The sequence below is a fragment of the Serratia sp. LS-1 genome (genome assembly GCF_003719595.1).
Taxonomy (GTDB): Bacteria; Pseudomonadota; Gammaproteobacteria; order Enterobacterales; family Enterobacteriaceae; genus Serratia; species Serratia ureilytica.
In genome coordinates this window covers 4,715,318-4,772,988 of sequence record NZ_CP033504.1, presented here as the reverse complement: position 1 = coordinate 4,772,988, position 57,671 = coordinate 4,715,318, and the positions used below count along the sequence as shown (strand labels likewise).

Sequence of the window (57,671 nt, the reverse complement as noted above, 5' to 3'; positions counted from 1 at the left end):
CGACATGGTGGTCGTCAATCTGTACCCGTTCGCCCAAACCGTGGCGCGCCCGGATTGCTCGCTGGAAGACGCGGTCGAAAATATCGATATCGGCGGCCCGACCATGGTGCGCTCCGCCGCCAAGAACCATAAAGACGTCGCCATCGTGGTGAAGAGCAGCGACTACGCCGCCATCATTACCGAGATGGACAACAACGACGGCTCGCTGCGCTATGCCACCCGCTTCGATCTCGCCATCAAGGCTTTCGAACACACCGCCGCCTACGACAGCATGATCGCCAACTACTTCGGCGCGCTGGTGCCGGCGTACCACGGCGAGACCGAACAGCCGTCCGGCCGCTTCCCTCGTACCCTGAACCTCAACTACATCAAGAAGCAGGATATGCGTTACGGTGAGAACAGCCACCAGCAAGCCGCCTTCTATATAGAAGAAGAGGTAAAGGAAGCGTCCGTCGCGACCGCCGAGCAGCTGCAGGGCAAAGCGCTGTCCTATAACAACATCGCCGATACCGACGCCGCGCTGGAATGCGTGAAAGAGTTTGCCGAACCGGCCTGCGTGATCGTCAAGCACGCCAACCCTTGCGGCGTGGCGATCGGCGACGACATCCTCGCCGCCTATGAGCGCGCTTACCAAACCGACCCGACTTCCGCCTTCGGCGGCATCATCGCCTTTAACCGCGAGCTGGACGCCGCCACCGCGCAGGCGATCATCAGCCGCCAGTTCGTGGAAGTGATCATCGCGCCAAACGTCACTCAGGAAGCGCGCTCCCTGCTGGCCGCCAAACAGAACGTGCGCGTGCTGGCCTGCGGCCAGTGGCAGCAACGCGTGGCGGGGCTGGACTTCAAGCGCGTCAACGGCGGGCTGCTGGTACAGGATCGCGATCTCGGCATGGTGACCGCCGCCGATCTGCGCGTGGTATCCGAGCGCCAACCGACCGAACAGGAACTGCGTGACGCGCTGTTCTGCTGGAAAGTGGCCAAGTTCGTGAAATCCAACGCCATCGTTTATGCACGTGACAACATGACCATCGGCATAGGCGCCGGCCAGATGAGCCGCGTTTATTCCGCCAAGATCGCCGGCATCAAAGCGAGCGACGAAGGGCTGGAAGTGAAAGGATCCGCCATGGCCTCCGACGCCTTCTTCCCGTTCCGTGACGGCATCGATGCCGCAGCTGCAGTCGGCATCACCTGCGTGATCCAGCCTGGCGGCTCGATCCGCGACGACGAAGTGATCGCCGCCGCCAACGAACACGGCATCGCGATGATCTTCACCGACATGCGTCATTTCCGCCATTAATTCCTTTTGCCGCGTGCGCTCCGGCGCACGCCATTCGTGGAGCCCCTGATGAACATTTTGATTATCGGCAACGGCGGGCGCGAACACGCGCTGGCCTGGAAAGCCGCCCAGTCTCCGCTGGCGGATAAAGTCTACGTTGCGCCGGGCAATGCCGGTACCGCGCTGGAAGCCAATCTGGAGAACGTGGCGATCGCCGCCACCGATATCCCCGCCCTGGTCGCTTTCGCCCAGAGCCATGACATCGGTCTGACCATCGTCGGGCCGGAAGCCCCGCTGGTGATTGGCGTGGTCGACGCCTTCCAGGCCGCCGGTCTGAAAATCTTCGGCCCGACGCAGGCCGCCGCGCAGCTCGAAGGCTCCAAAGCTTTCACTAAGGATTTCCTGGCGCGCCACCGCATCCCGACCGCCGAATATGAAAACTTCACCGACGTGGAGCCGGCGCTGGCCTACGTGCGCAGCAAAGGCGCGCCGATCGTCATCAAGGCCGATGGCCTGGCGGCCGGTAAAGGCGTGATCGTCGCGATGACGCTGCAGGAAGCGGAAGAGGCGGTGCGCGACATGTTGGCCGGCAACGCCTTCGGCGACGCCGGTCATCGCATCGTGGTGGAAGAGTTCCTTGACGGTGAAGAGGCCAGCTTCATCGTGATGGTCGACGGCGAGAACGTGGTGCCGATGGCCACCAGCCAGGACCACAAGCGCGTCGGCGACGGCGACACCGGCCCGAACACCGGCGGCATGGGCGCCTATTCTCCCGCACCGGTAGTGACCGACGAAATCCACCGGCGCGCCATGGACCAGGTGATCTGGCCGACGGTGCGCGGCATGGCGGCGGAAGGCAACACCTACGTCGGCTTCCTTTACGCCGGCCTGATGATCGCCGCCGACGGCCAGCCGAAGGTGATCGAATTCAACTGTCGTTTCGGCGATCCGGAAACCCAGCCGATCATGCTGCGCCTGCGTTCCGATCTGGTGGAACTGTGCCTGGCGGGAGCCGAAGGTCGCCTGAACGAGAAAACCTCCGACTGGGACGAGCGCCCCGCGCTCGGCGTGGTGCTGGCGGCCGGCGGTTATCCGGGTGACTATCGCAACGGCGAGGTGATCCAGGGGCTGCCGCAACAGGAAAGCGCCGACGGTAAGGTCTTCCATGCCGGCACGCGCCTGCAGGGCGATGACGTCGTCACCAGCGGCGGTCGCGTTCTGTGCGTGACGGCGCTGGGCGACACCGTGGCGCAGGCGCAACAACGCGCCTATCAGCTGGCGGAAGGCATCCAGTGGCCGGGCAGCTTCTGCCGCAAAGATATCGGTTATCGCGCGATTGCGCGCGGCAAGTGATTCGACCTGATAAGGTCATGACAAGAGGCTCCGCAGCGCGGGGCCTTTTTTATAGCTGGTCTTCTTTCGGTTCCCAGCTGCAGAAGTCGTCGTTTGCTACCAGCAGCAGCTCGCTGCCTTCCGGCGCTTCCAACCAGGCGACGCTCACCGGCCGGCTGCTGCTGCGGGCGCGTTTTTCGATCCAGGCGATGGCGGAGGCATCCAACCCGGGTTTTAAGCGCTGCCCGTCGCAGGTTTGCACTTCGCCCTGCAACCAACGCCCCTGCAGCAATTTGACCTTGCCGGCGCGCAGCGCATTGCTGACTTCGAGGATACGTCGCGCCTGATATTGATACAGGGCGATTTCATCGCGGGTCAACGGTTCGCGGCGTGTCGCCAGCTGGCGCTGCATAAAGCTCACCGTGCCGTCGTCGGCAAAGCGCAGTTGAATGGAATCTCGATCGCCGTCGGCGTCGTTGCGTTTGATTTGGCGCAGCACGTCGCCCTGATAGGTGTACAGCGTGGTGATGGTACCCGGTCCGCGGTAGGGACTATAGACGCTGACCAGCACCTGCGGGCGATGTTGCTCATCGTCTTTACGCCACAGGCGTATCACGCCTTGATCGGCCACAAAGCCGCTGGCGGTAAAGCTGGGAATATCGGAATGGAAACTGCAGGCGCTCAGACCGAGGGCGATGCCGGCGGCCATGAGCACCCGACGAGTAAACAAAAGGGGCGCCATCGCCCCTCTGTTTAATCTTTTCACCGAGGCGCGGTCTTATTTAACAGCGTCTTTCAGTGCTTTGCCAGAAACGAACGCAGGCACGTTGGCTGCTGCGATTTTGATTTCTTTGCCAGTCTGTGGGTTGCGGCCAGTGCGCTCGCTACGATGGTTTACTTTGAAAGTACCGAAGCCAACCAATTGTACTGCATCACCTTCTTTCAGAGACTCAGTAATAGCAGCCAGGGTGGATTCCAGAGCCAGTTTAGCTTGTGCTTTGGAAAGGTCAGCCTTGTCCGCGATTACATCAATCAGTTGAGTCTTGTTCATAAGTTATCCTTACAGTGTGTTTATCGTTTGCAAAGCATCGAGTGCGACGGATATGCCGATTGACAGCACTCTCCTGCATACACGCACCGATAGCCACTTTTTTTACGCCCCCCAAATGTAGACCAGACAGGGTGCGGATGTGAAGCCTTAAGGCATGACAAATCAGGCGTTAAATCACGTTTTGTTGCCTTATTGCGCTAAATTTATCCCGATGTTGCTGACACCGGCCTCTCGCAGGTCGGATCGCAGCCCCTTGATCAGGTCTATATCGCGCTCTTCACAGGCGTCCAACAGGCGGAAAATTTCCCATTGAATGTCCCATTCTTCCTCTACCGCAGGCAAACTTCCCAACTCTTCGTCGGTCATTTCCCTACCGGCTTGAGTCATTTCCAACATCGCCACGGTGCGAATCGATGTTTCGCTGATGGCGATGGCGTGCTCCAGCGTCTCCCCGCCGAGCCGCGAATGGATCAGTTCCCCTAATGCGATACAGGCATCAATTGCCGGGTAAACGCCGTAAAGATCGTAATCTTCCGCCGACGGAATCGCCTCTTCCAACTTCTCGAGCTGGCTGTCGAAGTTGACCTTGGCGTCCTTCACCACCAGCGTTTCCCACACCAAATCCAGAATGCGGCGATAAATCGCCGGATCGCCGAACTCGGTCTGTTTGCAGAACATCTGGTAATTCGGGTACATACGCTCGCACAAACTGGCCATAAAGGTCAAATGTTGCCAAGCCTCGTGCCGTTCCAGACGTAAATGAATCGGGTTACGTAGCATGCTTTACTCTCTTACGCGTTATCTGCGGCGCAGTGTACCCGAAATCGCTCATGGCGACACCTCCGGATGCTGCTGCAACCAACGCTGAAACGCCGGACGGCGCGAAGCGATGGCGTCGGCCCAGCGGGTCGGCTCCGGCAAACGGTAGCCCGCCATACAGCGCTGCACCCACGCCAGCGCGCTGTCGGCGCCCACGCGGTGACCGGTAGAGATGAACAGCGGGTTGCAGCGCGCCTTGCTGCGCCATACCCAGCCCAGCTGTTCCCCCTTATCTTCCAACGGTGCCAGCGCGCCGACGGCGGCCTCCAGCGGCGCGAATTTGCCGCACAGGCGCTTCTTGGCCACGCCGATGGTCGGTACATCGACCAGCAGGCCGAAATGGCTGGCGACGCCGAGGCGCCGCGGATGTGAAATGCCATGCCCATCGACGAAGATCAGCCCCGGCTTTTGCCGCAGCTGTGCCCAGGCGGCCAACAGCGCCGGGTATTCGCGAAACGACAGGAAGCCCGGGATATAAGGCATGACGGTGACGATGCGCGCCACCTGATATTCCACCAGCTCCAGCGACGGATAGCGCAGTATGGCGATAGCGGCACGCGTCACCGCCCCCTCCTGCTCGAAGCCCACGTCGGCGCCGGCGATGAAGGCCGGCGGTTCGGCCGGCAGATCGTCGTAGCGAATGACTTCAGCCGCGCGCCGCAGCTGTTCGGCGCGCAGGGCCTGCATATCGGTCACATCGAATCCTTAACGGTGGTATTTCGCCGACTGCGCGTGCACCGCCTCGACGAAGGCGCCGGCGTGCTCAGGCGGCACATCCTGATGGATGCCGTGGCCCAGGTTGAACACATGACCGTTGCCGTGGCCAAAACCGGCCAGAATGGTCTCCACCTCTTCCGCGATGCGCGCCGGGGAGGCATACAGCATCGACGGATCCATATTGCCCTGCAGCGCCACTTTGTCGCCCACGCGCCGACGCGCGTCGGCGATATCGGTGGTCCAGTCCAGCCCCAGCGCATCGCAGCCGGTAGCGGCCATCGCCTCCAGCCACTGCCCGCCGCCTTTGGTAAACAGCGTCACCGGCACGCGGCGGCCGTCATTTTCACGCAGCAGGCCATCGACGATCTTGTGCATGTAGTGCAACGAGAACTCGCGGTAATCGCGCCCGGTCAGCACCCCGCCCCAGGTGTCGAACACCATCACCGACTGCGCGCCGGCCTTGATTTGGGCGTTGAGGTACAGGATCACGCTGTCCGCCAGCTTGTCCAGCAACAGGTGCAGCGTGGCCGGTTCGGCATACATCATTTTTTTCAGCTTGGTGAAGGCCTTGCTGCTCCCGCCTTCAACCATATAGGTAGCCAGCGTCCACGGGCTGCCGGAGAAGCCGATCAGCGGCACTTCGCCCTTCAGCTCGCGGCGGATGGTGCGCACCGCGTTCATCACATAGCCCAGCTCCACTTCCGGATCAAACGCCGGCAGTTTGTCGACGTCGGCACGGCAGGTGATAGGTGAGCTGAAACGCGGGCCTTCGCCGGCTTCAAAGTACAGGCCAAGCCCCATGGCGTCGGGAATGGTGAGAATGTCGGAGAACAGAATGGCGGCGTCCAGCGCATAGCGGCGCAGCGGCTGCAGCGTAACCTCACAGGCCAGCTCCGCGTTCTTGCACAGCGACATGAAATCACCGGCCTGGGCGCGGGTCGCCTTGTACTCCGGCAAATAACGACCGGCCTGGCGCATCATCCATACGGGGGTCACATCCACCGGCTGGCGCAACAGCGCGCGCAGGTAGCGATCGTTCTTCAACTCAGTCATTTATGGGGCTCCCTTAATAATCTGCCGGCCATTGTACATTATTCTTCCCGGCACAGCGCCACGGTGTCCTCAATCAACCGGCGCGCCACGGTGCCGGGCGGCGGCAACAGCGGCAGTTGGTCGTAGCGATACCAGCCGGCGTTAAGCAGCTCCTTGGGATCGTGACGAAGGTCGCCCTGATGGTAATCGGCCATAAAGGCCATCATCAGCGAGTGTGGGAACGGCCAGGGTTGTGAAGTGACGTAGCGCAGGTTCTTGATTTCGATATTGCTCTCTTCCATCACTTCGCGCGCCACCGCCTGCTCCAGCGTTTCGCCCACTTCGACGAAACCGGCCAGCACCGTGTGGATACCGCCGCGATGGCGCACGTGCTGCGCCAGCAGGATCTGATCGTCGCGCCGAATGGCGACGATCACGCAGGGCGCAATCTGCGGGTAGTACCGTTCTTTGCAGTGGCCGCAGAGGCAGGCGCTTTCGGTGCGGCTGAGATGCATCTCATGGCCGCAGTAGCCGCAAAAGCGATGGGAGCGGTAGAAATCCGCCAGCTGCACGCCGCGCCCGGCAAGCTGGAACAGACCGCGATCCTGATCCAACAGCTGACGCACCGATCCCATCTCCCGCGGCATCGCCTGGCGCACCAGCCAGACCGGCGCGCCCTCCCACTCACCGATGATGCGCGCCATGTGGCCCTGCAGCCCGAGGACGGCGGCCGTCCCCGACGGCAATTCACCGTTCGGTAACCAAAGTTTGCTTTCATGGCTGACGATCCACCAGCCGTTTTCATTGCCCGTTAATGCAAGTTCCATATCGTTGTTGCACAACCTCAGCTTCACTGGCACTCTACAAATCGGCTTTGTTACATTTTAATAACTTACCGGTTACTTTTATTACTTACACGGAGTCAAACATGCTCAACCGTTTGGAAAGGCTGACTCAGCGCGTTGGCGGTAGTAATGAATTAGTTGATCAATGGCTTCAGGCCCGCAAGCAGTTGCTGGTCGCCTACTGCACGCTGGTAGGCCTCAAACCGAATAAAGAAAAGCATACGCCGCTGAATGAAAAAGCGCTGGAGAACTTTTGCCATAACCTGGTGGATTACCTCTCCGCAGGGCATTTTCATATCTATGACAGAATTATCAAACAAGTGGAAGGCGCAGCCAGTCCGAAAATGTCGCTGGCGGTGAACATCTACCCCAAGCTATGGGCCAATACCGAACAGATCATGGCGTTCCACGATCGCTATACCGAAGTGGATATCGATCAGGAGGTCTGTCTGGAATTCCATCAGGCCTTGTCGGATATCGGCGAAACGCTGGCGGCGCGCTTTGCGCTGGAAGATAAGCTGATCCTGTTGGAAGCGGAGGCCGCGCAGCAACCGCTGCCGGACCAGGCGCTGGATCCGGCGCGTTAAAATTTTATAGTTTTTTTTCTTATCCCTCCTATACTGGGGGGCATCTTGTCGGAGTGCCTAGCGCCTGATTTGTTCATCGAATCAGCCAGGCTGAGACCGTTAATTCGGGATCCGCGGAACCTGATCGGGCTAATACCCGCGAAGGGAACAAGAGTAATCTATCGCCACAGGCACGGCCTTCCCCTTGCGGGCGTCCAGCCTTATCGGCCACCATCATTACTCCCTCCGAGCTCCAGACAAGCAACTTTCCCAACCCAACACACTGGTAGGAACTTGCTATGTCTAACGTTAATCCACCGCGCGCCCGTAAAGCGCAACGCGAAGCCGCCCAGCAGTTTATCGACACGCTGCAAGGCATGGCTTTCCCAAACTCACGCCGCATCTACCTGCAGGGCTCGCGCCGCGATATCCAGGTGCCGATGCGCGAAATTCAGCTCAGCCCGACCCTGGTCGGCGGCAGCAAAGATAGCCCGCAGTATGAACAGAACGAGGCGATCCCGGTATATGACACCGCAGGCCCATACGGCGATCCGCAGGCCGAGCTCGATGTGCACGCCGGCCTGGCCAAGCTGCGCGCCGGCTGGATCGACGCGCGCGGCGATACCGCGACCCTGAGCGGCGCCAGTTCCGGCTTCACCCAACAGCGTCTGGCGGACGAGGGGCTGGATCACCTGCGCTTCGAACATCTGCCGCTGCCGCGCAAGGCGTTGCCGGGCAAGTGCGTGACCCAACTGCACTATGCCCGCGCCGGCATCGTCACCCCGGAGATGGAGTTCATCGCCATCCGTGAAAACATGGGGCGCGAACGCATTCGCGGCGAGGTGCTGCGCCACCAGCATCCGGGCCAGGGCTGGGGCGCCAACCTGCCGGACAACATCACGCCGGAGTTCGTGCGCCAGGAAGTGGCCGCCGGCCGCGCCATCATTCCCGCCAACATCAATCACCCGGAGGCGGAGCCGATGATCATCGGCCGCAATTTCCTGGTGAAGGTGAACGCCAATATCGGCAACTCGGCGGTCACGTCGTCGATCGAAGAAGAGGTGGAGAAGCTGGTGTGGGCCACCCGCTGGGGCGCAGACACCGTGATGGATCTCTCCACCGGCCGCTATATTCACGAAACCCGCGAGTGGATCCTGCGCAACAGCCCGGTGCCCATCGGCACCGTGCCTATCTACCAGGCGCTGGAGAAGGTCAACGGCGTGGCGGAAAACCTCACCTGGGCGATGTTCCGCGATACGCTGCTGGAACAGGCGGAACAAGGGGTCGATTACTTCACCATCCACGCCGGCGTGCTGCTGCGCTATGTGCCGATGACCGCCAAACGCCTGACCGGCATCGTGTCGCGCGGTGGCTCGATCATGGCCAAATGGTGCCTGTCGCACCATCAGGAAAACTTCCTCTATCAGCACTTCCGTGAAATCTGCGAGATCTGCGCCGCCTACGACGTTTCGCTGTCGCTCGGTGACGGCCTGCGCCCCGGCTCGATTCAGGACGCCAACGACGAAGCCCAGTTCGCCGAACTGCATACGCTGGGCGAGCTGACCAAAATTGCCTGGGAATACGACGTGCAGGTGATGATCGAAGGCCCGGGCCATGTGCCGATGCAGATGATCCGCCGCAACATGACCGAAGAGCTGGAACACTGCCACGAAGCGCCGTTCTACACCCTCGGCCCGCTGACCACCGATATCGCACCGGGCTATGACCATTTCACCTCCGGCATCGGCGCGGCAATGATTGGCTGGTTCGGCTGCGCCATGCTGTGTTACGTCACGCCGAAAGAGCACCTCGGCCTGCCGAATAAAGAGGACGTCAAACAGGGCCTGATCACCTACAAGATCGCCGCCCACGCCGCCGATCTGGCCAAAGGCCATCCGGGCGCGCAAATTCGCGATAACGCCATGTCCAAGGCGCGTTTCGAATTCCGCTGGGAAGATCAGTTCAATCTGGCGCTCGATCCGGCCACCGCGCGCGCCTATCACGACGAAACCCTGCCGCAGGAGTCCGGCAAGATCGCTCACTTCTGCTCGATGTGCGGACCGAAATTCTGCTCGATGAAGATTTCACAAGAGGTGCGCGACTATGCCGCCGCCCAAGAGGCCGCCAAACCGATCGAGGTGCAGCTGACCGGCATGGAGAAAATGTCCGCCGAGTTCCGCGCCCGCGGCAGCGAGCTGTATCACAGCGCCGGCAATCTGCAGGAGGAGACGAGCAATGACTGATATCACGACGCCCTTCCCGGCGACGCCCCACAAACTGGGGCTTTACCCGGTTGTCGACAGCGTGGCGTGGATCGCTCGCCTGCTGGAGGCCGGCGTTACCACGATCCAGCTGCGCATCAAGGATCTGCCGGACGAGCAGGTCGAAGAGGATATCGCCGCCGCCATCGCGCTGGGCCGGCGTTATCAGGCGCGGCTGTTCATCAACGATTACTGGCGGCTGGCGATCAAGCACGGCGCCTACGGCGTGCATCTGGGCCAGGAAGATCTCGATACCACCGATCTGGCGGCTATTCACCGCGCCGGGCTGCGGCTCGGCGTTTCCACCCATGACGATGCCGAGCTGGCGCGCGCGCTGGCGGTGAAACCCTCCTACATCGCGCTGGGGCACATCTTCCCCACCCAGACCAAAGACATGCCTTCTGCGCCGCAGGGGCTAGCGGAGTTAAAACGCCACATCGCCGGTTTGGCGGATTACCCGACGGTGGCGATCGGCGGGATCAGTATCGATCGCGTACCGGCGGTGCTGGCGTGCGGCGTCGGCAGCGTGGCGGTGGTCAGCGCCATCACCCAGGCGCCGGACTGGCGCGCGGCGACGGCCGAACTGCTGCGGCTGATCGAAGGTAAGGAGCCGAACGATGCTTAACGATCGGGAGTTCCTGCGCTACAGCCGCCAGCTGCTGCTGGAGGATGTCGGCCCGGAAGGTCAGGAAAAACTCAAGCGCGCCACGGTGCTGATCGTCGGCCTGGGGGGGCTGGGGTCCCCGGCTTCGCTGTATCTGGCCGCCGCCGGGGTCGGCACGCTGCTGCTGGCCGACGACGACACGCTGCACGTCACCAACCTGCAGCGGCAAATCCTGTACCGCAGCGCCGATACCGCCACCGGCAAGGCGGCGCTGGCGCAACGCCATCTGCAGGCGTTGAACCCGTTGGTGGAGTCCATCCCGCTGGCCCAGCGGCTGCAAGGGCAAGCGCTGCGCGACGCGGTCGCCCGCGCCGATCTGGTGCTGGACTGCTGCGACAACATGGCGACCCGCCATGAGGTCAACGCCGCCTGCATCGCCGCCGCCAAGCCGCTGATCAGCGGCAGCGCAGTGGGTTTCAGCGGCCAGCTGCTGGTGCTCGAGCCGCCCTATGCGCACGGCTGCTACGCCTGCCTGTACCCGGAGCAGGAAGAACCGCAGCGCAACTGCCGCACCGCCGGGGTGCTCGGCCCGGTGGTCGGCGTGATCGGCACTCTGCAAGCGCTGGAGGCCATCAAGATGCTGGCCGGCCTGCCTGCCTCCCTCAGCGGCAAGCTGCGGCTGTTCGACGGCAAGCAGCAGAGCTGGAGCACGCTGCAGCTGAGCCGGGCCCGCGCCTGCCCGGTCTGCGGAGGCGCCGCATGAAGATCCGTCTGAACGACCAACCGCTGGAGCTGGCACAGCCGCTCAGCGTCGCCGCCCTGCTGACCCAGTTGGAACGCCACCAGCCGGGCACCGCGCTGGCTATCAACCAAACCATCATCCCACGCGCCGACTGGGCCGACCATCAGGTGCAGGACGGTGACGACATTTTGCTGTTTCAAGCGATCGCCGGAGGCTGACATGCTGAAAATCGCCGATACCACTTTTACCTCGCGCCTGTTCACCGGCACCGGCAAGTTCGCCACCCCGGCGCTGATGTTGGAGGCGCTGGCGGCCTCCGGCTCACAGCTGGTGACCATGGCCATGAAGCGCGTCGATCTGCGCGGCGGCAACGACGCCATTTTGGCGCCGCTGCAACAGTTGGGCGTCAGGCTGTTGCCCAATACCTCCGGCGCCAAAACGGCCGCCGAAGCGGTGTTCGCCGCCCGACTGGCGCGCGAAGCGCTCGGCACCCACTGGGTGAAGCTGGAGATCCATCCCGATGTGAAATACCTGCTGCCGGATCCGATAGAAACGCTGAAGGCGGCGGAAACGCTGGTGAAAGACGGTTTTGTGGTGCTGCCCTACTGCGGCGCCGATCCGGTGCTGTGCAAACGGCTGGAAGAAGTGGGATGCGCAGTGGTGATGCCGCTCGGCGCCCCTATCGGCTCCAACCGCGGTCTGCGCACCCGTGACTTCCTCGAAATCATCATCGAGCAAGCTAAGGTGCCGGTGGTGGTAGACGCCGGCATCGGCGCGCCAAGCCACGCGCTGGAAGCGATGGAGCTGGGCGCCGACGCGGTGCTGGTGAATACCGCCATCGCCGTGGCGCGCGATCCGGTGCAGATGGCGCGGGCATTTCGCCTGGCGCTGGAGGCCGGCGAGCTGGCACGCAGCGCCGGATTAGGCTCCAGCCAGCGCGGCGCGGTCGCGTCCAGCCCGCTGACCGCTTTCCTCAGCCAGCCAGAGGAGGCGCAGTGATGACCGACGATTTCAGTAGCCGCTGGCAACAGCTGGACTGGGACGACATTACGCTGCGCATCAACGGCAAAACGGCGCGCGACGTGGAACGCGCATTGAACGCCGACAAGCTGACGCGCGACGACTTTATGGCGCTGATCTCCCCCGCGGCCGCGCCGTATCTGGAACCGTTGGCGCAACGCGCGCAGTGGCTGACCCGTCAGCGGTTCGGCAACGTCGTCAGCTTCTATGTGCCGCTGTACCTGTCCAACCTGTGCGCCAACGACTGCACCTACTGCGGCTTTTCGATGAGCAACCGCATCAAGCGCAAAACGCTGGATGCGGCGGAGATTGCGCGCGAGTGCGAAGCCATCAAGGCGCTGGGGTTCGAACATCTGTTGCTGGTCACCGGCGAACATCAGACCAAGGTCGGTATGGACTATTTCCGCCAGCACATTCCGGCGATCCGCCGCCACTTCAGCTCGCTGATGATGGAAGTGCAGCCGCTGGCGCAGGAGGAATACGCCGAACTGAAAACGCTGGGCCTGGACGGCGTGCTGGTGTACCAGGAAACCTACCATCCGGCCACCTATCTGCAGCACCACCTGCGCGGCCAGAAGCAGGATTTCCATTGGCGCCTGGCCACGCCGGATCGCCTGGGGCGCGCCGGGATCGACAAGATCGGCCTCGGCGCGTTAATCGGCCTGTCCCACAGCTGGCGAACCGACTGCTATCTGCTGGCGGAACACCTGTTCTACCTGCAGCAAACCTATTGGCAGAGCCGCTACTCGATCTCGTTCCCACGCCTGCGCCCCTGCGCCGGCGGCATTGAGCCCGCGTCTATCATGAGTGAGCCTCAGCTGGTGCAGCTAATCTGCGCCTTCCGGCTGTTCGCGCCGGACGTTGAGCTGTCGCTGTCTACCCGGGAGTCGCCGTACTTCCGCGATCATATGATCCCGGTGGCGATCAATAGCGTCAGCGCCGGATCCAAGACGCAACCCGGCGGCTATGCCGACGACGTACCGCCTGAGCTGGAACAGTTTGAGCCGCACGACGGCCGCACGCCGCAGCAGGTCGCCGAGGCCATCAGCAACGCCGGGCTGCAGCCGGTGTGGAAAGACTGGGACGATTATCTGGGACGCAGCGCGCAATAAGCGGCAACGTTTGCCGCCGTGCGAAGAAAACGCTGGAGCGGCCGCGCAATGCCGAACGGTGGCGCTGGCGCCGGCAAACGCGCCGATTATAGTGACGTTGCCGACCGCCAAACCCGGTGTCGGCCGGGGCCGTTACCCTCTCGATGGCCCCGCCTTATCCAACCCCGGATCGCGCACAGACGCTCTTGCGCGACTCCGGTTCCTCACCAACGGCCATCCTGGAACCTGCGCCTGAGGGCACGCACGAACAGGCGGTTTTATCGGCTCAGGTGACGGGCATGATGAGGGAATAGCGGTGTTCAGCACTCACGCAGAGTGTTTTTCAATGGAGCCCGTTGCGGCAGAGAACGGCAGAACGAGGAAAAAGTCGATGCGGAGACGAAAAGTGACTCGAGGGGTAATCCCCGATACTGCCAATGGCCCTGGTGTTGGCCGTCGCGTTTTTTTGCCGCCTGCTCCCTGCTTACAGACAAGAGCAGGCGGTTTATTTTGTGAGACTGGCAACCCCCCCAGGACGCGAATCACACAGTATGTGCGCTAATTAACCATACAAACGATTAAATGTGAATGTCTTTTGAGTGTTTTTTTATTTGATATCGAGTGTATTCTGAGTTTGCCAAGGAAAATCAAACTGATATCACCGCAACCTCCGGGGCATCATCTATAATCCAGCACGGGTCCTCGCGCAGATTTGCCACGCTCGCGGTCAACATCAAAAAAGCCAAGGTTGTCATGAAGAAAACGCCAAATTACATCGATGCAATCAGCGCGTTGCTCACTCTTAAAGGGGTTGGCGACAGAAAACATGCCTCCACGATGGCCAACATACTGAACCTTCAGTACAACAGCGCCAAGCAGAAGCTGGATGGTAAAAGGGGCATCACCCTCGACGAAGTCAGAAAGGTGTTTCAGTACTTCAACGAGCCATTCGCCGGCCAAAGAACGCATAACGGCGTTTTTATCATGAACAGCATTCACAAACGCTGTAAGGTTGAAGTCGACGAACACCCGGTGACACAGCTGGACGACGACGAAACCTACGCCTACAAAAAAGATGACCTTTTCATCATCAATACCAGCCGGGATACGCAGGCCGACGTACCGCTGTACAGAGTCAACAAGATAGACTTTCTGCCGGCGCCGCGCATCGCGATCCTGGACAACGACAGCGATATCCTCGAGCTGTTGAAGAAAATCGCCTGCCGCTACGGCATTGAGACCGAGACCTTTCAAACGGCGGATGCCATGCTGGCCGCACTTGAGCAACAGTCCTTTGAGGCGTTTATTCTGGACTGGCTGTTGGACTTCGGCGAAACCTCAGAACGCGTCGTGAAGAAAATAAAGGACACCCTCGATCCGCACGCGCGCATCATCATTCTGACCGGCCAGCTGAATCACTATGAGAAGAATATCGGCGATATGATCCTGCACTATGACGTGCACCTGGTGGAAAAACCGACCAAACCGCTGATTATCTCCTCACTGCTGCTGTCGAATTTATTCTTTAATTAGTTTGACCGGAATGCGGATGAAAAACGATGAACCAACGCCTTCGGTGGATTTGACTCTGATGGCGCCTTTCAGCGTCGTCACATAATTCTTGATAATGGTCAGCCCCAGCCCCAGCCCCTGCCGCGTTTCCCTTTCTACTCCCTGATTGAACGCCTTGTACAACCGTTCCAGATTATTAACGTTAAATCCGATGCCGTTGTCTTTGACCCATAAATACAGATTGCCATGGCACACCTTCACGTTGAGGATGATCGCGCCGTGGTGAGTAAATTTGTCCGCGTTGCTGAGCAGATTGGCCAATATTCGGTAGAGCTTGTATTTGTCGGAGCAAATCAAACCAACATAGGATGAACGACGCACCACGATGCGATTACCGCGCCCAGCGCTGATACTGGTCATGGCATCGTCCACCACCTCATGCAGCCGAAAGGTGGAAATATTGACGTTAACCTCCCCCATTTCAAACCGCGAATAATCCATCACCTCGCGCGTTTGTTCGGCGATCTTGTTGCCGTGGTAGGAGATCAGGCGGGCCTCCTTTTTGAGCTCTTCCTGCGCCAGCTCGTGCTCCATGATATCCGCGGCGATGACGATGGCCTGCGTCGAACCGGCGATTTCATGGTAGATGGATGAGATAAAGATGTTCTTGTTCTTGATGATCTCTTTTAACGAGAAGGCGTTTCTCACCACCAGGAACATCATCAGGAACACCAAAATCAGCGATAAGACGGCGAACATCTCGGCTTTTCTCGAATTATCCTGGATGATGCCTTTAACCTCGGTGAAGTTTTTAATTTGTATCCGATAAATAATCTCCTGGATATCGACCAACGTGCCCTCGATGTCATCCATATAAGCGAGGATATCCGCCTTGCTTTTCCGCCCTGCCAGCAAACCGACGGAAAGATCGCCCAGCGTTCGGTACTGTTGCTTCAGCAGAGCGACGTTCTTGATAAATTCGTCGTCGTAATAGAAAGAGTCGCTGAAGGTGGAGCGGCTCTCCAGGATTTGGATCTTCGAGTAAAATATTTTCTTTTTGATCAGGAAAGCGTCGTAGTCGTCGTTTTCACTGAGCAGCAGCGCAGTTTTGGTTCTTTCAAACGCCAGAAACAGGATTTCGGCCACCGAGTAGTTATCCAGATTGGGTTCGATCTGCTTATAGCGCTCTTTTACGCCACCGAAGTTAATGGCAATCAGCAAAATTAATAAGGAGAAGATGGCAACCAACGCGATAAGAGTACCGATCAGTTTCTTGCTCATCTCATTTAATCTCCAGCCGTTTGACTTGCCAGACGGTTTTCGCGTTCACGTCCAGGTTATTCAGCTCGGGGTATTGATCGCGCGGATAGATAATAGCGAACGGCCCCAGCTCCCCCACGTCGATCGGCTTACCGCCGCGCAGATAGGCGACAATCACGCGATATTTAATCATCTCGTCAATCGGCATCGAATAGGAATAGTCGTCCCACGCGAAGGCGCGCACCGACTTCCCTTGCAGATGGTACGCTTTCACCAGCTCCGAAAACTCAACGCCGGTGAACGCCTCTTCCGGGGTGAAATTGGTCGAGGTTTTAATCGTGTGCGACGGCATCGCCTCCAGCATCTGTCGGGTGACATTGATCTTCTCGCCGTCCGCCGGCTTCAGGTAAAAAGAGTCAACGGCCGCGTACAACGGTGCGCTGAACAGCGAAAGCAGCAGTAACGTCATCAATCCTTTGATTTTCATTATTCACCCTCTTTGCGTTTCACCAGCTCCGCCTGACCGAACTCATCCCGCCCGATCGCATCCCAACCGTGATGTTGATAAAAACCTTCGGCTTTAGAGCCGGGATCGGTGGTTAAGTGAATGGCTTCGGCGCCGTGCTCAAACATCCAGGCAGTGACGCGCGCCAGCAAGGCAGAACCCATTCCCATTGATTGGTATTCCGGCTTCACGAACAGTCCGCCGATCAACGGTTCGGGGATGAACAACCCGAATCCAACGCCGGCATAGTCCTCGCCATACTTGCAGATCCAGCCACCGCCCTGGTTGATGTCTTCCAGCGCCTGCTTGCGCTGCAGATACTGGATCTGATGCGGATGCAGCAGGTTCTCTTCGACGGAAAAGCGGATCTCATACAGGTAAGGCAGGTGTTTCGCCGTCAGTTTTTCGAAGGTAATGAGGCTGTCCATGTTTTGTGCTGTCCTTGGTTGTCAGGTAAAAAGCGCCGGTCAATTTCTGCTGTAACCATAGTAGCAAAGTTTGTCATAACCCGGCGCGAGGCGAAAAAAAACCGCCCCCGAGGGAGCGGTTTATCTGGCGATGGGCCCGGCGTAGCGGGCCCACGGCGCGGATGACGATTACTCGTCGTCGCTGCCGCCCAGACCTGCGTTGAGCAGTTCGGCCAGGTTCGCGGTCGCTTCTTCCGCGCTGACTTGCGGAACAACCGGCGCTTCGCCCTGAGCACGACGACGCATGCGATCCTGATGATAAGCGTAACCGGTACCGGCTGGGATCAGACGGCCCACGATGACGTTCTCTTTCAGGCCACGCAGTTCGTCGCGCTTGCCGGCTACGGCAGCTTCGGTCAGAACGCGCGTCGTTTCCTGGAACGATGCGGCGGAGATGAAGGACTCGGTCGCCAAGGAAGCCTTGGTGATACCCAGCAGATCGCGCGAGAAGGTTGCCGGGATCTTACCTTCAGCTTCCAGCTGACGGTTGGCAATCTTGACGCGAGACACTTCAGCCTGCTCGCCTTCCAGGAACTCGGAGCCACCAGCGCTAACGATAGTGCCTTTACGCAGCATCTGACGAACGATAACTTCGATGTGCTTATCGTTAATCTTAACGCCTTGCAGACGGTAAACTTCCTGCACTTCGTTGGTGATGTAGCGGGTAACCGCATGCACGCCACGCAGACGCAGAATGTCGTGCGGAGACTCTGGGCCGTCGGAGACGACGTCGCCACGTTCCACCACTTCGCCTTCGAACACGTTGAGCTGACGCCATTTCGGAATCATCTCTTCGTAAGCGTCGCTGCCGTCCAGCGGAGAAATCACCAGGCGACGTTTGCCTTTGGTCTCTTTACCGAACGAGATAATCCCGCTGATTTCAGCCAGGATTGCCGGCTCTTTCGGACGACGCGCTTCGAACAGGTCGGCAACGCGCGGCAGACCACCGGTAATATCCTTGGTACCGCCGGATTCCTGAGGAATACGCGCCAGGGTATCACCCGCACCGATCTGAATGCCGTCTTCCAGCTGAACGATCGCTTTGCCCGGCAGGAAGTATTGAGCAGGCATATCAGTACCTGGGATCAATACGTCTTCGCCCTTAGCGTCAACGATTTTCAGTGCCGGACGCAGGTCTTTACCGCTACCGGTACGCTCTGCGCTGTCCAGGACAACCAGAGAAGACAAACCGGTCAGTTCGTCGGTCTGACGAGTAATCGTCTGGCCGTCGACCATGTCGGCGAAGCGAATGAAGCCGCTGACTTCACTGATGACCGGCATGGTGTGCGGATCCCAGTTAGCAACGGTTTCGCCGCCGTTAACTTCTTCACCGTCGCCTTTGCCCATCACGGCGCCGTAAGGCACCTTGTAGCTTTCTTTGGTACGGCCGAATTCGTCGATCAGTTTCAGTTCGGTGTTACGCGAGGTGATCACCAGCTTGCCTGCGGCGTTCATAACGAACTTCGCGTTGCTCAGCTTGATGCTACCCTTGTTTTTCACCTGAATGCTGGATTCAGCAGCCGCACGAGATGCCGCACCACCGATGTGGAACGTACGCATCGTCAGCTGTGTACCCGGCTCACCGATGGACTGTGCCGCGATAACGCCGATGGCTTCACCTTTGTTGATGATGTGGCCACGTGCCAGGTCGCGACCGTAGCAGTTTGCACACACACCGAAGTCGGTTTCACAGCTCACCACGGAACGGACTTTAACGCTGTCGACAGAGTTCTCTTCCAACAGGTCACACGCCTTCTCGTTCAGCAGGGTGTTGCGCGGCACCAGAATGTCCGCCGTACCCGGCTTGAGGACGTCTTCTGCCGTCACACGGCCCAGAACGCGTTCACGCAGCGGCTCTTTCACATCGCCACCTTCGATAACCGGAGTCATCAGGATGCCGTCGTGGGTGCCACAGTCGTCTTCGGTCACCACCAGGTCCTGCGCCACGTCAACCAGACGACGGGTCAGATAACCGGAGTTCGCGGTTTTCAGTGCGGTATCCGCCAGACCTTTACGAGCACCGTGAGTGGAGATGAAGTACTGGAGTACGTTCAGACCTTCACGGAAGTTCGCGGTGATTGGCGTTTCGATGATGGAGCCGTCCGGCTTCGCCATCAGACCACGCATACCGGCCAGCTGACGAATCTGAGCGGCGGAACCACGCGCACCGGAGTCGGCCATCATAAAGATGCTGTTGAAGGAAACTTGCTGTTCCACTTCGCCGTCACGGTTAACCACGTCTTCTACCGACAGGTTTTCCATCATCGCTTTCGCAACGCGTTCGTTCGCGGCAGCCCAGATATCGATCACTTTGTTGTAGCGTTCGCCGGCGGTCACCAGACCAGACTGGAACTGCTCCTGGATCTCGGCAACTTCGGTTTCCGCTTCTTCGATGATCTCCGCCTTCTTGGCCGGGATAACCATGTCGTCGATACCTACGGAAGCGCCGGAACGGGCTGCGTAAGCAAAGCCGGTGTACATGATCTGGTCAGCAAAGATAACGGTCGGCTTCAGGCCCAGGATGCGGTAACAGGTGTTCAGCATCTTGGAGATCGCTTTCTTGCCCAAAGGCTGGTTAACGATCGCGTACGGCAGACCTTTCGGTACGATCATCCACAGGATGGCGCGGCCGATGGTGGTGTCGATGATGCTGGTCTGAGAGGTCCACTCGCCTTCGGCGTTCTTGACGTCTTCGGTGATACGCACTTTAACGCGCGCATGCAGCGACGCCAGGCCGGCGCGGTAAACACGCTCAGCTTCTTTGGAACCGTTCAGCACCATGCCTTCGCCTTTGGCGTTAACACAGTCGCGGGTCATGTAGTACAGACCCAGTACAACGTCCTGAGAAGGAACGATGATTGGCTCGCCGTTCGCTGGGGACAGGATGTTGTTGGTGGACATCATCAGCGCACGCGCTTCCAGCTGGGCTTCCAGCGTCAGCGGTACGTGAACGGCCATCTGGTCACCATCGAAGTCGGCGTTATATGCCGCACAAACCAGCGGATGCAGCTGGATCGCTTTACCTTCGATCAGAACCGGTTCAAACGCCTGGATACCCAAACGGTGCAGGGTTGGTGCACGGTTCAGCAGTACCGGGTGTTCGCGAATCACTTCGTCCAGGATATCCCAAACGACGGCTTCTTCACGCTCAACCATTTTCTTGGCGGCTTTGATGGTGGTGGCCAGGCCACGCAGCTCCAATTTGCCGTAGATGAACGGTTTGAACAGCTCCAACGCCATCTTCTTAGGCAGACCGCACTGATGCAGACGCAGGTATGGACCTACGGTGATAACGGAACGGCCTGAGTAGTCAACGCGTTTACCGAGCAGGTTCTGACGGAAACGACCCTGCTTACCTTTGATCATGTCGGCCAAAGATTTCAGAGGGCGTTTGTTGGAACCGGTGATCGCACGACCGCGACGGCCGTTATCCAGCAGGGCGTCTACCGCTTCTTGCAGCATACGCTTTTCGTTGCGCACGATGATGTCCGGCGCAGCCAGATCCAGCAGGCGTTTCAGACGGTTGTTACGGTTGATCACGCGGCGATACAGATCGTTCAGATCCGACGTCGCGAAACGACCGCCATCCAGCGGAACCAGCGGGCGCAGATCCGGCGGCAGTACCGGCAGCACGGTCAGGATCATCCACTCCGGCTTGTTACCGGACTGTACGAACGCTTCCAGCAGCTTGATACGCTTGGTCAGCTTCTTGCGCTTGGTTTCGGAGTTGGTTTCGTTCAGCTCTTCACGCAGCTGCTCGCACTCGGCTTCCAGATCCATGTTTTTCAACAGGGCCTGAATGGCTTCCGCACCCATCTTGGCGTCGAATTCGTCACCGAACTCTTCCAGCGCGTCCAGATACTGCTCTTCGGTCAGGATCTGACGACGCTCGAGGTTGGTCATACCGCCTTCGACCACCACATAGGATTCGAAGTACAGTACGCGTTCGATGTCACGCAGCGGCATATCCAGCAGCAAACCGATGCGGGATGGCAGCGATTTCAGGAACCAGATGTGCGCAGTCGGGGAAGCCAGCTCGATGTGGCCCATGCGCTCACGACGCACTTTGGTCTGGGTCACTTCAACGCCGCACTTCTCACAGATCACGCCGCGGTGTTTCAAGCGCTTGTACTTACCGCACAGGCACTCGTAATCTTTTACCGGCCCGAAGATACGGGCGCAGAAAAGGCCGTCACGCTCTGGTTTGAACGTACGGTAGTTAATGGTTTCCGGCTTCTTAACTTCACCGAACGACCACGAACGGATCATGTCTGGCGAGGCCAGAGCAATCTTGATCGCATCAAACTCTTCGGTCTTAGTTTGCGCTTTCAGAAACTTCAATAAGTCTTTCACGGATTGGCTCCTGTCGGAGTTAAACCTGTTGGGCACCCACAACCGCAGTAGGTACCCGTGTGACCTGAACAACCACCCTCAGGCTCCCTTAGGCGGGGAGCCTGAGCCGGAATGACGATTACTCGTCTTCCAGTTCGATGTTGATGCCGAGCGAGCGGATTTCTTTCAACAGTACGTTGAAGGATTCCGGCATGCCTGGCTCCATCCGGTGATCGCCATCCACGATGTTTTTGTACATCTTGGTACGGCCGTTAACGTCATCCGACTTAACGGTGAGCATTTCCTGCAGGGTATAAGCCGCGCCGTATGCTTCCAGTGCCCACACTTCCATCTCACCGAAGCGTTGACCACCGAACTGCGCTTTACCACCCAGAGGCTGCTGAGTAACCAAGCTGTAAGAACCGGTTGAACGGGCGTGCATTTTATCGTCAACCAAGTGGTTCAGTTTCAGCATGTACATATAGCCGACAGTAACCTGGCGCTCGAATTGCTCACCGGTACGGCCATCGAACAGCGTGATCTGACCGGAGGTCGGGATACCGCCCATTTCCAGCAGCTTCTTGATTTCAGTCTCTTTCGCACCGTCAAACACCGGCGTTGCGATCGGCATACCTTTTTTCAGGTTCTCTGCCAGACGCAGCACTTCGTCGTCGCTGAAGGTGTTCAGGTCAACTTTCTGGCAAACATCGTCGCCCAGATCGTAGGCCTTCTGGATGAACTCACGCAGCTTGGCCACTTCCTGCTGCTGCTTCAGCATCTGGTTGATCTTCTCACCGATGCCTTTCGCAGCCATACCCAGGTGGGTTTCCAGGATCTGACCGATGTTCATACGTGATGGTACGCCCAGCGGGTTCAGTACGATGTCTACCGGCGTGCCGTTTTCATCGTAAGGCATATCTTCGATCGGGTTGATCTTGGAGATAACACCCTTGTTACCGTGGCGGCCCGCCATCTTGTCACCCGGTTGGATCTGACGTTTAACGGCCAGATAAACCTTGACGATTTTCAGTACGCCCGGCGCCAGATCGTCGCCCTGAGTGATCTTACGACGCTTGGCTTCCAGCTTCTTCTCGAAGTCGGATTTCAGTTCGTCATACTGCTCAGCCAGCTGCTCCAGCTGGTTTTGCTTCTCTTCGTCGGTCAGGCCCAGTTCCAGCCAGCGATCGCGCGGCAGCTTGCTCAGCTTGTCGGCTTCGATGCCACCGGCAACCAGTACCGCGTGGATACGCGCAAACAGGCCGGCTTCCAGGATCTGCAGTTCTTCAGTCAGGTCTTTCTTCGCCTGCTTCAGCTGCATCTCTTCGATTTCCAACGCGCGCTTGTCTTTTTCCACGCCATCGCGGGTGAAGACCTGCACGTCGATAACCGTACCGGAAACGCCGTTCGGCACACGCAGAGAAGAGTCTTTAACGTCAGACGCTTTCTCACCGAAGATCGCACGCAACAGTTTCTCTTCCGGCGTCAGCTGGGTTTCGCCTTTAGGCGTTACCTTACCGACCAGGATGTCGCCGCCGGTCACTTCAGCACCGATATACACGATACCGGACTCATCCAGCTTGGAGAGCGCCGCTTCACCCACGTTAGGGATGTCGGCGGTGATCTCTTCAGGCCCCAGCTTGGTGTCGCGAGACACGCACGCCAGTTCCTGGATGTGGATGGTGGTGAAGCGATCTTCCTGCACCACGCGCTCGGAGACCAAGATGGAGTCTTCGAAGTTGTAGCCGTTCCAAGGCATGAACGCTACGCGCATGTTCTGGCCCAGCGCCAGTTCGCCCAGGTCTGTCGATGGGCCATCCGCCAGCACGTCGCCGCGCTCGATTGGCTCACCCAGATTCACACACGGCATCTGGTTGATGCAGGTGTTCTGGTTAGAACGGGTGTACTTGGTCAGGTTGTAAATATCGATACCTGCTTCGCCCGGGTACATCTCGTCTTCGTTAACTTTGATAACGATACGGGAAGCATCCACGTACTGGATCACACCGCCGCGTTTGGCAACGGCGGTTACGCCGGAGTCAACCGCTACAGCGCGTTCCATACCGGTACCGACCAGCGGCTTATCGGCGCGCAGGGTTGGTACGGCCTGACGTTGCATGTTCGCACCCATCAATGCACGGTTGGCGTCATCGTGTTCCAGGAATGGAATCAGTGAAGCACCAACGGAAACAACCTGCTGGGTGGATACGTCCATGTAGTCAACCTGGTCGCGGCTGAACAGGCTTGATTCGCCTTTGCTGCGGCAGGTGACCAGGTCTTCTACGAAGCGGCCTTCTTCATCCAGGTTGGAGTTCGCCTGGGCGATAACGAAGTTGCCTTCTTCAATAGCAGACAGGTAGTTGATTTCATCGGTCACCACGCCGTCACGCACGCGGCGGTACGGGGTTTCCAGGAAGCCATACTCGTTAGTCTGTGCGTACACGGACAGGGAGTTGATCAGACCGATGTTTGGACCTTCCGGCGTTTCGATTGGGCACACGCGGCCGTAGTGGGTCGGGTGTACGTCTCGAACTTCAAAGCCGGCGCGCTCACGGGTCAGACCGCCCGGGCCCAGTGCGGAGATACGACGCTTGTGCGTGATCTCGGACAACGGGTTGTTCTGGTCCATGAACTGGGACAGCTGGCTGGAGCCGAAGAACTCTTTCACCGCCGCCGAAATCGGTTTGGCGTTGATCATGTCCTGAGGCATCAGGGTATCCAGATCGCCCAGAGACAGACGCTCTTTCACCGCACGCTCAACACGCACCAGACCTACGCGGAACTGGTTCTCGGCCATTTCGCCGACGGAGCGGATACGACGGTTGCCCAAGTGGTCGATATCGTCCACTTCGCCCTTGCCGTTACGGATATCGATGAGCTTCTTCATCACTTCAATGATGTCGTCTTTGCTCAGGATGCCCGAACCTTCGATCTCGTCGCGCAGCAGAGAACGGTTGAACTTCATACGGCCAACCGCGGACAGATCGTAGCGGTCTTCGGAGAAGAACAGGTTCTCGAACAGGCTTTCGGCAGCTTCGCGCGTTGGCGGCTCACCAGGGCGCATCATGCGGTAGATTTCTACCAGCGAGCTCAGACGATCGTTGGTCGGATCGACACGCAGCGTTTCAGAGATGTACGCGCCGTGGTCCAGATCGTTGGTGAACAGCGTTTCGATGCGCTTGTGGCCGGACTGGCTCAGCTTGGCCAGCAGATCCAGCGACAGCTCCATGTTGGCTGCGCAGATCAGTTCGCCGGTATTGGTATCGATATAGTCTTTCGCGACCACTTTGCCCGCGATGTACTCTACCGGTACTTCAATGCTCTGAATGTCGTCTTTTTCCAGCTGACGGATATGACGAGCGGTGATGCGACGGCCTTTCTCTACGTAGATCTTGCCGTTGGCTTCGATATCGAACGAAGCGGTCTCACCACGCAGGCGCTCTGGCACCAGCTCCATCTGCAGCTTGTTGTCGCGGATTTCGAAGACGATCTTGTCAAAGAACAGGTCGAGGATCTGTTCAGTGGTGTAGTTCAGCGCGCGCAGAATGATGGTCGCAGGCAGTTTGCGGCGACGGTCAATACGCACGAACAGGTTGTCTTTCGGATCGAACTCGAAGTCCAACCATGAACCGCGGTAAGGGATGATGCGTGCGTTGTACAGCACTTTACCCGAGGAGTGGGTTTTACCCTTATCGCTGTCGAAGAATACGCCAGGACTACGGTGCAACTGAGATACGATAACCCTCTCAGTACCGTTGATCACAAAGGTGCCGTTTTCGGTCATGAGCGGAATTTCGCCCATGTAGACTTCTTGTTCCTTGATGTCTTTGACCGTACCTTCAGGCGCTTCGCGCTCATAGATAACCAGGCGCAGTTTTACGCGCAGCGGTGCAGAGAACGTCACACCACGGATCTGGCACTCTTTGACGTCGAAGACCGGCTCACCAAGACGGTAGCTAACGTATTGCAGCTCCGAATTGCCACTGTAGCTCTGGATAGGGAAAACAGAACGGAATGCGGCTTCAAGGCCGTACTGCCCTTCTGGATCTTGCTCGATAAACTTCTGGAACGAGTCAAGCTGGATAGAAAGGAGATATGGTATGTCCAGCACTTGTGGACGTTTACCAAAATCCTTACGAATACGTTTTTTCTCGGTATAGGAGTAAACCATAGGGTTCCTCAGCTCGCTGATCAGTGACCCAATCTGTCCGTCCGATTAGGGACAGTTCATGCAACACCGTTTTGTCGACCGGAAAGCGGGAACACTTTCCGCAATATCTCTTGCTATCACGCTTAAACCATTTCATCGCGCCTTCCCCCAGAACTCCTGGTAGTGCAAAGACCGCGGTATATTAAGTCGTCGATAGAAACAAACATTGGGAGGCGAAACCAGCAGCCAAACAGTGTGAAACGCTACTGGCGCCCTACAGCGCAAAAAGGCTGGTGACTAAAAAGTCACCAGCCATCAGCCTAAAAGACTAGGCTGCAACCGGAAGGGTTGGCTTATTTAACTTCAACTTCTGCGCCAGCTTCTTCCAGAGATTTTTTCAGAGCTTCTGCGTCATCTTTGCTCACGCCTTCTTTCAGAGCGGCTGGAGCAGATTCAACCAGGTCTTTAGCTTCTTTCAGACCCAGGCCGGTAGCGCCACGTACTGCTTTGATAACAGCAACTTTGTTAGCGCCTGCAGCTTTCAGGATAACGTCGAATTCAGTTTTCTCTTCAGCAGCTTCAGCTGGGCCAGCAGCTACAGCTACAGCAGCAGCAGCAGAAACGCCGAATTTTTCTTCCATAGCGGAAACCAGTTCAACAACATCCATTACGGACATAGCGGCAACTGCTTCCAGGATTTGGTCTTTAGTGATAGACATAACAATTGTTCCTAAAATTCAGAAATAGTTTAAATACGTTAGCAAAGGCTAAGAAAGAGTGGCTTACGCCGCTTCTTTCTGATCGCGTACTGCAGCCAGAGTGCGAACCAGTTTGCCGGCAGCGGCTTCTTTCATGGTTGCCATCAGGCGTGCGATCGCTTCTTCGTAAGTTGGCAGCGTCGCCAGGCGGTCGATTTGCGCCGCTGGGATCAGCTCACCTTCAAAGGCCGCAGCTTTAACCTCGAATTTTGCATTCGCTTTCGCGAACTCTTTGAACAGACGAGCAGCAGCGCCCGGGTGTTCGTGAGAGAATGCAATCAAGGTTGGACCGACAAACGTGTCTTTCAGGCATTCGAATGGAGTGCCTTCAACTACGCGACGCATCAGGGTGTTGCGAACAACACGCATGTAAACGCCAGCTTCACGACCTGCTTTACGCAGTTCAGTCATTTTATCTACGGTAACGCCGCGGGAATCCGCAACAACCGCAGACAGCGCGCCTTTGGCTACTTCGCTGACTTCAGCAACAATCGCTTGTTTGTCTTGAAGATTTAATGCCATTAGCTTTTTGCTCCTGGATTAGCCGGGGAAAATCCCCCGGAACTCACTTCACTCGGCGCTTTGTAAAACGCCACGCCGAGCGGCTTAACACGGTGAGCAGAATCCAGCAAAGACATTCTTTTATAAAAAAGAAAAATTTTCTTAGGCTCTGTCACCGTCTACGCAGGAAGGATTAAGTATCTTGCGATACACCTGCGGTCTTGGACGGAGGCCTGGATAGGCCAGGCTCCAACCGAAAAATCTTTGTTTTGCCTACGGCATAGCCAATAGCAAAACCTTGGGGCATAAGATTCTAGACAAATCTCGGCCCCAAGTCAAAGCGATAATCGCAAGTGCGATTAGTTCGCTGCGGCAGACAGACCGCTTTGATCGATAGCAACGCCAGCACCCATGGTGGTGGAGAGGCTAACTTTCTTGATGTACATGCCTTTCGCCTGAGAAGGTTTTGCTTTTTTCAGCGCAACCAGCAGGGCTTCCAGGTTTTCTTTCAGTTTGTCTGCGTCGAAATCAACCTTACCGATAGTGGTATGGATGATGCCGTTTTTGTCGTTACGGTAGCGAACCTGACCTGCTTTAGCGTTTTTCACTGCTTCAGCAACGTTCGGAGTAACGGTACCCACTTTCGGGTTTGGCATCAGGCCGCGTGGACCCAGGATCTGGCCCAGTTGACCTACAACGCGCATTGCATCCGGGGAAGCAATAACAACGTCGAAGTTCATTTCGCCTTTCTTGATCTGCTCAGCCAGATCGTCCATACCTACCAGCTCTGCGCCGGCAGCTTTCGCTGCTTCAGCGTTAGCGCCTTGGGTAAATACGGCAACGCGAACGGAACGACCGGTGCCGTGTGGCAGAACGGTAGCGCCACGAACGTTTTGGTCAGATTTACGAGCGTCGATGCCGAGGTTAACGGCAACGTCAACGCTTTCTACGAATTTAGCGGTGGCCAGCTCTTTCAGCAGAGCAACAGCTTCAGTGATGTCATACTGTTTAGTAGCATCAACTTTGTCACGGATCACGCGCATGCGCTTGGTCAGCTTAGCCATCTCTTAATCCTCCACTACCAGGCCCATGGAACGAGCGGTACCTTCGATGGAGCGAGTCATCGCTTCAACGTCAGAACCAGTCATGTCCGCAGCTTTGGTTTCTGCGATTTCACGTACCTGAGCACGGGTCACTTTACCTACTTTGTCTTTGTTCGGCTTACCGGAACCAGACTTGATACCAGCCGCTTTTTTCAGCAGAACTGCTGCTGGCGGGGTTTTGGTAACGAAAGTGAAGGAGCGATCAGAATAAACGGTGATAACAACCGGAATCGGCAGACCTTTCTCAACGCTGTCAGTTTTAGCGTTGAATGCCTTACAGAATTCCATGATGTTAACGCCCTGCTGACCCAGAGCTGGACCCACTGGTGGGCTCGGGTTAGCCATACCAGCTGCAACTTGCAGCTTAACGTAGGCTTGTACTTTCTTAGCCATTTAAATTTCCTCGGTTTGGGTAGTATCGCCTCGTGAGAGGCTCCCCGTGTTTAACCTCGCCAGACAAACATCAGGCAAGGCATCTAAAAACAAAAGGCGCGAAATTGTAGTTCAATTTCGCGCCTTTGACAAGCGGCAACGGACCGCTTATTGCTGATTATTCGATCAGCCTTTTTCAACCTGGCTGAAGTCCAGTTCCACCGGCGTTGCACGGCCGAAGATGGAAACGGAAACTTTCAGGCGGCTCTTCTCGTAATCGACTTCTTCGACCACGCCGTTGAAATCGGCAAACGGGCCGTCGTTGACGCGCACCAGCTCGCCCGGCTCGAACAGCGTTTTCGGACGCGGTTTGTCACCGACCTGCTGCAGGCGGTTCATGATCGCATCAACTTCTTTATCGCTGATCGGCGCAGGACGGTCAGACGTACCGCCGATGAACCCCATGACACGCGGTACGCTGCGCACCAGGTGCCAGCTGGCGTCATTCATCACCATCTGCACCAGCACGTAGCCAGGGAAGAATTTACGCTCGCTCTTGCGACGCTGGCCACCACGGATTTCAACCACTTCTTCCGTAGGCACCATCACTTCGCCGAACAGCTCTTCCATATCGTGCAGTTTGATGTGTTCACGCAGCGATTGCGCTACGCGACCTTCAAAACCGGAAAACGCCTGAACGACGTACCAACGTTTTTTTGGAGCTTCAGACATTTTAGAACCTCAGGCCAGTAATAAACGACACCAGACGGACCAGAATACCATCCAGCCCCCACAGAATCAGTGACATCACGGCGGTTACCGCGGCAACGATCAACGTGGTGTGTAGCGTTTCCTGACGAGTTGGCCAAATCACTTTACGTACTTCGGTACGCGCTTCGCGGGCAAACGCAACGGTAGCTTTGCCTTTGGTGGTCATCAGAGCCACTGCACCTGCAACGGCGATGATCAGCACAACTGCCAGCGCGCGCAATGGCAGGCTTAAATCACGGTAGTAATAGTTACCGACAATAGCCACAACCAACAGAACGGCGACGATCAGCCACTTTGCCGCTTCCAGGCCGCGTCCGCTCCCTTGAGCCTCGGTATTCGCACTCATAAACCAACCTGTCACAATGATGATTCAGAACAAACAACTTTGCCTCGCATTGCGAGGCAAACCAAACCGATCGGATACCGCACTAGCGATATCCCGGTGTTTTACGCCATGACGTATTCAGTCAATACGGTTTAAGAGCCCATCTCACCAATGATTATGACTGCAAAATCGCTGATGAGATAGGTTCTAGTTCACAGCGTAGAAAAAGGGCATCAAATGATGCCCTTTTACCGCGTGTCGCGTCAAACTTTATCAGCGATTAAGCGATAACTTTAGCAACAACACCAGCGCCTACAGTACGGCCGCCTTCACGGATTGCGAAACGCAGACCGTCGTCCATCGCGATTGGGTGAATCAGGGTTACAACCATGTTCACGTTGTCGCCTGGCATTACCATCTCTACGCCTTCTGGCAGTTCGATGGTACCGGTCACGTCAGTAGTACGGAAGTAGAACTGTGGACGGTAGCCTTTGAAGAATGGCGTGTGACGACCACCTTCATCTTTGCTCAGGATGTACACTTCAGATTCGAACTGGGTGTGCGGCTTGATGGAGCCTGGTTTAGCCAGTACCTGACCACGTTCGATTTCTTCACGTTTGATACCACGCAGCAGAACACCTACGTTCTCACCAGCACGGCCTTCGTCCAGCAGTTTGCGGAACATTTCAACGCCAGTACAGGTAGACTTAACGGTGTCTTTGATACCAACGATTTCAACTTCTTCGCCAACTTTGATGATACCGCGCTCAACACGACCGGTAACAACGGTACCACGACCGGAGATGGAGAATACGTCTTCGATTGGCAGCAGGAACGGCTTGTCGATAGCACGCTCTGGCTCTGGGATGTAGCTGTCCAGGGCTTCCGCCAGTTCGATGATTTTCGCTTCCCACTCAGCTTCGCCTTCCAGCGCTTTCAGCGCGGAACCGCGGATCACTGGCAGGTCGTCGCCTGGGAAGTCGTACGCGGACAGCAGTTCGCGAACTTCCATTTCTACCAGTTCCAGCAGCTCTTCATCATCAACCATGTCGCATTTGTTCATGAATACGATGATGAAAGGAACGCCAACCTGACGACCCAGCAGGATGTGCTCACGGGTCTGAGGCATTGGGCCGTCAGTCGCAGCAACTACCAGGATCGCGCCGTCCATCTGAGCAGCACCGGTGATCATGTTTTTCACGTAGTCGGCGTGCCCTGGGCAGTCAACGTGCGCGTAGTGGCGAGTCGGGGTGTCATACTCAACGTGAGAGGTGTTGATGGTGATACCACGAGCTTTTTCTTCTGGCGCGTTATCGATCTGGTCGAAAGCACGTGCAGAACCGCCGTAGGTTTTAGCCAGTACGGTAGTGATCGCTGCAGTCAGGGTAGTTTTACCGTGGTCAACGTGGCCGATAGTACCGACGTTAACGTGCGGTTTTGTACGTTCAAACTTTTCTTTAGACATCGATTGTCCCTCTAAGACACGGATAAATCGGTGGTATCACCACATCAACCAAGCATTTGCTCGTTGAATCCAGAACAGAAAGAAAATCAGGGGGCGAGAAATTAAGAAGTGGTGCTGATAGGCAGATTCGAACTGCCGACCTCACCCTTACCAAGGGTGCGCTCTACCAACTGAGCTATATCAGCACATCTTGGAGCGGGCAGTGGGAATCGAACCCACATCATCAGCTTGGAAGGCTGAGGTAATAGCCATTATACGATGCCCGCATCCTGGAACTCGGCTACCTGATTTTTCTGTAGAATTTTGGGGATAGAGCAGGATTGTTCATCACTCGGCTCGTATCCTTCGGGCCGGCTGCGCCTCGCGCTGCACAACTCGAACCTTGCCGAAGGCTTTCGCCCTCTCCTCCCGCCATCAACCGTTGCGGTGTTTATCGCATCTCAGTTAATCGCCGAAGGCAAGATTTGGTGGTGGGGGAAGGATTCGAACCTTCGAAGTCTGTGACGGCAGATTTACAGTCTGCTCCCTTTGGCCGCTCGGGAACCCCACCAGATTTTAACTACTTGTGACTTGAATGGTGCCGGCTACCGGAATCGAACTGGTGACCTACTGATTACAAGTCAGTTGCTCTACCTACTGAGCTAAGCCGGCATCAAGTGCAGCGCATTCTAGGTAGAGCGGGCGACCTATGCAACAAAAAAATTGCTTTACGCGCACTTTCGCTCATAAATCAGTCAATTTTGCATGCTGTCATGCAATTCGCAGCCTGTGGCGTGCAAACATTCATCACTTGCGGCAATCATTCTCTACAATTTTATCCACTTTTTGCAAGCTTTGAACGCCCCTTTCTCCGTGTCGGGCTTCTCAAAACACGTAACCCACGACGGTAAACCGTGAGCGGGATCGATGCACCAAAAAGAGGATGGCTGCCCTGGTTCGTGGCGTGAACTACACTTATTCCTCGCCCTTTCGCCGTGGCTATGCCTTTCGTCGCTCTGGCGCAGTTATTGCTTATCTTCATTACCCCCATATCTGGAGGAATGACCGATGAAAATAGTGCCTATCAACGCCGCTACGCTCCCGATTTATCGCGATGAATTGGCTCGCCTGTTGACCGATGCGGTCACCCACGGCGCTTCAGTGGGCTACGACACCTTAATCCCGCATGAAGACGCCGAGAGTTACTTCCACAGCCTGCGTCCGGCCTTGGCCAAGGGTGAGCTGCTATTGTGGATTGCCCGCGACGAACGCGGCGTCGTTGGCACCGTTCAACTCGAGCTCTGCCAGAAACCGAATGGCCGTAATCGTGCGGAGGTAGTGAAACTGCTGGTTCATAGCCGCGCTCGTCGTAACGGCGTAGGCCTGGCGCTAATGAAGACGTTGGAGCAAGCGGCACTGCAACAGCAGCGCGGGCTACTGTATCTGGATACTCAGGCCGGTTCGGCGGCAGAAGCACTTTATCGCAGTCTGGGCTATCGCTGCCTGGGTGAAATGCCTGACTATGCGGCCGGACCCGATGGCTATTACCACTCAACCGTCATTTATTACAAACGTCTGTTCACCGTGACCCCGTCTTCACGCGCTATCGCCAGCTAACCTTCAGGCGGTATCCTGACGCCATGATACCGCCTTGCAACCCCGCTTTATCAACTGCGCGCCGCTTCGCACAATTGACATAAACTGCTGCCTATCGACAACTTTTGCGAAAAAAGTCTACGCCAAAAACGAAGCTGTCTATAATATGCAGCTTGTTTATTCTCTGGAGTTGGCGTCCGGCGCCTTTCCCAACCTGCGTTAACAGGCAGAATTTGGCTTATGATAAAAAGAGATCAATCTTTAGCAACGCCTTACCTACAGTTCGATCGTACCCAGTGGGCTGCGTTGCGAGATTCGGTGCCGCTGACGTTGTCGGAAGAAGAGATCGTTAAACTGAAAGGGATTAACGAAGATCTCTCGTTGGAAGAAGTTGCGCAGATTTATCTGCCGCTGTCACGACTGTTGAACTTCTATATCAGTTCCAACCTGCGCCGGCAGGCGGTACTGGAACAATTCCTCGGCACCGACGGGCAAAAGATTCCCTATGTCATCGGCATCGCCGGCAGCGTAGCCGTCGGCAAGAGCACGACCGCACGTCTGTTGCAGGCGCTGCTGAGCCGCTGGCCGGAACACCGCAGCGTTGAGCTGATCACGACCGACGGCTTCTTGCATCCAAACAAGGTGCTGAACGAACGCGGTTTGATGAAGAAAAAAGGCTTCCCGCAGTCTTACGATATGCATAGCCTGGTGAAGTTCGTGTCGGAAGTGAAATCCGGCGCCAAACGTGTCACCGCCCCGGTTTATTCCCATTTGATCTATGACGTTGTGCCCGAAGGTAATAAAGTCATCGAACAGCCGGACATTCTTATCCTGGAAGGGCTTAACGTATTGCAAAGCGGTATGGATTATCCTCACGATCCGCATCGCGTATTCGTTTCCGACTTCGTCGACTTCTCTATATATGTCGATGCGCCGGAGACGCTATTGCAAAGCTGGTATATCAACCGTTTCCTGAAATTCCGTCAGGGCGCATTTTCCAATCCTGATTCTTATTTCCATAATTATTCAAAATTGCCGGAACCGGAGGCGATTAATATTGCCACACAATTATGGAATGAAATCAATGGATTGAATTTGCAGCAGAACATACTGCCTACCCGCGAACGCGCGAGCCTGATTATGACCAAAAGCGCCAACCATGCCGTTGAAAGCGTGCGTTTAAGAAAATAAGCCTACCGAACGATCAAGGGGACGCTGCCGTCCCCTTGTCTTTTCTCACTATTCCGCGCTGCGCAGCGATATCTCTCCGCCGATAAAGGGTTTGATTTCCCCTTCTTGTTCCAGCAGGAGTGCACCTTGCGCGTCGATACCCCGGGCGATACCCACAATCTGTCGCTCGCCAATCAGCAGTTTGACCGGTCTGTCGATAAAATTATCCAGCGTGCGCCAACGGCCAATGAATGGCGCCAGCCCATCTATCTCGAATTGTTTTAAGGACTGCCGCAATTCATTAAGCAGAGTGGCGGTCAGCTCATTACGATCGATGTTAATACCGGCTTCTTGCAGGTTGATCCAACCTTGGTTGATCCCACTCGCATTGGTATCCCGCATCGCCAAATTAATGCCGGCGCCGATGACCAACTGAGCCGCGTCGCCGGTTTTCCCCGTCAACTCGACCAAGATCCCTGCCAATTTACGATCGTTCAGGTAAAGATCGTTGGGCCATTTGACTCGCACATCTTTAGCGCCAAGACGCTGCAAGACCTCCGCCATCACCATGCCGATCACCAGGCTCAGCCCCATCGCCGCAGCCGGCCCCTGTTCCAATCGCCAAAACATCGACAGGTATAAATTGGCGCCAAACGGCGAAATCCACTGACGCCCACGACGACCGCGGCCGGCCAGTTGGTACTCAGCGATGCAGGCGTCGCCAGATTGCAGCGTTTCGATACGATCCAGCAAATATTGATTGGTAGAGTCTACGACCGGCAGCACGGTAACTCGCTTGTCGTCCAGCCCTCTAAGAATGCGTTCCGCCTCCAATAGCTGCATGGGAGCAGGCAAGCTGTATCCTTTCCCCGGTACAGTAAAGACATCCAGCCCCCACTCGCGAACGGTTTGAATATGCTTATTGATCGCGGCACGGCTCATGCCCAATGACTCACCGAGCTGTTCCCCGGAATGGAATTCACCGTCGGCCAATAGCGCGATCAGTTTTAACGGGACCTTGGTATCTCTCATGACAGCACCACCACAGCGTTCAATTCGCCAGTTGCGCCAATGAAACGCACCTCAGGTTCCAGCCATACGCCAAATTTATCGGCCACAGTCTTACGGACATGGCGCGCCAGAGCCACCACATCCTGACTATGCGCATTATCGATATTCACCAGCACCAGCGCCTGCTGGCGGTGTACGGCTGCGCCACCGATGCGATACCCCTTCAGTTCGCACTGATCGATCAGCCAGCCAGCGGCCAGCTTCACCTGACCATCCTGCTGCGGATAATGCGGCATGCCGGGATATTGTGTGATGAGTTCTGCGGCTTTCCCCGCGTTCACCAGCGGATTCTTGAAGAAACTGCCGGCATTACCGGTTTCGCGCGGGTCCGGCAGCTTGCTGCGGCGCATGGCACATACGGACTCGAATACCTGAAGTGGCGTCACCGTGGCGGGATCCAGCTTGGCCAGATCGCCATAGCTCAACTTGGGTTGCCACTGCTTGCTCAGACGCAGACCCAGCCCGACAATGGCATGCCCAGTTTGGAAGCGATGTTTGAAAATGCTTTCCCGATAGCCGAAACCACAATCGGCTGCCGGAATGCGATCGATGGCACCCGTAGAGAAGTCCAGCAGGTCGACATACTCACAGACATCTTTCAATTCGACGCCATAGGCACCGATATTCTGGATAGGCGCGGAGCCGGCCAATCCAGGAATCAACGCCAGGTTCTCCAACCCGCAGATCCCGGCCTGCAGCGTATATTGCACCAGATCGTGCCAATTCTCACCGGCGCTGACATGGAGATACCAGGCATCGTTATCTTCTCGAACATCGATGCCCTTCAGTTGGTTAACCATGACCGTACCCGAAAAGTCTTCCAGGAACAGTACGTTGCTACCTTCACCGAGAATCAGCAGCGGCTCCTGACGCTTGCGCGTTTGTTGCCAGACTTTGAGCATCAACTCAATTCTATCGGCGATGACCAGGTGCGCTGCGTTGACCGGGAGCGCAAAAGTATTGTGGTTTTTTAAAGACGCGCTTTCAGTAGACATAACGTTCAGTACCCATGCGGAAATAATCTTTTGCTTAGTCTACTCGATTCGAAGCGTCTGGCTAATATTTGTTTTAATTAACGTGAAATTTATCGAGTAATGCACTGAAGAATTAGGATTTATCTTTGATATAACAGGATAATTCTTATCAACATGTTCATAAATAGGCATTTTTATTATTTAAATAATAATCTTAATCTATCAATTATATATTGAGCTGGTTATTCTCCTGCTCAAAAGCATTATACGTGCTTATGTAAATAAGCAACGTCCGCTGAAATAGGTATTTTTSTAAGCAATAGATACGATCAGGGGATTTATTTTACGCATAGCAAAAAGCCCTGAACGTCAGTTCAGGGCTTTCGGCTTTATTTGATGCCTGGCAGTGTCCTACTCTCGCATGGGGAGACCCCACACTACCATCGGCGCTACGGCGTTTCACTTCTGAGTTCGGCATGGGGTCAGGTGGGACCACCGCGCTATTGCCGCCAGGCAAATTCTGTTTCATTCCAACCGCTTCACTTCCATGAAGCCATCAGAACCAATCTTGGAACGTCGCTGAAAATCTCTCTAAAAACACCTTCGGTGTTGTAAGGTTAAGCCTCACGGATCATTAGTACTGGTTAGCTCAATGCATCGCTGCACTTACACACCCAGCCTATCAACGTCTTAGTCTTAAACGTTCCTTCAGGGGCCTTGAAGGCCCAGGGAAGACTCATCTTGAGGCAAGTTTCGCGCTTAGATGCTTTCAGCGCTTATCTTTTCCGCACTTAGCTACCGGGCAATGCCATTGGCATGACAACCCGAACACCAGTGGTGCGTTCACTCCGGTCCTCTCGTACTAGGAGCAACCCCTCTCAATCTTCCAACGCCCACGGCAGATAGGGACCGAACTGTCTCACGACGTTCTAAACCCAGCTCGCGTACCACTTTAAATGGCGAACAGCCATACCCTTGGGACCTACTTCAGCCCCAGGATGTGATGAGCCGACATCGAGGTGCCAAACACCGCCGTCGATATGAACTCTTGGGCGGTATCAGCCTGTTATCCCCGGAGTACCTTTTATCCGTTGAGCGATGGCCCTTCCATTCAGAACCACCGGATCACTAAGACCTACTTTCGTACCTGCTCGAGCCGTCACTCTCGCAGTCAAGCTAGCTTATGCCTTTGCACTAACCTCACGATGTCCGACCGTGATTAGCTAACCTTCGTGCTCCTCCGTTACTCTTTGGGAGGAGACCGCCCCAGTCAAACTACCCACCAGACACTGTCCTCACCCCAGATTATGGGGCCGAGTTAGAACATCAAACATTAAAGGGTGGTATTTCAAGGATGGCTCCACGCAGACTGGCGTCCACGCTTCAAAGCCTCCCACCTATCCTACACATCAAGGCTCAATGTTCAGTGTCAAGCTATAGTAAAGGTTCACGGGGTCTTTCCGTCTTGCCGCGGGTACACTGCATCTTCACAGCGAGTTCAATTTCACTGAGTCTCGGGTGGAGACAGCCTGGCCATCATTACGCCATTCGTGCAGGTCGGAACTTACCCGACAAGGAATTTCGCTACCTTAGGACCGTTATAGTTACGGCCGCCGTTTACTGGGGCTTCGATCAAGAGCTTCGCCTTGCGGCTGACCCCATCAATTAACCTTCCAGCACCGGGCAGGCGTCACACCGTATACGTCCACTTTCGTGTTTGCACAGTGCTGTGTTTTTATTAAACAGTTGCAGCCAGCTGGTATCTTCGACTGGCTTCAGCTCCATCCGCAAGGGACTTCACCTACATGCCAGCGTGCCTTCTCCCGAAGTTACGGCACCATTTTGCCTAGTTCCTTCACCCGAGTTCTCTCAAGCGCCTTGGTATTCTCTACCTGACCACCTGTGTCGGTTTGGGGTACGATTTAATGTTACCTGGAGCTTAGAGGATTTTCCTGGAAGCAGGGCATCAACTACTTCTGCACCGTAGTGCATCGTCATCACGCCTCAGGGTTAGTATGCAACCGGATTTACCAGGTCACACCCCCTACACGCTTAAACCGGGACAACCGTCGCCCGGCCAGCCTAGCCTTCTCCGTCCCCCCTTCGCAGTAACACCAAGTACAGGAATATTAACCTGTTTCCCATCGACTACGCTTTTCAGCCTCGCCTTAGGGGTCGACTCACCCTGCCCCGATTAACGTTGGACAGGAACCCTTGGTCTTCCGGCGAGCGGGCTTTTCACCCGCTTTATCGTTACTTATGTCAGCATTCGCACTTCTGATACCTCCAGCAACCCTCACAGGCCACCTTCAACGGCTTACAGAACGCTCCCCTACCCAACAACGCCTAAGCGTCGCTGCCGCAGCTTCGGTGCATGGTTTAGCCCCGTTACATCTTCCGCGCAGGCCGACTCGACCAGTGAGCTATTACGCTTTCTTTAAATGATGGCTGCTTCTAAGCCAACATCCTGGCTGTCTATGCCTTCCCACATCGTTTCCCACTTAACCATGACTTTGGGACCTTAGCTGGCGGTCTGGGTTGTTTCCCTCTTCACGACGGACGTTAGCACCCGCCGTGTGTCTCCCGTGATAACATTCTTCGGTATTCGGAGTTTGCATCGGTTTGGTAAGCCGGGATGGCCCCCTAGCCGAAACAGTGCTCTACCCCCGAAGATGAGTTCACGAGGCGCTACCTAAATAGCTTTCGGGGAGAACCAGCTATCTCCCGGTTTGATTGGCCTTTCACCCCCAGCCACAAGTCATCCGCTAATTTTTCAACATTAGTCGGTTCGGTCCTCCAGTTAGTGTTACCCAACCTTCAACCTGCCCATGGCTAGATCACCGGGTTTCGGGTCTATACCTTGCAACTAGTCGCCCAGTTAAGACTCGGTTTCCCTACGGCTCCCCTATACGGTTAACCTTGCTACAAAATATAAGTCGCTGACCCATTATACAAAAGGTACGCAGTCACACCACGAAGGTGCTCCCACTGCTTGTACGTACACGGTTTCAGGTTCTATTTCACTCCCCTCGCCGGGGTTCTTTTCGCCTTTCCCTCACGGTACTGGTTCACTATCGGTCAGTCAGGAGTATTTAGCCTTGGAGGATGGTCCCCCCATATTCAGACAGGATGTCACGTGTCCCGCCCTACTCATCGAACTCACGACCTGTGCATTTTAGTGTACGGGGCTATCACCCTTTGCTGCGCGACTTTCCAGACGCTTCCACTAACACACAAGCCGATTCAGGTTCTGGGCTCCTCCCCGTTCGCTCGCCGCTACTGGGGGAATCTCGGTTGATTTCTTTTCCTCGGGGTACTTAGATGTTTCAGTTCCCCCGGTTCGCCTCATGCCACTATGTATTCATGACATGATAGTGTGTCGAAACACACTGGGTTTCCCCATTCGGGTATCGCCGGTTATAACGGTTCATATCACCTTACCGACGCTTTTCGCAGATTAGCACGCCCTTCATCGCCTCTGACTGCCTAGGCATCCACCGTGTACGCTTAGTCACTTAACCTCACAACCCGAAGATGTTTCCATCGTTCGCGCTGCAAACATTTGAGAGACTCTATGACAGGTTACTCTTCATCCCAATACATCTACGGAGGGATAAATTTCAGCCGTCATGTTTCAATTTTCAGCTTGTTCCAGATTGTTAAAGAGCAATATCTTAAACATGACTCGGAAGTCATCTTTAAGATATGGTGTATCGTCAGATACTTGAGACCGCCGCTTTCACCGGGTGGGTCGGAAGCTTGGCGTCCCCTAGGGGATTCGAACCCCTGTTACCGCCGTGAAAGGGCGGTGTCCTAGGCCTCTAGACGAAGGGGACACGACACCGTACTTTTATGACGCTTTTGCTCGTTACTTTTTCATCAGACAATCTGTGTGAGCACGCCACTCGAACTAATATCTTTAGGTAAGGAGGTGATCCAACCGCAGGTTCCCCTACGGTTACCTTGTTACGACTTCACCCCAGTCATGAATCACAAAGTGGTAAGCGCCCTCCCGAAGGTTAAGCTACCTACTTCTTTTGCAACCCACTCCCATGGTGTGACGGGCGGTGTGTACAAGGCCCGGGAACGTATTCACCGTAGCATTCTGATCTACGATTACTAGCGATTCCGACTTCATGGAGTCGAGTTGCAGACTCCAATCCGGACTACGACGTACTTTATGAGGTCCGCTTGCTCTCGCGAGGTCGCTTCTCTTTGTATACGCCATTGTAGCACGTGTGTAGCCCTACTCGTAAGGGCCATGATGACTTGACGTCATCCCCACCTTCCTCCAGTTTATCACTGGCAGTCTCCTTTGAGTTCCCGGCCGAACCGCTGGCAACAAAGGATAAGGGTTGCGCTCGTTGCGGGACTTAACCCAACATTTCACAACACGAGCTGACGACAGCCATGCAGCACCTGTCTCAGAGTTCCCGAAGGCACCAATCCATCTCTGGAAAGTTCTCTGGATGTCAAGAGTAGGTAAGGTTCTTCGCGTTGCATCGAATTAAACCACATGCTCCACCGCTTGTGCGGGCCCCCGTCAATTCATTTGAGTTTTAACCTTGCGGCCGTACTCCCCAGGCGGTCGATTTAACGCGTTAGCTCCGGAAGCCACGCCTCAAGGGCACAACCTCCAAATCGACATCGTTTACAGCGTGGACTACCAGGGTATCTAATCCTGTTTGCTCCCCACGCTTTCGCACCTGAGCGTCAGTCTTCGTCCAGGGGGCCGCCTTCGCCACCGGTATTCCTCCAGATCTCTACGCATTTCACCGCTACACCTGGAATTCTACCCCCCTCTACGAGACTCTAGCTTGCCAGTTTCAAATGCAGTTCCCAGGTTGAGCCCGGGGATTTCACATCTGACTTAACAAACCGCCTGCGTGCGCTTTACGCCCAGTAATTCCGATTAACGCTTGCACCCTCCGTATTACCGCGGCTGCTGGCACGGAGTTAGCCGGTGCTTCTTCTGCGAGTAACGTCAATTGATGAGCGTATTAAGCTCACCACCTTCCTCCTCGCTGAAAGTGCTTTACAACCCGAAGGCCTTCTTCACACACGCGGCATGGCTGCATCAGGCTTGCGCCCATTGTGCAATATTCCCCACTGCTGCCTCCCGTAGGAGTCTGGACCGTGTCTCAGTTCCAGTGTGGCTGGTCATCCTCTCAGACCAGCTAGGGATCGTCGCCTAGGTGAGCCATTACCCCACCTACTAGCTAATCCCATCTGGGCACATCTGATGGCAAGAGGCCCGAAGGTCCCCCTCTTTGGTCTTGCGACGTTATGCGGTATTAGCTACCGTTTCCAGTAGTTATCCCCCTCCATCAGGCAGTTTCCCAGACATTACTCACCCGTCCGCCGCTCGTCACCCGGGGAGCAAGCTCCCCTGTGCTACCGCTCGACTTGCATGTGTTAAGCCTGCCGCCAGCGTTCAATCTGAGCCATGATCAAACTCTTCAATTAAAAGCTTGATTTGCTTCCACTCGAGAAGCGGTGCTCAAAGATTTACTGCATGAATTTTACTTCAGTTAGTCACTCTTCAAGACTTGATATTTTTTTGCACCCGAAGATGCTGGATATCGTCTTGTGGAGTGCCCACACAGATTGTCTGATAAATTGTTAAAGAGCAGTGAGTTAGGCGCTTTCGCTTGCTAACTCGAGGTGGCGTATATTACGCTTTTCACCCGGAGAGTCAAGCGTTTATTTCGCTTTCCTCTCGCTGACCCGGCGGCTTGTCAGTCGTTGTTCCCGGTCAGTGGAGGCGCATTATAGGGAGTTCTCGGCAGGCCGCAACCCCTAAATGCAAAAAACTTTTCAAGCGCGGATTTTTTCGGCAAAACGCTGGCCAAACCCGCATTTTTGTCACTTTTCGTACTGAATCTGGCTAAATTCCTGGGCGAAACGATCGACTTGCTGCCAATCTGTGTACTCAACTTCCTTACTGGTATCCGTTTCTCCACCGGTCATACGCATAATAAATTGAATCATGATGCGATCGAACCAGCGATAACGTGGATAACGCAATGCCCCGGCAAACACCGCGCACTGTTTTGGCTGCCACGGCGACGCCAACAGGAACTTGCGGGTATAGGCGTTGGTTTGCGGCGAACGCTTTTCCGGTTTGCGCGCGGTCAGATTGACGGCAAAGAATGCACTCGGCATCCGATTCAACTGTTCGGCATGACGTTTAACGAATTTATCCAGCGCCGGGTTAAAGTGCCCGTAGCGAATAGAAGCGCCGATCATCACCTGCTGATACTGGCTAAGGTCGATCTGTTCCGCCTGCAACAGATCGATAACCTCACAGCGCAGTGTATCCTGCAATTTGCTTGCTATATAAGAAGCGATAGCACGTGTTTGCCCGTCACGGCTCGAATAAAGTATCAATGCCTTCATGGCGTACTCCTTATAACAGGCTCACTCACGCCAGAAGGTTGGCGTGAACAGCACCAGCAATGTAAACACTTCCAGGCGCCCGAACAGCATCGTCACCACCAGGATCCACTTGGCCGCCGCCGGCATCGTGGTGAAGTTGTCCGCCACCACGCCCAGACCAGGACCAAGGTTATTCAGCGTTGCCGTCACTGCGGCAAACGCGGAGAAATCATCAACGCCGGTCGCAATGATCGCCAGCATGCTGACGATAAACACCAGCGCATAGGCGGAGAAGAATCCCCACACTGCTTCCAGAATACGTTCCGGCAGTGCGCGATTGCCCAATTTGATGGTATAGACCGCGTTGGGGTGCACCAGCCTTTTCAACTCGCGCGAGCCCTGCAGGTACAACAGCAGAATACGGATCACCTTCAGGCCGCCGCCGGTCGAACCGGCGCAACCGCCGATGAATGCCGAACACAGCAACAGCATCGGCAGGAACAGCGGCCACTTGGCGATGCTGTCGGTCGTAAAACCGGCCGTGGTCGCCATCGATACCACCTGGAAGAACGCCTGATTGAGCGTTTCCATACCGCTCTTATAGACGCCATGTCCCCAGAGCACCAACGTGCACACCACCACCAGCGTCAGTTGAACGAAGATAAACATGCGGAATTCAGGATCGCGCCCATAGACCTTCAGACTGCGGCCGCTTAGCAAAGCGAAGTGCAGACCGTAGTTACAGCCGGAAATCAGCAGGAACACGGCAATGATGGTGTTGATGGTCGGGCTGGCGTAATAACCGATACTGGCATCGTGGGTAGAAAACCCGCCAATGGCGATGGTCGAGAAACTGTGGCCGATGGCGTCGAACACCGACATCCCGGCCCCCCAGAGCGCCAGCGCACAGGCGACGGTCAGCAACACATAGATTAGCCACAGGGTTTTGGCGGTTTCGGCAATACGCGGACGCATCTTGTTATCTTTCAGCGGCCCGGGCATTTCCGCCCGATACAGCTGCATGCCCCCGACGCCGAGTATCGGCAGTATCGCCACCGCCAACACGATGATCCCCATCCCGCCCATCCATTGCAGCATTTGGCGATAGAACAGGATGGCCTTAGGCAACGAGTCCAGCCCCACCAGCGTCGTTGCGCCGGTAGTCGTCAATCCCGAGAAGGATTCAAAGAAGGCGTCGGTCAGCGACAAATTAGGACGTTCCGAAAACAGGAACGGCAATGCCCCCACGCTGCCCAGCACGGTCCAGAACAGCACGACGATCAAGAAACCTTCACGCGGCTTCAGCTCGTGTTTCTGCTTACGGTTCGGCCACCACAGCATCAGCCCGATGGTCAACGCCACGAAGAACGTTTGGCTGAACGCTCGCCCCGCCCCATCGCGATAAATCAATGCCACCAGGCCGGGAATAAACATCGTCCCGGAGAACAGGATGACCAGAAGACCAACGATACGGGTTATGGCGCGAAAATGCATTTCAGCACGATCCTTAGCAATTCAATTGGGAGGATTATTGCGAAATGGGGGTTAATTGCAAATTACCGCGACTGAGATCACGCAATTTATTCCCAAACAGCTCGACCTCAGTCGCCGGCAGCGCCAAATGCAGCACGACGGCGGCGCCGTATTCACCCTGCAGGATCCGACCTGCGATTTGCTGCAACAAGTTCTCCACCAGCGCCAACTGCGCATAGTCGCACTGCAAGATATATTCGGCTTCGGGCACCTTTTGCGCCAGCGCCAGCTGCTTCAATGCCTGTTGAACACCGTTGCCATAAGCTTTCACCAGCCCGCCGGTGCCCAGCTTAACACCGCCGTAGTACCGAACGACTACGGCGGTCACTTCACCGATACCGCTGCCCATCAGCTGCGCGAGGATAGGTTTGCCGGCGGTGCCCGACGGTTCTCCATCGTCGGAGAACCCCAGCTGCTGCGAATCATCGGGGCTACCGGCGACGAAAGCCCAACAGTGGTGCCGCGCCGCCGGGTGCTCATCCCGCACCTGCTGAATAAACGCCTTTGCCGCCTCCACCCCGCCGGTCGGCGCCAGCAGGGTGATGAAACGGCTCTTCTTTATCTCTTCGGTAAAGCAGGTTGCTTCCGCCGGTATCGGGTACGGCCGCATCAAGCCAGGTTCAGATCGCGCGTCATGTTCTCGATGCGCTTTTCATGGATCACGATGTTGTCTTCGATGCGAATACCGCCATACGGTTTCAGCGCATCGATGCGATCCCAGGCGAAGTGCTGCTTGAACTCGCCGCTGCGCCACGGCGCCAACAGAGACTCGATGAAGTACAGACCCGGTTCGATGGTCAACACCATGCCCGGCTGCAACACGCGGGTACAACGCAGGAACGGGTACTTGGACGGCGCCGCCAGATGGGTGCCTTGCTCATCCTGCATAAAACCGGCGGCGTCGTGCACCTGCAGGCCCAACGGATGGCCCAACCCGTGCGGCAGGAACGGCGTGGTGATACCCGTTTCGACCATCGCCTCTTCGCTGAGGCCATTCACCAGTTTGTGATTCTTGAGCAGCTTGGCGATGCGCTGATGCATCTGCACATGATAGTCGGTGTAACGCACGCCGGTTTTAATGGTGTCGATCAGCGCCAGCTGTTCACTATTGAGATCTTTCACCAGATGAGCGAACTCGCTGCCGCTTTGCGCCGCATAGGTACGCGTCAGATCGGCGGCGTAGCCGTTATATTCCGCCCCGGCGTCGATCAGAAAACTCAGGGACTCGGCCGGCGGCTGATGATCCAGCTTGGTGTAGTGCAGCACCGAAGCGTGCTCGTTCAACGCCACGATGTTGTCGTAAGGCACATCAGTATCGCGATGGCCGGTAGCCGTCAGGTAGGCCAGATTGATGTCGAACTCGCTCATGCCGGAGAGGAAGGCCTCATGCGCGGCACGATGGCCGGTTACCGCCGTCTTCTGCGCTTCGCGCATGCAGGCCAGCTCATAGCCGGTTTTAATCGAACGGTGGAAATCCAGGTAGTTCAGCACCGCTTTCGGGTTGATGTTTTCCGAAGGGATGCCGAGATCGCGGGCGCGCTGTTGGGCATAACCGATATAGCCGACGCGCTCACGCTGCGGCGGCAGCTGCTGCGCGATCGCATCGGCGTTGGCCAGCGGCATCAATTCGAGGGACTTGGTCCAGAAACTGTTCGGCAGCGGCTCTACGCTGTGCCAGTAGTCAACCGGGGAGTAGAACCACAGCTTCGGCTTGTTGACGCCATCTATCCACAACCAGCAGTTCGGCACCGACGTCACCGGCACCCAGGCTTTGAAATGCGCGTTCACTTTGAACGGGTAGCTATGGTCGTCCAAAAATACCTTTTGCAGTTCCCCGGAGTGAATCAGCAGCGCATCCAACTTGTTGCGCTCCAGCACTTCACGCGCGCGTTTTTGCAGTTCTGCCAGGTGGTCGTTATACAAAGAAGCCAGCGTTTCCATCACAGTACCCTTATGCCTTAGCACGAAAGAAGCCATCTTAACACAGCGCTCCGACGCACCAACCTCATCGCGTTGGGCATGCGGAGCAGCTCGCAATTCCCTGCAAATGCCGTTACATCCGCAGCTTAACCATTAACCAGCCGCCCAAACCGAGCAGCGCTATCGCCAGCGCCCACAGGCCATGGTGTTCCAACAACACCGCGCCGGCCGCGGCGACGCCCGCCAGACACTGCTGCAGAAAGCCACACAGCGCCATCGCATAAGCGCCGTACTCTTTGGCATCGCTGACGGCCATCGCCATGCTGTTGGGAAACAGCACCGCCTGGCCAAAAATGGTCAGGCAATACAGCGCGATGAACAGCGCCATGCCGGAAAGGCCGGCCAGAACGCCGCTCCACCACAGCAGCAGGATCGCCGCCGTCGCCAGCGCCACGATGCCGCTGCCGGCCTGCATCAGTTTTTTCCCGCCGAGATGCGCCACCGTACGGTTCACCGTCAGCGCCCCGCTGAAGTAGGCGACGCCGATCACCAGCCCCAGGGCGCCGAACGCCGTGACGTTGAGACCAAACTCCTGCTGCATGACGAACGGACTCACTTCCTGCAGTGTCACCGTGGTGGCAAACCCCAGCCCGCCGACGCAGGCCGGCCAAAAGAACCCAGGCCGCCGCAGGATGGCAAAGTAGGTTGCCGCCATCGCCGGGCGCACGCCCCCTGCCCGTCCCGCCTCCAGCGGCAGCGTCGCCATCAGCACCAGAATGATCAAACCGGTGGCGCCCATCAGGACGAAGCCCATCTGCCAGTGCGCATATTGGCTCAGCAGGCCACCGATAAACTGACCGCCGCCCAGCGCGGTGATAAAGGCGATGGAGAGCACCGACAGACGCCGCGCCAGTTCGTCCCCGCTCCAGTTATCCCGCACGATGATGCGCGCGATGATCGCCGCACCGCCGGCACCCACGCCCTGCAGCGCACGCAGCGTCAGCAATTGGGCGCCGTTGCTGCACAGCGCCAACAGCCCGCTGCAGCCAATGAAAAGAAATAAAGACAGCGTCAGGGGCGCGCGGCGGCCAAAGCGATCGGCGGCCGCGCCCCAGAACAGCACCGGCAAGGCGGCGCCGATGACGAAGATTGAAATGGACAACTCGGTGGCGCGCCGGCTCATCGCCAGCTCCCGCATCACCGTCGGCAGCGAAGGCAAGTACACGGTCGTCGCCATTTGCGCCATAAACACCAACAGACACGCCAGCGTCATGGTTCTGGCGGGAATGCTCCATAAGCCGCTGCGTTTAACACAAGCCGCCTTAGTCATGCGTAACCTCGTCTGAATGTTCATTCGCTGCGAGCAAGTGTATGAGGGCCGACAAGCTCCGGCAAATGCCGATAGCACATAAAATATAACTTCGTTTCAAATCAAAAAACTAACTTAGCGACATGTGATCAGACCAGCAAAAATGCAATCTCTCATTTGCATATTGTTAACATAAAAACCACACTCCTCCTCATCTGGTCATACCAGATCATACGCTGATTCAGGAGATAGACATGCTCTACCAAGGCGAAACATTACAACTGCACTGGCTCGATAACGGCATCGCCGAGCTGGTGTTCAACGCACCGGGCTCGGTCAACAAGCTGGACACCCGCACCGTCGCCAGCCTGGGCGAAGCGCTCACCGTGCTGGAAAACCAGCCAGAGCTCAAGGGGCTACTGCTGCGCTCCACCAAAGCCGCATTTATCGTCGGCGCCGATATCACCGAATTCCTTTCTCTGTTCGCCGCGCCGGCTGAAAAGCTGCAGGAGTGGCTGGTATTCGCCAACAACGTCTTTAACCGGCTGGAAGATTTGCCGGTGCCGACCATTTCGGCCATTAACGGCTATGCGCTCGGCGGCGGTTGCGAATGCATTTTGGCGACCGATTTCCGCGTCGCCTCACCGGACGCGCGCATCGGCCTGCCTGAAACCAAATTGGGCATCATGCCGGGCTTCGGCGGCTCCGTCCGCCTGCCGCGCCTGCTGGGTAACGACAGCGCGCTGGAAATCATCGCCGCCGGCAAAGACGTCAGCGCCAAAGACGCGTTGAAAGTCGGCCTGGTCGATGCGGTAGTGGCGCCGGAAAAACTGGCCGAAGCCGCGCTCAACATGCTGCAACAGGCGATCGACGGCAAGCTGAACTGGCGCGCCGCGCGTCAACCGAAGCTGGAGCCGCTGAAGCTCAGCCCGATCGAGGCGGCAATGAGCTTCACCACCGCCAAAGGCATGGTGCTGCAGACCGCCGGCAAACATTACCCGGCGCCGATGACCGCGGTGAAAACCATTGAAGCCGCCGCCAAGCTGGGCCGCGATGAAGCACTGAAACTGGAAACCGCCAGCTTCGTGCCGTTGGCGCGCTCCAACGAAGCGCGTGCGCTGGTCGGCATCTTCCTTAACGATCAGTTCGTGAAGGGCCAGGCGAAAAAGCTGGCCAAGAATGTGGACGCGCCGAAACAGGCGGCGGTGTTGGGCGCCGGCATCATGGGCGGCGGCATCGCTTACCAATCGGCGTTGAAAGGCGTGCCGGTGATCATGAAGGACATCAGCGACAAATCGCTGACGTTGGGCATGAACGAAGCGGCCAAGCTGCTCAATAAGCAGTTGGAACGCGGCAAGCTGGATGGCCTGAAAATGGCGCAGGTGCTGTCGACCATTCAGCCGACGCTGGACTACGCCGGCATCGAGCGCGCGCAGGTGATCGTCGAAGCGGTCGTGGAGAACCCGAAGGTCAAAGCCGCCGTGCTGTCGGAAGTGGAAAACCTGATCGGCGAAGACACCGTTCTGGCGTCGAACACCTCGACCATTCCGATTAATCATCTGGCAAAATCGTTGAAGCGTCCGCAAAACTTCTGCGGCATGCACTTCTTTAACCCGGTACACCGTATGCCGCTGGTCGAAATCATCCGCGGCGAACAAACCAGCGACGAGACCATTGCCAAAGTGGTGGCCTACGCCAGCCGCATGGGCAAAACGCCGATCGTGGTGAACGACTGCCCGGGCTTCTTCGTCAACCGCGTGCTGTTCCCATACTTCGCCGGCTTCAGCCTGCTGCTGCGCGACGGCGCCGACTTCCGTCAGATCGATAAAGTGATGGAAAAACAGTTCGGTTGGCCGATGGGCCCGGCCTACCTGCTCGACGTGGTGGGCATCGACACCGCACACCACGCGCAAGCGGTAATGGCGGCCGGCTTCCCGGAGCGCATGAGCAAAGACTATCGCGACGCCATTGACGTGATGTTCGACAACCAGCGCTTCGGTCAGAAAAACCAGCTGGGCTTCTACCGCTACAGCCAGGACAACAAAGGTAAGCCGCGCAAGGACAACGACGAGCAGACCGATGCGCTGCTGGCAGAAGTGAGCCAACCGCGCCAGACCATCAGCGACGAAGAGATCGTTGCGCGCATGATGATCCCGATGATCAACGAAGTGGTTCGCTGCCTGGAAGAGAAGATCGTCGCCAGCCCGGCCGAAGCCGATATGGCGTTGGTCTACGGCATCGGTTTCCCTCCGTTCCACGGCGGTGCGTTCCGCTACCTGGATACGCTCGGCACCGCCAACTACGTGGAGCTGGCCCAGCGTTACGCACACCTCGGCGCCCTGTATCAGGTGCCGGCCGGTCTGCGCGCCAAGGCCGAGCGTAATGAAAGCTACTACCCGGTAGCGACACCGCTGTCCGACGTCGCTACCCGCCAACCGGCATGAGGTCATAAAGATGGAAAACGTAGTTATTGTTGATGCCGTACGCACGCCGATGGGCCGCTCCAAGGGCGGCGCCTTCCGCCAGGTACGCGCCGAAGATCTCTCCGCTCACCTGATGCGTGAAGTGCTGAGCCGCAACCCGGCGCTGGACGCCGCCGAGATCGATGACATTTACTGGGGCTGCGTGCAGCAGACGCTGGAGCAAGGCTTCAACATCGCCCGCAACGCCGCACTGCTGGCCGAGATCCCGCACCGCGTGCCGGCGGTGACCGTCAACCGCCTGTGCGGCTCTTCGATGCAGGCGCTGCACGACGCGGCACGCGCCATCATGGTTGGCGACGCACACGTCAGCCTGATCGGCGGCGTGGAACACATGGGCCATGTGCCGATGAACCACGGCGTGGATTTCCATCCGGGGCTGAGCCGCAGCGTGGCCAAAGCTGCCGGGATGATGGGGCTGACCGCCGAAATGCTGGCCAAGATGCACAACATCAGCCGCCAGATGCAGGATGAGTTTGCCGCCCGCTCCCACCAGCGCGCGCATGCGGCGACGCTGGCGGGTTACTTCAAAAACGAGATCATTCCGACCAACGGCCATGATGCCGACGGCGTGCTGACCCGTTACGATTTTGACGAAGTCATTCGCCCGGAAACCACCGTCGAAAGCCTGTCGGCCCTGCGTCCGGCGTTCGATCCGGTCAACGGCACCGTCACCGCCGGCAGTTCCTCCGCCCTGTCGGACGGCGCTTCCGCCATGCTGCTGATGAGCGAATCACGCGCCAAAGCGCTCGGTTTGAAAGCCCGCGCCCGCATCCGCTCGATGGCGGTCGTCGGCTGCGATCCTTCCATCATGGGCTACGGCCCGGTGCCGGCCAGCAAGCTGGCGCTGAAACGCGCCGGTCTGAGCGTGCAGGACATCGATCTGTTCGAGCTGAACGAAGCGTTCGCCGCCCAGTCGCTGCCGTGCATCAAAGATCTGGGGCTGATGGACAGCATCGACGACAAGATTAACCTGAACGGCGGCGCCATCGCGCTCGGCCACCCGCTGGGCTGTTCCGGCTCCCGCATCTCGACCACCTTGTTGAACAACATGGAACGTCGCGACGCGCAGTTCGGCTTGGCAACCATGTGCATCGGCCTGGGCCAGGGTATCGCCACCGTGTTTGAACGCGTTTAGCTGTGTCTATCTTGGGATGACCGCGTCACCACTTCAAATCGCGGCATCCCGCCAAGTTTAGTTGCCGTTCTTCCCGCCTGTCAGGGGCGGGTTTTTTATGCCTGAAGTTTGCCGACGCCCAAATAAAAACGGGGCGCCCCTCGGCCACCCCGTTCACTGCGTATCGCCTCTGTCAGATAAACGAAAACGCGTCGCCGAACATATGCGCTTCCTGCGCGCCGCGCTCGGCGCAGAAACGCTCGCGGGCGATTTTCGCCATCTCGAAACGCCCGGCGATATAGATGTCGTGCTCCGCCAGCGTACCGAAATCCTGCAGCACCGCGCTGAGCACGGTGCCACTGCGGCCGCGCCATTCGGCTTCAGGCTGCTCGACCACCGGGATCACCTTCAGATTAGGATGCTGCAACGACAGCGCTTCCAGCTCGCTCAGATCGTACAGGTGCTTCAGCTCACGCCCGCCCCAGTAGATTGAAATGTCGCGATCGGGCTGCTGCTCCAGCGCGGTCAACAGGATTGAACGCGCGTAAGAGAAACCGGTGCCGCCGGCGATCAGCACCAGCGGACGGCTGCCCTCTTCCCGCAGCCAGGCGTCGCCGTGCGGCACGTCAACGGTGATCGCCTGCTCTTTCAGGATGCGATCCATCACCGCCATGGCGTACAGATTCAGCTCCGAAGCACCGATATGCAGCTCGATGTAATCTTGCTGCGTCGGGGTTGATGCCAGCGAGAACGGACGCTTGTCGCGCTCGTCCATCACCACCATCAGATATTGCCCTGCCTTGAAAGAAAACGGCTGCTCGGGCACCAGACGTACCCGATAAACCGTATCGGTAATGGCCTCTACCGAGGTCACTTTACAGCTCAATATTGTCATGCGTTCCCTCTGTCGGGTCATCAATGCAAAGCTGAGAACAGAGCCTGACGCTACAGCGTCGGTTCCCTGTCACTGAAAATTGCGAGCTCATCCCAGATTTCGTCGACGCGCGCACGTACCTTTTCATCCATCTGAATCGGACGGCCCCATTCGCGATCGGTTTCACCCGGCCATTTGTTGGTGGCGTCCAGCCCCATCTTCGAACCCAGTCCGGAAACCGGCGAGGCGAAGTCCAGATAGTCGATCGGCGTATTCTCCACCAGAACCGTATCCCTTGCCGGATCCATTCGTGTGGTGATCGCCCAAATCACGTCATTCCAATCGCGCGCATTGACGTCATCGTCACAGACGATAACAAATTTGGTGTACATAAACTGCCGCAGGAACGACCAGACGCCCATCATCACGCGTTTCGCGTGGCCGGCGTACTGTTTTTTCATGGTCACCACCGCCAGACGATACGAGCACCCTTCCGGCGGCAGATAAAAATCAACGATTTCCGGGAACTGTTTTTGCAGGATCGGCACGAACACTTCATTCAGCGCCACGCCCAGGATCGCCGGCTCATCCGGCGGCCGGCCGGTGTAGGTCGAGTGGTAAATCGCGTTGCGACGCTGGGTGATGTGCGTGACGGTGAATACCGGGAACTGGTCGATTTCATTGTAGTAACCGGTGTGGTCACCGTAGGGGCCTTCCGGCGCCATTTCACCCGGCTCGATATAGCCTTCCAGCACGATTTCGGCACTGGCGGGCACTTCCAGATCGTTGGAAAGGCACTTGACCACTTCGGTTTTATTGCCGCGCAGCAGCCCGGCAAAGGCGTATTCAGACAGGGTATCCGGCACCGGCGTCACCGCGCCGAGGATAGTGGCGGGATCGGCGCCCAGCGCCACCGCAACCGGGAAACGCTCGCCGGGGTGCGCCTGGCACCACTCCTGGTAATCCAGCGCGCCGCCGCGGTGCGACAGCCAGCGCATGATCACTTTATTCTTGCCCAGCACCTGCTGACGATAGATACCGAGGTTTTGCCGTTCCTTATGCGGGCCGCGGGTCACCGTCAGCCCCCAGGTGATCAGCGGCGCGGCGTCTTCCGGCCAGCAGTGCATCACCGGAATGCGGCCCAGATCGACATCATCGCCCTGCCATACCTGCTCCTGACAAGGCGCGGATCCCAGTACCTTGGTCGGCATGTTCAGCACCTGCTTGAACTTCGGTATTTTGTCGAACAGATCGCGGAAACCTTTCGGCGGCTCCGGCTCTTTGAGGAAAGCCAGCAGTTTGCCGACTTCGCGCAGCGCGCTGATGTCTTCCTGCCCCATGCCCATCGCCACGCGATTGGCGGTGCCGAACAGGTTGCACAGCACCGGCATGTCGTACCCTTTCGGGTTTTCAAACAGCAGTGCCGGGCCGCCCGCCCGCAGGGTGCGATCGGCAATTTCCGTCATTTCCAGGTAAGGATCGATCGGCTGGCTGATGCGTTTTAGTTCCCCTCTCTTCTCCAGCAACGAGAGGAAATCGCGTAAGTCACGGTATTTCATGCTGATCATTATAGCGGCCAGTGGGGAGGGCATTATAAGCCCTCTTCAAGGTTGTTGCTGCAATTTTGTTAACGCCGCCCGCTGCCGGGTGGCTCTCAGCCGCAGTTGAACGGCACCAGCGCAGCCAGTGCGCGCGTATCCTGATATTCTCGCGTCTCTTCGCCGTGGCGGAACACCTTAAAGCCCTGCCCGTTGGCGCTGAAATAACGCAGCGCATTGCCTTCAACGTGCAACAGACTGCCTTCACGCAACGCCACTACCGATTCGCTCGGGTTGATCGCACAGAACTCCGCGAGACGCTCGTCACGGGTTTCGCCCATGTGGCCGCTGATGTGCGCATCGATGTAATGCGGGTTAATCTGCACCGGGAACAACCCCAGCGCCGGCAACACCACGCTGCAGCGCACCGGCATGTCATTGGTGGTGCGAATACTCGGCGTCGCCACGTTGCAACCTGCGCTCCAGCCGACGTAAGGCACTTCACGCTCGCGCACCGCGCGCTGGATAGGCACGATCAGGCTTTGTTCGTGCAGCATCTGGTTCAGCAACCAGGTGTTGCCGCCGCTGACCAAAATGCATTCGGCCTGCGCGATCGCCGCCGCCGGTGAAGCGGCGTGGTGAATGCTGGTGACTTCAATGCCCAATGTTTGCGCCAGCTCCTGCGCGCGCCGATCGTAGTCGTAACGGATCAGCGCGTAAGGGATAAAGACGGCGGATTTGATGCCGCGGCGCGCAATCATCGCCAGCAGTTGGCTTTTGGCGTACCCCAGCAGCTCGGCTTCGCCAGACAGCTTGCCGTTGCTCAACAGAAACAGCTCCATTCTTCTCCCCTCGGTCAAAAACGATGAATAGCGTCACAGCCGGCGGCGCAACGCCTTGCCATACTGTGACGGTAACAAATTTTTAGCCCTCTGTTATACCAGCGCCGTATCGATAAGTGTGTGACCCCTCGCTAATAGCCGTAGATTCAGAAAGATAGGCGATGTTACATGCTGAAACTTGCATCACTATGTATCCGGAATAGCTTTTGATATGCTTACCGGCTGGCAGAAAGGCATGTGAAATTATGGAATCCTGGTATCTACTTTATTGCAAACGCGGTCAGCTGTTGCGAGCGCAGGAACATCTGGAGCGGCAGCAGGTAAACTGCCTCAGCCCGATCATCACGCTGGAAAAAATCGTGCGTGGTAAGCGCATCGCGGTCAGCGAACCCCTGTTTCCCAATTATCTGTTTGTGGAATTCGACCCGGAGCGCATTCACACCACCACCATCAGCGCCACCCGCGGCGTCAGCCACTTCGTGCGTTTCGGCGCGCTGCCGAGCGTCATCCCGAGCAAGGTGATCGATGAACTGCGCACGCACACCAGCGAGACCTACGTCGATCCGGAAACCCCGCAGCCGGGCGATACCGTTCTGATCGTCGATGGCGTATTCGAAGGGCTGCAGGCGATCTACACCGAGCCGGACGGCGAGGCCCGCTCGATGCTGTTGCTCAACCTGATCAACAAACAGGTCAGTCAAAGCATCGACAATCGGCAATTCCAGAAAATGTAATGCAAAAAGGCGCCCTCAGGCGCCTTTTTTACGGTATCGCGCTTAGCGGCGCAGCGCTTCTTCATGCAGCCATTGGGCGACACGTTTGGCGAAGTAGGTCAGCACGCCGTCGGCGCCGGCGCGTTTAAAGCACATCAACGACTCCATCACCGCAGGCTGCTCCTGCAGCCAGCCGTTCTGAATCGCCGCCATGTGCATGGCGTACTCGCCGGACACCTGATAAGCGAAAGTCGGCACACCGAAGGTATCCTTCACCCGGCGCACCACATCCAGGTAAGGCATGCCCGGTTTCACCATCACCATGTCCGCGCCTTCCTGCAGATCCTGCGCAATCTCTTGCAGCGCTTCATCGCTGTTGGCCGGATCCATCTGATAGGTCTTTTTGTTGCCGCCTTTCAGGTTGCCGCTGGAACCCAGCGCATCGCGGAACGGACCGTAATAGCAGGAAGCGTACTTGGCGGAGTAGGCCATGATCTGGGTGTTCACCAGGCCCTGCAGCTCCAGACGATCGCGGATCGCCCCGATACGGCCGTCCATCATGTCGCTCGGCGCCACGATTTCCGCGCCCGCTTCGGCATGAGACAGCGCCTGACGCACCAGAATGTCTTTGGTCACGTCGTTAATCACGTAGCCCTGCTCATCGATCACCCCGTCCTGACCGTGGGTGGTGTAGGGATCGAGCGCTACGTCGGTCAGAATGCCCAACTCAGGCACCGCGTCTTTCAGCGCGCGCACCGTGCGCTGCACCAGCCCTTCCGGGTTGTAGGCTTCTTCCGCATGCAGCGACTTCAAGCCCGGTTCAATCACCGGGAACAGGGAGATGACCGGCACGCCGAGTTTGGCGATGGTTTCCGCTTCCTTGACCAGCAGATCGATCGTCATGCGCGATACGCCCGGCATCGAGGCCACTTCTTCCTGGCGGTTGCTGCCTTCCATGACGAACACCGGATAAATCAGGTCATTGACCGTCAGTTGGTTCTCGGCGACCAGACGGCGGCTGAAGTCATGACGGCGCACGCGGCGCATACGGCGACCAGGAAAGGTGCCCGGAAATGCATAGCTCATAGTTTTCTCCTAGCTCAAACCAGCCGGAATAGCCGGCGGGCGTTCTCATCGGTTTTTTGCCCCAGCCATTGCGGCTCTTCCTGCCGCCAGACGGCGACCTGATGCACGATGTGGGGCAGGAAACAGGGTTCGTTGCGGCGAGATGCGGGTTTAGGCTGTAAATCCCGGGGCAACAGATAAGGGGCGTCAGTTTCCAGCAGCAGACGCTCGGCCGGGATCTGCGGCAGCAGGGCGCGCAATTCCAGACCGCGCCGCTCGTCGCATACCCAACCGGTAATCCCGATCGACAGGCCCAGCGACAGGCAGCTTGCTAATTCTTCGGCGGTGCCGGTGAAGCAGTGCACCACGGCCGCGGGCAGTTTATCCAACCACGGCGTCAGTAGCTCGGCAAAACGTGCGTGTGCGTCGCGACAGTGAAGAAACACCGGCAGCGCCAACTCCGCCGCCAGCGCCAGTTGCGCGCTGAACGCCGCTTCCTGCTGCTCCGGCGTCGAGAAGTTGCGGTTGAAATCCAGACCGCATTCACCGATCGCCACCACTTCTGGGCCGGCGGCCAGGGCATAAATCTGCTCAGCGCTACGTTCATCCCAGCTGCCGGCGTTATGCGGATGCACACCGGCGGTGGACCAGCAATAGCCCGCATGCTGCTGCGCCAGTTTGGCGGCCTCGCGGCTCTCAGGCAGATCGGTGCCGGTAATCAGCATCCCGGTAACGCCCGCCGCGCGGGCGCGCTCCACCACGGTCTCGCGGTCTTTGGCGAATTGGCTGCTGGTGAGGTTAACGCCGATATCAAACATGGTTTTTTCCAAAGCAAAAGCCGCCCTATGGGCGGCTTCGCAATCAATGTGGATCAGGGCGCTGGGGGTTCGTCACCCTCGTCGTCGTCTTCCGCCTGCGGACGGCGTTTGCCGGTATAGAAGCGAGCGAAGAATACCCCCACTTCAAACAGCAGATACATCGGTATCGCCAGCAGGGTTTGCGAGAACACGTCCGGCGGCGTCAACAACATGCCGACCACAAACGCGCCGACCAACACATACGGCCGTTTCTTCTTCAGGTCTTCCGGCGAAGTGACGCCGCTCCAGCACAGCAGAATGATGGCGACCGGCACTTCGAAGGCGACGCCAAACGCCATAAACAGCGCCATGACGAAATCGAGGTAGTTTTTAATGTCGGTCGCAATGGTCACCCCCATCGGCGCGGTCTTGGCGAAGAAGCCGAAGGCCAGCGGGAACACGATGAAGTAGGCGAAGGCCATGCCGAGGTAAAACAACAGGCTGCTGGACACCAGCAACGGCATCATCAGGCGGCGTTCATGCTTGTACAGCGCAGGCGCGATAAACGCCCATACCTGATACAGGATCATCGGCGCAGAGACGAACACCGAAACGATCATGGTCAGCTTGATCGGGGTGAAAAACGGTGACGCCACGTCGGTGGCGATCATGCTCGCGCCGGCCGGCAACTGCTTGAGCAGCGGCGCAGAAACCAGCTGGTAGATGTCGTTGGCGAAAAACACCAGCACCACGAACACCGCCAGTACGCAAATAATCGAGTTCAACAGCCGCTTGCGCAGCTCTATCAGATGACTGATAAGGGGTTGGGTATCTTCAACAGCCATGTATTAACGATCGCCACTAGGTTGGTGAGACGCTGGGGTTTTATCCGCAACAGGTTCGACAGGAGCAGGCGCGGTTTCCACCGGCGCCTTAGCCGGTTGCGCCGCCACTGGCGCAGCCACGACGGCTTCAGGTTCCACTGCCGGTTTTGGCACGGCGGCGGGCGCGCTGGCGCTGGTTGCCGCTTCCGCCGGCGTCACGCCGTCGTGCAAGGCTTCCGGATCGATGGCCTGCGGGTTATGGATGGTGTTCGCCAGCTCTTCTTTCTCGCCCCGGTAGGTGCGTTTCAAGGATTCCGCCGCGTCTTTCAGCTCATCCATCGACGCCTTCAACTCCGGCGTCAGGTTCTGCAGGCCGGCCTGTTCGGCTTTCTTCAGGCTGTCCTGCAGCTCCTGCAGCTTCAGCTCCTGAGACAGTTCGTGCTGCACCGAGGCCGCCAGCGAGCGCAGCGCGCGGATCCAGCCCGATACCGTTCTGACCGCAACCGGCAAGCGTTCCGGCCCCAGAACAACCAGGCCGATCACCAGCACCAGCAGCAGCTCACTAAACCCAATGTCAAACACGGTTTATACCTGCTCTTTGTTCTTCGACTCTTCCG

The 57,671-nt window shown here is 57.2% G+C and carries 48 protein-coding genes, 5 tRNA genes, 3 rRNA genes, 1 other RNA gene and 1 riboswitch (2 of these 58 running past the window's edge); of the genes, 15 read left to right on the top strand and 42 right to left on the bottom strand.

All coding sequences use genetic code 11. The annotated features are described in order from the left end of the window. Both purH and purD read left to right on the top strand, forming a co-directional pair. Window positions 1–1,297 carry the 3' portion of a bifunctional phosphoribosylaminoimidazolecarboxamide formyltransferase/IMP cyclohydrolase gene (purH, locus tag EDY99_RS22745; RefSeq protein WP_089181545.1) on the top strand. Its footprint begins 293 nt before the window's first position, so 1,297 of the gene's 1,590 nt are visible here — the last part of the coding sequence; its start codon lies off the left edge, out of view; it ends in the stop codon at window positions 1,295–1,297. Window positions 1,298–1,345: 48 nt separating this feature from the next. Beyond that, window positions 1,346–2,629: a phosphoribosylamine--glycine ligase gene (purD, locus tag EDY99_RS22740; RefSeq protein WP_046688074.1), complete on the top strand. Its 1,284-nt coding sequence runs from the start codon at window positions 1,346–1,348 to the stop codon at window positions 2,627–2,629. 49 nt (window positions 2,630–2,678) lie between these two features. Here the strand turns inward: purD and EDY99_RS22735 are convergent, their stop codons facing one another. The 6 genes from EDY99_RS22735 to nudC form a co-directional block, all read right to left on the bottom strand. Continuing rightward, window positions 2,679–3,350, bottom strand: coding sequence for a DUF1481 domain-containing protein (locus tag EDY99_RS22735; protein ID WP_080273415.1), 672 nt, complete (start codon window positions 3,348–3,350; stop codon window positions 2,679–2,681). A gap of 36 nt (window positions 3,351–3,386) precedes the next feature. Continuing rightward, window positions 3,387–3,659: a nucleoid-associated protein HU-alpha gene (gene hupA, locus EDY99_RS22730; protein WP_004929874.1), complete on the bottom strand. Its 273-nt coding sequence runs from the start codon at window positions 3,657–3,659 to the stop codon at window positions 3,387–3,389. Window positions 3,660–3,848: 189 nt separating this feature from the next. Continuing rightward, complete coding sequence (locus tag EDY99_RS22725) at window positions 3,849–4,439, bottom strand: YjaG family protein (RefSeq protein WP_033644369.1); 591 nt, start codon at window positions 4,437–4,439, stop codon at window positions 3,849–3,851. Between the two features lie 48 nt (window positions 4,440–4,487). After that, window positions 4,488–5,174, bottom strand: coding sequence for a deoxyribonuclease V (nfi, locus tag EDY99_RS22720; protein ID WP_123062081.1), 687 nt, complete (start codon window positions 5,172–5,174; stop codon window positions 4,488–4,490). Between the two features lie 9 nt (window positions 5,175–5,183). Continuing rightward, complete coding sequence (hemE, locus tag EDY99_RS22715; protein ID WP_033644367.1) at window positions 5,184–6,248, bottom strand: uroporphyrinogen decarboxylase; 1,065 nt, start codon at window positions 6,246–6,248, stop codon at window positions 5,184–5,186. Window positions 6,249–6,286: 38 nt separating this feature from the next. Next, window positions 6,287–7,054 carry an NAD(+) diphosphatase gene (gene nudC, locus EDY99_RS22710; protein ID WP_033644901.1) on the bottom strand — a complete coding sequence of 256 codons (768 nt, stop codon included), beginning with the start codon at window positions 7,052–7,054 and terminating at the stop codon, window positions 6,287–6,289. 101 nt (window positions 7,055–7,155) lie between these two features. Here nudC and EDY99_RS22705 point away from each other — a divergent pair, with 101 nt between their 5' ends. From EDY99_RS22705 to EDY99_RS22670, 8 genes are all read left to right on the top strand, one after another. Then, window positions 7,156–7,659, top strand: coding sequence for an Rsd/AlgQ family anti-sigma factor (locus EDY99_RS22705; protein ID WP_019456431.1), 504 nt, complete (start codon window positions 7,156–7,158; stop codon window positions 7,657–7,659). A 39-nt stretch (window positions 7,660–7,698) separates the two neighbouring features. Then, a riboswitch (TPP riboswitch) is annotated at window positions 7,699–7,823 on the top strand. Between the two features lie 114 nt (window positions 7,824–7,937). Next, a complete protein-coding gene (thiC, locus tag EDY99_RS22700) occupies window positions 7,938–9,881 on the top strand; it encodes a phosphomethylpyrimidine synthase ThiC (RefSeq protein WP_123062080.1) in 1,944 nt (647 codons plus the stop codon). After that, window positions 9,874–10,524: a thiamine phosphate synthase gene (thiE, locus tag EDY99_RS22695; RefSeq protein WP_033652708.1), complete on the top strand. Its 651-nt coding sequence runs from the start codon at window positions 9,874–9,876 to the stop codon at window positions 10,522–10,524. Before thiC ends, thiE begins: the two co-directional genes overlap by 8 nt. Continuing rightward, window positions 10,517–11,266, top strand: coding sequence for a HesA/MoeB/ThiF family protein (locus EDY99_RS22690; RefSeq protein ID WP_123062079.1), 750 nt, complete (start codon window positions 10,517–10,519; stop codon window positions 11,264–11,266). The genes thiE and EDY99_RS22690 overlap by 8 nt, the downstream gene beginning before the upstream one ends. Next, window positions 11,263–11,463, top strand: coding sequence for a sulfur carrier protein ThiS (thiS, locus tag EDY99_RS22685; protein WP_016929423.1), 201 nt, complete (start codon window positions 11,263–11,265; stop codon window positions 11,461–11,463). Before EDY99_RS22690 ends, thiS begins: the two co-directional genes overlap by 4 nt. Before the next feature lies 1 nt (window position 11,464). Then, complete coding sequence (locus tag EDY99_RS22680) at window positions 11,465–12,244, top strand: thiazole synthase (RefSeq protein ID WP_046688070.1); 780 nt, start codon at window positions 11,465–11,467, stop codon at window positions 12,242–12,244. Next, window positions 12,244–13,377, top strand: a complete 1,134-nt coding sequence (thiH, locus tag EDY99_RS22675) for a 2-iminoacetate synthase ThiH (RefSeq protein ID WP_123062078.1) — start codon at window positions 12,244–12,246, stop codon at window positions 13,375–13,377. The genes EDY99_RS22680 and thiH overlap by 1 nt, the downstream gene beginning before the upstream one ends. Before the next feature lie 816 nt (window positions 13,378–14,193). Continuing rightward, entirely contained in the window at window positions 14,194–14,889 is a 696-nt protein-coding gene (locus tag EDY99_RS22670) for a response regulator (RefSeq protein WP_033644361.1), read from the top strand. Here EDY99_RS22670 and EDY99_RS22665 read toward each other — a convergent pair. The 17 genes from EDY99_RS22665 to EDY99_RS22585 form a co-directional block, all read right to left on the bottom strand. Beyond that, entirely contained in the window at window positions 14,875–16,149 is a 1,275-nt protein-coding gene (locus EDY99_RS22665) for a sensor histidine kinase KdpD (RefSeq protein WP_033644360.1), read from the bottom strand. The two genes, EDY99_RS22670 and EDY99_RS22665, sit on opposite strands and share 15 nt — an antisense overlap. 1 nt (window position 16,150) lies before the next feature. Then, window positions 16,151–16,615 carry an oxidoreductase gene (locus tag EDY99_RS22660; protein ID WP_033644359.1) on the bottom strand — a complete coding sequence of 155 codons (465 nt, stop codon included), beginning with the start codon at window positions 16,613–16,615 and terminating at the stop codon, window positions 16,151–16,153. Next, window positions 16,615–17,061, bottom strand: coding sequence for an N-acetyltransferase (locus EDY99_RS22655; RefSeq protein WP_123062077.1), 447 nt, complete (start codon window positions 17,059–17,061; stop codon window positions 16,615–16,617). The genes EDY99_RS22660 and EDY99_RS22655 overlap by 1 nt, the downstream gene beginning before the upstream one ends. Before the next feature lie 168 nt (window positions 17,062–17,229). After that, the gene (gene rpoC / locus EDY99_RS22650) at window positions 17,230–21,453 is read right to left on the bottom strand and encodes a DNA-directed RNA polymerase subunit beta' (RefSeq protein ID WP_033644357.1); all 4,224 of its coding nucleotides are present in this window, start codon (window positions 21,451–21,453) and stop codon (window positions 17,230–17,232) included. A 118-nt stretch (window positions 21,454–21,571) separates the two neighbouring features. After that, the gene (rpoB, locus tag EDY99_RS22645) at window positions 21,572–25,600 is read right to left on the bottom strand and encodes a DNA-directed RNA polymerase subunit beta (protein ID WP_004929900.1); all 4,029 of its coding nucleotides are present in this window, start codon (window positions 25,598–25,600) and stop codon (window positions 21,572–21,574) included. 332 nt (window positions 25,601–25,932) lie between these two features. Beyond that, on the bottom strand, window positions 25,933–26,298 hold the full coding sequence (gene rplL, locus EDY99_RS22640; protein WP_004929903.1) for a 50S ribosomal protein L7/L12: 366 nt from the start codon (window positions 26,296–26,298) through the stop codon (window positions 25,933–25,935). A 63-nt stretch (window positions 26,299–26,361) separates the two neighbouring features. Then, a complete protein-coding gene (gene rplJ, locus EDY99_RS22635; protein ID WP_004929905.1) occupies window positions 26,362–26,859 on the bottom strand; it encodes a 50S ribosomal protein L10 in 498 nt (165 codons plus the stop codon). Window positions 26,860–27,197: 338 nt separating this feature from the next. Continuing rightward, a complete protein-coding gene (rplA, locus tag EDY99_RS22630) occupies window positions 27,198–27,902 on the bottom strand; it encodes a 50S ribosomal protein L1 (protein WP_004929908.1) in 705 nt (234 codons plus the stop codon). 3 nt (window positions 27,903–27,905) lie between these two features. Continuing rightward, on the bottom strand, window positions 27,906–28,334 hold the full coding sequence (gene rplK, locus EDY99_RS22625; RefSeq protein ID WP_015376316.1) for a 50S ribosomal protein L11: 429 nt from the start codon (window positions 28,332–28,334) through the stop codon (window positions 27,906–27,908). A gap of 165 nt (window positions 28,335–28,499) precedes the next feature. Then, window positions 28,500–29,045: a transcription termination/antitermination protein NusG gene (gene nusG, locus EDY99_RS22620; protein WP_004929914.1), complete on the bottom strand. Its 546-nt coding sequence runs from the start codon at window positions 29,043–29,045 to the stop codon at window positions 28,500–28,502. Between the two features lies 1 nt (window position 29,046). After that, window positions 29,047–29,430, bottom strand: coding sequence for a preprotein translocase subunit SecE (gene secE, locus EDY99_RS22615; protein WP_004929916.1), 384 nt, complete (start codon window positions 29,428–29,430; stop codon window positions 29,047–29,049). 259 nt (window positions 29,431–29,689) lie between these two features. Further along, window positions 29,690–30,874 carry an elongation factor Tu gene (tuf, locus tag EDY99_RS22610; RefSeq protein WP_015376315.1) on the bottom strand — a complete coding sequence of 395 codons (1,185 nt, stop codon included), beginning with the start codon at window positions 30,872–30,874 and terminating at the stop codon, window positions 29,690–29,692. A 109-nt stretch (window positions 30,875–30,983) separates the two neighbouring features. Further along, window positions 30,984–31,059, bottom strand: a tRNA-Thr gene (locus tag EDY99_RS22605). Window positions 31,060–31,065: 6 nt separating this feature from the next. After that, window positions 31,066–31,140 (bottom strand) — tRNA-Gly (locus EDY99_RS22600). Window positions 31,141–31,177: 37 nt separating this feature from the next. Continuing rightward, window positions 31,178–31,293, bottom strand: a non-coding RNA gene (locus EDY99_RS22595) — RtT sRNA. A 46-nt stretch (window positions 31,294–31,339) separates the two neighbouring features. After that, window positions 31,340–31,424: transfer RNA gene (locus tag EDY99_RS22590), tRNA-Tyr, on the bottom strand. 25 nt (window positions 31,425–31,449) lie between these two features. Then, window positions 31,450–31,525, bottom strand: a tRNA-Thr gene (locus EDY99_RS22585). A gap of 396 nt (window positions 31,526–31,921) precedes the next feature. Here EDY99_RS22585 and EDY99_RS22580 point away from each other — a divergent pair. Both EDY99_RS22580 and coaA read left to right on the top strand, forming a co-directional pair. Next, the gene (locus EDY99_RS22580) at window positions 31,922–32,470 is read left to right on the top strand and encodes a GNAT family N-acetyltransferase (RefSeq protein ID WP_033644356.1); all 549 of its coding nucleotides are present in this window, start codon (window positions 31,922–31,924) and stop codon (window positions 32,468–32,470) included. Window positions 32,471–32,689: 219 nt separating this feature from the next. Further along, the gene (gene coaA / locus EDY99_RS22575; protein WP_025304936.1) at window positions 32,690–33,640 is read left to right on the top strand and encodes a type I pantothenate kinase; all 951 of its coding nucleotides are present in this window, start codon (window positions 32,690–32,692) and stop codon (window positions 33,638–33,640) included. A gap of 48 nt (window positions 33,641–33,688) precedes the next feature. Here coaA and birA read toward each other — a convergent pair whose 3' ends face one another. The 11 genes from birA to EDY99_RS22520 form a co-directional block, all read right to left on the bottom strand. Further along, window positions 33,689–34,651, bottom strand: coding sequence for a bifunctional biotin--[acetyl-CoA-carboxylase] ligase/biotin operon repressor BirA (gene birA / locus EDY99_RS22570; RefSeq protein ID WP_033644354.1), 963 nt, complete (start codon window positions 34,649–34,651; stop codon window positions 33,689–33,691). Beyond that, entirely contained in the window at window positions 34,648–35,685 is a 1,038-nt protein-coding gene (gene murB / locus EDY99_RS22565; protein ID WP_033644353.1) for a UDP-N-acetylmuramate dehydrogenase, read from the bottom strand. The genes birA and murB overlap by 4 nt, the downstream gene beginning before the upstream one ends. Before the next feature lie 377 nt (window positions 35,686–36,062). Continuing rightward, window positions 36,063–36,178, bottom strand: a 5S ribosomal RNA gene (gene rrf, locus EDY99_RS22560). Window positions 36,179–36,277: 99 nt separating this feature from the next. Further along, window positions 36,278–39,185 (bottom strand): 23S ribosomal RNA (locus EDY99_RS22555). Between the two features lie 239 nt (window positions 39,186–39,424). Next, a tRNA-Glu gene (locus EDY99_RS22550) sits at window positions 39,425–39,500 on the bottom strand. Between the two features lie 88 nt (window positions 39,501–39,588). Further along, window positions 39,589–41,130, bottom strand: a 16S ribosomal RNA gene (locus EDY99_RS22545). The 16S, 23S and 5S rRNA genes sit together here with 1 tRNA gene alongside, the layout of an rRNA operon. 399 nt (window positions 41,131–41,529) lie before the next feature. Beyond that, window positions 41,530–42,063 carry a menaquinone-dependent protoporphyrinogen IX dehydrogenase gene (gene hemG / locus EDY99_RS22540; protein ID WP_033644954.1) on the bottom strand — a complete coding sequence of 178 codons (534 nt, stop codon included), beginning with the start codon at window positions 42,061–42,063 and terminating at the stop codon, window positions 41,530–41,532. A 21-nt stretch (window positions 42,064–42,084) separates the two neighbouring features. After that, complete coding sequence (gene trkH, locus EDY99_RS22535) at window positions 42,085–43,536, bottom strand: Trk system potassium transporter TrkH (RefSeq protein WP_004934492.1); 1,452 nt, start codon at window positions 43,534–43,536, stop codon at window positions 42,085–42,087. A gap of 34 nt (window positions 43,537–43,570) precedes the next feature. Beyond that, on the bottom strand, window positions 43,571–44,185 hold the full coding sequence (locus tag EDY99_RS22530; RefSeq protein ID WP_033644956.1) for an IMPACT family protein: 615 nt from the start codon (window positions 44,183–44,185) through the stop codon (window positions 43,571–43,573). Next, a complete protein-coding gene (pepQ, locus tag EDY99_RS22525; RefSeq protein WP_033644957.1) occupies window positions 44,185–45,516 on the bottom strand; it encodes a Xaa-Pro dipeptidase in 1,332 nt (443 codons plus the stop codon). The genes EDY99_RS22530 and pepQ overlap by 1 nt, the downstream gene beginning before the upstream one ends. A gap of 112 nt (window positions 45,517–45,628) precedes the next feature. Next, on the bottom strand, window positions 45,629–46,825 hold the full coding sequence (locus EDY99_RS22520; protein ID WP_033644958.1) for an MFS transporter: 1,197 nt from the start codon (window positions 46,823–46,825) through the stop codon (window positions 45,629–45,631). A gap of 233 nt (window positions 46,826–47,058) precedes the next feature. Between EDY99_RS22520 and fadB the strand changes: the two genes are divergently transcribed. Both fadB and fadA read left to right on the top strand, forming a co-directional pair. Next, window positions 47,059–49,248 (top strand): fatty acid oxidation complex subunit alpha FadB, encoded by a 2,190-nt coding sequence (gene fadB, locus EDY99_RS22515; RefSeq protein WP_033644960.1) that lies wholly within the window; start codon window positions 47,059–47,061, stop codon window positions 49,246–49,248. A 10-nt stretch (window positions 49,249–49,258) separates the two neighbouring features. Then, complete coding sequence (gene fadA / locus EDY99_RS22510) at window positions 49,259–50,422, top strand: acetyl-CoA C-acyltransferase FadA (RefSeq protein WP_025304928.1); 1,164 nt, start codon at window positions 49,259–49,261, stop codon at window positions 50,420–50,422. Window positions 50,423–50,594: 172 nt separating this feature from the next. On the opposite strand, the gene fre is transcribed toward fadA, so the two are convergent. From fre to pepE, 3 genes are all read right to left on the bottom strand, one after another. Continuing rightward, entirely contained in the window at window positions 50,595–51,296 is a 702-nt protein-coding gene (gene fre / locus EDY99_RS22505) for an NAD(P)H-flavin reductase (protein ID WP_048795490.1), read from the bottom strand. 50 nt (window positions 51,297–51,346) lie between these two features. Then, entirely contained in the window at window positions 51,347–52,867 is a 1,521-nt protein-coding gene (gene ubiD, locus EDY99_RS22500) for a 4-hydroxy-3-polyprenylbenzoate decarboxylase (RefSeq protein ID WP_033644963.1), read from the bottom strand. Between the two features lie 62 nt (window positions 52,868–52,929). Further along, a complete protein-coding gene (gene pepE / locus EDY99_RS22495) occupies window positions 52,930–53,655 on the bottom strand; it encodes a dipeptidase PepE (protein WP_033644964.1) in 726 nt (241 codons plus the stop codon). A 245-nt stretch (window positions 53,656–53,900) separates the two neighbouring features. On the opposite strand from pepE, the gene rfaH reads away from it, so the two are divergent. Then, window positions 53,901–54,389: a transcription/translation regulatory transformer protein RfaH gene (gene rfaH, locus EDY99_RS22490; RefSeq protein WP_033644965.1), complete on the top strand. Its 489-nt coding sequence runs from the start codon at window positions 53,901–53,903 to the stop codon at window positions 54,387–54,389. A 42-nt stretch (window positions 54,390–54,431) separates the two neighbouring features. Here rfaH and hemB read toward each other — a convergent pair whose 3' ends face one another. The 5 genes in view from hemB to tatA are tightly spaced (at most 53 nt apart) and all read right to left on the bottom strand, a layout consistent with a single transcriptional unit that may run on beyond the window. Beyond that, window positions 54,432–55,454 (bottom strand): porphobilinogen synthase, encoded by a 1,023-nt coding sequence (gene hemB, locus EDY99_RS22485; RefSeq protein WP_042783470.1) that lies wholly within the window; start codon window positions 55,452–55,454, stop codon window positions 54,432–54,434. A 14-nt stretch (window positions 55,455–55,468) separates the two neighbouring features. After that, on the bottom strand, window positions 55,469–56,251 hold the full coding sequence (gene tatD / locus EDY99_RS22480; RefSeq protein ID WP_042785623.1) for a 3'-5' ssDNA/RNA exonuclease TatD: 783 nt from the start codon (window positions 56,249–56,251) through the stop codon (window positions 55,469–55,471). Window positions 56,252–56,304: 53 nt separating this feature from the next. Beyond that, the gene (gene tatC, locus EDY99_RS22475; RefSeq protein WP_033644968.1) at window positions 56,305–57,075 is read right to left on the bottom strand and encodes a Sec-independent protein translocase subunit TatC; all 771 of its coding nucleotides are present in this window, start codon (window positions 57,073–57,075) and stop codon (window positions 56,305–56,307) included. A 3-nt stretch (window positions 57,076–57,078) separates the two neighbouring features. After that, window positions 57,079–57,636: a Sec-independent protein translocase protein TatB gene (gene tatB, locus EDY99_RS22470; RefSeq protein ID WP_033644970.1), complete on the bottom strand. Its 558-nt coding sequence runs from the start codon at window positions 57,634–57,636 to the stop codon at window positions 57,079–57,081. A gap of 3 nt (window positions 57,637–57,639) precedes the next feature. Continuing rightward, window positions 57,640–57,671 carry the 3' portion of a Sec-independent protein translocase subunit TatA gene (tatA, locus tag EDY99_RS22465; RefSeq protein WP_004934452.1) on the bottom strand. Its footprint extends 232 nt past the window's final position, so the window shows 32 of its 264 coding nt (coding positions 233–264); the start codon falls outside the window, past its right edge; its stop codon occupies window positions 57,640–57,642.

Coding starts and splice junctions, on each gene's coding strand:
- fadA (WP_025304928.1), top strand. CDS start 49,259: ATGGAAAACGTAGTTATTGTTGATGCCGTACGCACGCCGATGGGCCGC.
- thiC (WP_123062080.1), top strand. CDS start 7,938: ATGTCTAACGTTAATCCACCGCGCGCCCGTAAAGCGCAACGCGAAGCC.
- birA (WP_033644354.1), bottom strand. CDS start 34,651: ATGAGAGATACCAAGGTCCCGTTAAAACTGATCGCGCTATTGGCCGAC.
- purD (WP_046688074.1), top strand. CDS start 1,346: ATGAACATTTTGATTATCGGCAACGGCGGGCGCGAACACGCGCTGGCC.
- tatD (WP_042785623.1), bottom strand. CDS start 56,251: ATGTTTGATATCGGCGTTAACCTCACCAGCAGCCAATTCGCCAAAGAC.
- EDY99_RS22520 (WP_033644958.1), bottom strand. CDS start 46,825: ATGACTAAGGCGGCTTGTGTTAAACGCAGCGGCTTATGGAGCATTCCC.
- EDY99_RS22580 (WP_033644356.1), top strand. CDS start 31,922: ATGAAAATAGTGCCTATCAACGCCGCTACGCTCCCGATTTATCGCGAT.
- hemG (WP_033644954.1), bottom strand. CDS start 42,063: ATGAAGGCATTGATACTTTATTCGAGCCGTGACGGGCAAACACGTGCT.
- rfaH (WP_033644965.1), top strand. CDS start 53,901: ATGGAATCCTGGTATCTACTTTATTGCAAACGCGGTCAGCTGTTGCGA.
- EDY99_RS22660 (WP_033644359.1), bottom strand. CDS start 16,615: ATGAAAATCAAAGGATTGATGACGTTACTGCTGCTTTCGCTGTTCAGC.
- tatC (WP_033644968.1), bottom strand. CDS start 57,075: ATGGCTGTTGAAGATACCCAACCCCTTATCAGTCATCTGATAGAGCTG.
- rplK (WP_015376316.1), bottom strand. CDS start 28,334: ATGGCTAAGAAAGTACAAGCCTACGTTAAGCTGCAAGTTGCAGCTGGT.
- fre (WP_048795490.1), bottom strand. CDS start 51,296: ATGACAATATTGAGCTGTAAAGTGACCTCGGTAGAGGCCATTACCGAT.
- tuf (WP_015376315.1), bottom strand. CDS start 30,874: ATGTCTAAAGAAAAGTTTGAACGTACAAAACCGCACGTTAACGTCGGT.
- rplA (WP_004929908.1), bottom strand. CDS start 27,902: ATGGCTAAGCTGACCAAGCGCATGCGCGTGATCCGTGACAAAGTTGAT.
- EDY99_RS22705 (WP_019456431.1), top strand. CDS start 7,156: ATGCTCAACCGTTTGGAAAGGCTGACTCAGCGCGTTGGCGGTAGTAAT.
- rplL (WP_004929903.1), bottom strand. CDS start 26,298: ATGTCTATCACTAAAGACCAAATCCTGGAAGCAGTTGCCGCTATGTCC.
- EDY99_RS22680 (WP_046688070.1), top strand. CDS start 11,465: ATGCTGAAAATCGCCGATACCACTTTTACCTCGCGCCTGTTCACCGGC.
- rplJ (WP_004929905.1), bottom strand. CDS start 26,859: ATGGCATTAAATCTTCAAGACAAACAAGCGATTGTTGCTGAAGTCAGC.
- murB (WP_033644353.1), bottom strand. CDS start 35,685: ATGTCTACTGAAAGCGCGTCTTTAAAAAACCACAATACTTTTGCGCTC.
- EDY99_RS22655 (WP_123062077.1), bottom strand. CDS start 17,061: ATGGACAGCCTCATTACCTTCGAAAAACTGACGGCGAAACACCTGCCT.
- secE (WP_004929916.1), bottom strand. CDS start 29,430: ATGAGTGCGAATACCGAGGCTCAAGGGAGCGGACGCGGCCTGGAAGCG.
- thiE (WP_033652708.1), top strand. CDS start 9,874: ATGACTGATATCACGACGCCCTTCCCGGCGACGCCCCACAAACTGGGG.
- pepQ (WP_033644957.1), bottom strand. CDS start 45,516: ATGGAAACGCTGGCTTCTTTGTATAACGACCACCTGGCAGAACTGCAA.
- EDY99_RS22725 (WP_033644369.1), bottom strand. CDS start 4,439: ATGCTACGTAACCCGATTCATTTACGTCTGGAACGGCACGAGGCTTGG.
- ubiD (WP_033644963.1), bottom strand. CDS start 52,867: ATGCCCTCCCCACTGGCCGCTATAATGATCAGCATGAAATACCGTGAC.
- nudC (WP_033644901.1), bottom strand. CDS start 7,054: ATGGAACTTGCATTAACGGGCAATGAAAACGGCTGGTGGATCGTCAGC.
- EDY99_RS22530 (WP_033644956.1), bottom strand. CDS start 44,185: ATGCGGCCGTACCCGATACCGGCGGAAGCAACCTGCTTTACCGAAGAG.
- pepE (WP_033644964.1), bottom strand. CDS start 53,655: ATGGAGCTGTTTCTGTTGAGCAACGGCAAGCTGTCTGGCGAAGCCGAG.
- hemE (WP_033644367.1), bottom strand. CDS start 6,248: ATGACTGAGTTGAAGAACGATCGCTACCTGCGCGCGCTGTTGCGCCAG.
- coaA (WP_025304936.1), top strand. CDS start 32,690: ATGATAAAAAGAGATCAATCTTTAGCAACGCCTTACCTACAGTTCGAT.
- fadB (WP_033644960.1), top strand. CDS start 47,059: ATGCTCTACCAAGGCGAAACATTACAACTGCACTGGCTCGATAACGGC.
- thiH (WP_123062078.1), top strand. CDS start 12,244: ATGACCGACGATTTCAGTAGCCGCTGGCAACAGCTGGACTGGGACGAC.
- thiS (WP_016929423.1), top strand. CDS start 11,263: ATGAAGATCCGTCTGAACGACCAACCGCTGGAGCTGGCACAGCCGCTC.
- trkH (WP_004934492.1), bottom strand. CDS start 43,536: ATGCATTTTCGCGCCATAACCCGTATCGTTGGTCTTCTGGTCATCCTG.
- EDY99_RS22735 (WP_080273415.1), bottom strand. CDS start 3,350: ATGGCGCCCCTTTTGTTTACTCGTCGGGTGCTCATGGCCGCCGGCATC.
- EDY99_RS22665 (WP_033644360.1), bottom strand. CDS start 16,149: ATGAGCAAGAAACTGATCGGTACTCTTATCGCGTTGGTTGCCATCTTC.
- hupA (WP_004929874.1), bottom strand. CDS start 3,659: ATGAACAAGACTCAACTGATTGATGTAATCGCGGACAAGGCTGACCTT.
- nusG (WP_004929914.1), bottom strand. CDS start 29,045: ATGTCTGAAGCTCCAAAAAAACGTTGGTACGTCGTTCAGGCGTTTTCC.
- hemB (WP_042783470.1), bottom strand. CDS start 55,454: ATGAGCTATGCATTTCCGGGCACCTTTCCTGGTCGCCGTATGCGCCGC.
- EDY99_RS22690 (WP_123062079.1), top strand. CDS start 10,517: ATGCTTAACGATCGGGAGTTCCTGCGCTACAGCCGCCAGCTGCTGCTG.
- rpoB (WP_004929900.1), bottom strand. CDS start 25,600: ATGGTTTACTCCTATACCGAGAAAAAACGTATTCGTAAGGATTTTGGT.
- EDY99_RS22670 (WP_033644361.1), top strand. CDS start 14,194: ATGGCCAACATACTGAACCTTCAGTACAACAGCGCCAAGCAGAAGCTG.